The organism is Mesorhizobium sp. 113-3-3 (genome assembly GCF_016756495.1).
Taxonomy (GTDB): Bacteria; Pseudomonadota; Alphaproteobacteria; order Rhizobiales; family Rhizobiaceae; genus Mesorhizobium.
The window spans coordinates 1,470,074-1,523,402 of sequence record NZ_AP023243.1; the positions used below are offsets into that span (position 1 = coordinate 1,470,074).

Below are 53,329 nucleotides of genomic sequence, written 5' to 3' on the forward strand. Positions count from 1 at the left end.
CGGTTCGGCCGCGACCTTGGCGGTCTGCGAGGCGCGCCAGGCATCGAGGCGCTGGGCAAGCTTGTCGTCGTAGAGCGCCAGCACGGCGGCGGCCAGCAGGGCGGCATTGGCCGCTCCCGCCTTGCCGATGGCCAAGGTGCCCACCGGAATGCCGGCTGGCATCTGGACGATGGAGAGCAGCGAATCCTGGCCCGACAGCGCCTTCGATTCCACCGGCACGCCGAACACCGGCAGCGGCGTCATCGCCGCCGTCATGCCGGGCAGGTGCGCCGCACCCCCGGCGCCGGCGATGATGACCTTGTAGCCGGCGGCCTTGGCGCCTTTGGCGAATTCATAGAGCCGGTCGGGCGTGCGATGCGCTGAGATGATCAGCCGCTTGTGCGGGACGCCCAGCGCCTCAAGCGTTTCGGCCGCCTGGCGCATCGTCGCCCAGTCGGACTGGCTGCCCATGATGATGGCGACGTCGGCGCGTTGATCGTCCAAGCTTCTGCTCCCCGGCGACAAAGGCGCGCCTTAGCGGAATTCGCGCGGGGCCGCAAGGATGTGTGGTCACCGGCGGGAACCGACGGCCACAATCCAGCTTAAACCGCCGCCTTGCGGAAGCGGGCGACGAAGTCGTCGAGTTCGGGCCGCTCCATGTCGGAGATCGCCCAGTAGGAGAAGGCGCCGTCGCTCCAGTGCACCATCGAGAAGCCGCCGGAGGAGAGGTCGTCGGGCTGGGTGGTCTTGCCGCCCTGCTGGGGTTCGGCGACCAGCGTGATCAGGTGTTCGCGGTGGCGGTAGACCAGCGCCGGCACCGGCCGACCCGATATCACCTCGACCCGGCCGCCGATCAGCGCGTAGCCGTCCTGGGCAAGGTCTGGCGCCGGCGGCGAGACGCCGATGCGGGCGTCGAGCCAGGGCTTGACGGTGTGGCGGTCGGACGAGACGATGTCGATCGGGCTCGCGGCAAGCAGGCTGCGGCGATGGCCGCTGGCGACCGCGGCGGCAAAGCCGTCATCGACGCCGCTCTGCATCACCCATTGCGTCGCCCCGCTGGCCAGCACCGCGCTGATCATGATCGACGCGGCCATGGCGCGCCAGTCGAACGAGCCGAAGCGGCGCGCTCTTGGTGATGGCCGCATCTGGGACGGACGCGTCCCGGCTTCCCGCCTCTGGCCGCCACCGGCGCCGGCGATCAATCCAGGCAATGCCGATGGCGTGCCGCGCTGCGGCTCCGTTGCCTCGGCGGACGTCTGCTGTTCGGCGCCGGGCATGCCGATAGCCTCGATGCGGGCGCGAAAGGCGTCGCTGACATCGGGGCGCGGCAAGCGACTGACCGCGCCTTGCAAGGCAACAATGCGGGCATGCTCGGCGGCAAGCCTGGGGTCGGCGGCGATGCGCCGTTCCACGGCAAGAGCGGCCGCCGCATCAAGCTCACCATCAACAAGCGCGTGGATCATCAGTCTCATACCTTCGGGATCGTTGGGCAGTCCGTCGTCGTGCGTCATGACGCTCTCCCCAGTTCAGACGCGAGCAGGCCACGGGCACGGGCCAGCCTGGACATCACCGTGCCGATCGGCACGGCAAGCATGGCCGATATTTCGCGATAGCTGAGGCCATTGATATCACGCAGCACCAGCGTTTCGCGAAATGGCTGCGGCAGGGCCGCGATCGCCGCCTCGAGCGCTGCCGTATCGGCCCTGGCGATCAGCCTCGCCTCCGGGCCGTCCTCGTCCGGCAGGCTGGTGCCGTGCGCCGCGGCCATGTCATCAAGGTCACCGAGATCGCCGACGGCCATCATGGCGCGCGGCCGGTTGCGCGCCATCCAGGTGTAGGAGGTGTTGCGCACGATGGTCAGGACCCATGCACGGGCGTTGCCGCCGGCATAGTTCGATATGCCGGCATGCGCCTTGATACAGGCATCCTGCACGACATCCTCGGCATCGGCGGCATTGCCGGTCAGCCAGCGGGCAAGCGCCAGAGCGTCGCCGAGATGCGGCAGCACCACCTGGTTGAAGCGTTCCGCCAGGGCCCTCTCGCTCAAAGCAGCACCATGATCCACTCCGGGCCGTGCCGCCTCAAGATGCGACGGCGATCTTGCCCCGCTCGCGGGGGCAAAGCCCCCGGAAACAGGCAGAGCCACCTGCCTTGCTGAAACTGAATTCATCTGCGTCACCGGTGTCAAGCGCCACAAAGGAGAGCCTGACGACCATCATGCTTGCCAGCGCATGGCGACGGCCGACGCCGCAACCATGGTCGCTGTCCTGGCAATGATGCGGCATGCCTGTCTCCCCAACGCCGGAAGTGGCGTATGCCGAGAAGACCTGGTCGGGAGGCGGTTTATTCCCGCGCGCCCCATCCGGCTGTTCACAGTCGCGTGATCACTGGTGGTGGGGCTGTTGGCGTGGCTCAGTCCGGCCACGTCAAGACGCCGGACGAATCCTTGCGCGGTTGCCTCATCGCATCGGCGGGACGGTCCTTCGCGGTCAACACGGCGCGCAGGCGTTCGGCGACGATCTCGGCCTCGCCGGGATGCAGGTTGCAGGGGTCGAGGAAGAAATGGCCGCGTTCGACCTCGTGGTTGCGCACGATGATCGGCGGCGAGCCCGTCGCCAGCGCCGAGGCGAGGCCGGCGGCACTGAAGCGGCTTTCCGGCGATACGAAGATCTGCAGCCGGTCGAGCGGATTGGCTGTCGGGTCTAGAATGATCTTGGCAAAGATGCCCGGCAATCCCTGCAACGCATCCCTCCACAGATTGAGCGCCGCCTCCTCGCGCCGGCGGATGCCGTCATGGTCGCGCTTCTCCCACGCTTCCAGTGCCGCCATGGTGCCGGCGATGCTCTCCTTGCCGACCTTCATGGCCCGCGCCACACCCCGGTTCTGCAGATAGGCTGATCGCACCAGGTCCTTGCGGCCGGTGACGATGCCGCTGGTCGGCCCGCTCAGGAATTTGTGGCCGCTGTAGATGACGACGTCGGCACCGCGCGCCAGGAACCCGCGCAGATCATATTCGGAGGCGGCATCGACGATTACCGGCACGCCCTTGGCGTGGCAGATCTCGCAGAATTCCTCCAGCGACAGCATGCCGTACTGCACGGTGTGGTGGGCGACGACATAGAGGCCAGCCGCTGTCCGGTCATTGATTGCTTCGCGCACATGATAGTCCTGCGTCACGCTGACCGTGCCGGCAGGCACCACCTTGGCGCCGGCGACGCGGATCGACTGGTCGATCGGGGCGCCATAATTGACGATGTGGCCAAGCTGGATGACGACCTCCGATTTGAGATCGCCAGTATCATCAGGCAGGCGCTCGATCGCGAGCAGGCTGGTTCCCGTCATCGCACCGGCAATTGCCATGGTGATGCCGCTGGCGCAGCAGGCGGTGATGAAGCCGGCCTCGCCGCCGGTGAGGCGCGCCACCACCGTGCTCGCGGCGCGCTGCAGGTCGTCCATCTCCACCCATTGCGAGGCCATCTCGGCCATGGCGCTGATCGCCTCCGGGACGATGATCGAGGCGCCGAGCGCGGTCATGGTGCCGGAGACGTTGATGATCGGCCGCAAGCCCAGCCGTTCGCGGATGGTGGTGTTGGAGCCGGTGGAGGAAGTGGTTTTCATGTGAGCGGATCCCGTGATTGGCAGGTCAGGCGGCGATCTCGACGACCGCTTCGATTTCGACGGTGATGTTTCCAGGCAGCGAGCCGACGCCGATCGCCGAGCGGGCGTGGCCGCCGATCTTGTCGAAGACATCGGCGAAGAGATCCGAACAGCCATTGACCACTTTCGGGTGGTCGCTGAAGGTCGGCGTCGCGTTGACGAAGCCGAGCAGCTTGACGACGCGCACGATGCGGCCGAGATCGCCGGCGGCGGCATGCATGACGGCCAGCAGATTGAGCCCGGTCAGGCGCGCATGCTCATAGGCCTGCTCGACTGTCACATCTTCCCCCACCTTGCCGGTGCAGAGCGTGCCGTCGGCGCGCAGCGGCCCCTGGCCGGACAGGAAGATCAGCCGGCCGCTCTCGGCATGGGTGACGAAGTTGGCGATGGGCGTCGGCGGCTCGGGCAGCGTCAGGCCGAGTTCGGCGAGCCGGATGTAAGGCGTCATGGAAGAAGGCTCCCTTGGTTGGCTTCAGCCATCCGATATTCAAAAATGGGACGGCGTTGGCCGTCCGATGTCAGAAATGCGAGGCGCGGAAGCGCGCCAGAAAGGCGCGGAGGCGCTCGTTGCTGGTTTCCGCTGCCAGGATTTCTTTCGGCGGGCCGACGGCGCTGACGCCGCCATCGGCCATGAAGACGATGCGGCTCGAAGCGTCGCGGGCGAAGGCCATTTCGTGCGTCACCATCAGCATGGTCATGCCGTCCTCGGCGAGGCTGCGCACCACGGCCAGCACCTCGCCGACCAGTTCGGGGTCGAGGGCCGAGGTGATCTCGTCGAGCAAGAGGATTTTCGGCTCCATCGCCACGGCGCGCGCGATGCCGACGCGCTGTTGCTGGCCGCCGGAGAGCTCGGCCGGGAGGCTGTCGGCCTTATGGGCGAGGCCGACACGGCCGAGCCAGTGTTCGGCGGTCTGGCGGGCCTCGGCCTGGCTCTTTCCCCGCACCTTGGTCAGCCCAAGCATGATGTTGCCGGCGGCGGTAAGGTGCGGAAACAGGTTGAAGCTCTGGAACACCATGCCGGTCTCGGCACGCATCGAGGCCAGGTCGCGCTCGCTGCGGCGCTGGCGCGTTTCGGCTGAGAGATAGCCGACCTCCTTGCCGTCGATGCGGATCGAGCCCGAGTCATAGCTTTCGAGGAAGTTGACGCAGCGCAGCAGCGTGGTCTTGCCGCTGCCCGAGGGGCCGATGACGGTCACCACCTCGCCGCGCCTGACCTGAAGGCTGACGGAACGCAGCACATCGACGGCGCCGAAGGCCTTGGAGACGTCACGAACGTCGAGCAGCGCGGGACTGGCATTTGTGGCGTCGGACATCGTGTTATTCCCGAATGAAGGCAAAGCGTCGCTCGAGCCGCCGGCTGGCGAGCGAGAGCGCATAGTTGACGGCGAAATAGATGAGCGCGCCGAGGATATAGAGCGGCATCGCCTCGTAGGTGCGGCCGATGACCTGGTTGATGGCCTGCATCAGATCGGTGATGCCGAGGAGCGAGACCAGCGCGCTGCCCTTGACGGCGTCGGTGACGCCGTTGATCCAGGGCGGCAGGAAGCGCCTGAAGGCTTGGGGAAAGATGACGGAGGTGAGCCGCTGGCGGAAGGTCAGCCCGATCGCCATCGCGGCTTCGGACTGGCCTTTCGGAATCGAGGCGACCGCGCCCCTGAGATATTCGATGACCTGCGCGGTCTTGAACAGGGTGAGCGCCAGCACCGCCGCCCAGAAGGACGGCAGATGCAGCCCGATCGCCGGCAGGCCGTAATAGACGAAGAACATCAAGACCAGGATCGGAATGCCGCGGATGGTGTCGGAGAAGATGCGCACCGCCCAGCGCAGCGGGGCAGGGCCATAGACCAGGCCGACGCCAAGCAACACGCCGGCGACGAGCGACAGGCTGACGACCAGCAGCGACACCCAAAGGGTCACGGCGAAGCCTTTGGCGAGGAAGGGCAGCGCGTAGAGGATCTGGCTCGCCATGTCAGCGCGCCGCCCTGAACCGGCGCTCGACGAGCCTGAGCCCGAAAAGCAGGATGTAGCCGGTCAGCAGATACATTGCCGTCGTCACCAGATAGACCTCGACGATGCGGAAGGTGTTGAAGTTGATCCACTGGGCGCCGAAGGTCAGCTCCGGCACCGAGATGACCGAGGCGATCGAGGTGTCCTTGAACAGCGAGATGAAGGTGTTGGACAGCGCCGGCAGCGTGATGCGCAGCATGGTCGGCAGGCGCACATGGATCAACCTTTGCCAGGGCGTCAGGCCGATCGCCTTGCCGGCGTCGAGCTGGCCGCGCGGAACGGCTTCGAGGCCCGAGCGGAACACCTCGACCAGATAGGCGCCGCTATAGACCGACAGCGTCAGGACGAAGGAGGTCGGCGCGCTGTAGGCCAGGTCGACCACGGTCGGCACGCCGTAGAAGACGAGATAGACGAGCAGGATCAGCGGCACGTTGCGGATGAATTCGACATAGGCGGCGATGATCGCCCGCACCGTGCGCCCGGCCGAGACGTACCAGACCGCGAGCACCAGGCCGATGACGGTGCCGATGGCGATCGAGATCACGGCAAGCTCGAGGCTGAGCAACAGACCGCCCCACAGCTTGTCGAAATGCCGCCAGATCAGGTTGAAATTGAGGGCATAGCCCATGCGTGCGCCTCGGTGTGAAGGGCGTCGAATAGATGCGGAAGGACGGAATGCCGCCCTTCCGCGATCCGGGATCAGATGACCGGGAAGCCGGGGTGGCGCGCCGGCGGCTCCTGGCCGAAATAATCCTTGAAGGCGGCGTCGTAGAGCGCCGATTCATGGCCGAACATGGCGATGGTGAAGGTCTGGTTGACGAAGGTCAGCCAGTCCAAGTCGCCCTGCCGCAAAGCCGCGCCGTAGAGCATCGAATACCAGCTCTTGCCGGCGTCGAAATATTTGTCGGGATTGCGCGAGGCAAGCCAGCGCACGGTGGAGAGATCGACGGCGGCGGCGTCGGCGCGCTTGGATTCCAGCGCCTGCAGCACGTTGGCCTGGGTGTCGATCTGCAGCGCCTGCGCCTGCGGCAAGGCGTAGTGGACGGAGCTTTCGGCATCGACATTCTGCAGGATGGAGATGCGCGTCGCCGAACCGCCGGCGAGCAGCTTGTCGAAGGTCTTGTTCTCGGCGGTGGGCAGCGTCAGCAGCGCAACGCCTTCGACATAGTACGGCCGGGTGAAGTTGATCAGCTGCGATCGCTGCGCCGTCATCGTCATGAACTGGATGGTGATGTCGACCTTGTTGGTGGTGACATTGGGAATGCGCTGCGCCGGGTCCTGCATGACGAACTCGACCTTGGTCGGATCGTCGAACAGGCCCTTGGCCAGGATGCGCCCCATGGTGATGTCCATGCCGACCAGTTCGCCGGCGTCGTTCTCGAAATGCCAGGGCGCGTTGGTGCTGCCGGTGCCGACGATCAGCTTGCCGCGGTCGAGCACGGTGCGCAGCAGGCTGTCGGATGCGGCCTGGGCGGCCGCCTTCTGCGCGTCGACTGATACCAGCACACCGGCGGTGGCCAGTCCCGCCATTCCCAATTTCAGAAAATCACGTCTTCCGGATGTGTCGTTCACGGCGACCTCCTTTCGTGTTGTGTTCCCCATGCACAGGAAAAGCGATTGTCTCTTACAAGAGACGCATGTATCCTGTACAAGACAGATACTAACACCAGGAATCGACAATGCAAGATGGCAATGCCTTGGCCGTTTCGGCCGACGAAAAGACGACGGCCTCCCGCGAGAAGGGGCTCAACCGGGTGCTCGAGATCCTGGACTTCCTGCACACGACGCAGCGGGCAATCGGCATTGGCGACCTGGCCAAGGGCGTGAATGCACCCCGTTCGACGACCTACACGCTGGTGCGGTCGCTGGTGGACGCCGGCCTGCTGGAAATGGCCGGCGACGGCAACCGGGTCTATTTCGGCAAGAAGCTTTATCTCTATGGAATGGATTATGTGCGCGGCAACGACCTGCTGCGGCGCGGGCGCCAGGAGGTCGACCATCTGTCGCGCGAAACCGGCGAGACCTCGGAACTGTGCATGCTGCAGAGCGGCCGCTACACGATCGTGCACTCCAGCCCGGGCACCAGGCCGTTCCGCATCAGCTCCGCCACCGGCCTGCAGATACCGCTGCCGTGGACCGCGTCCGGCCGGCTGCTTCTGGCGGGGCTGGAGCGGGCCGAGGTCGAAGCCATGGTGTCGCAAGACGATCTCGTGCTGCCCGACGGCCGCAAGCTGCGGCTCGACGATTTCATCGCCGACATCGCCAAGGCGCGGGTTACCGGCTACTGCGTGACCTCGGGCCTGGTCGATGCGTACACGAAGTGCCTTGCCGTGCCGGTCTTTTCAGCGCCGGGCAAGGTCGAGGCGACGATGTGCCTGGTGGTTCCCATCGACACGTCCGAGGAGCGGACCGGCAGTCTCATCGGCCTCCTGCGCGACCGCGCGGCCAGGCTGTCGATCGGCGGATAGGGAAAGCATTCAGAGCAATTCCAGGAAAAGTGTGAAACGGTTTCCCCTGGAAAAGCGCGTAGCGCTCTCCCTCCCTTGGGAGTTGCGTCAAAACAAAGAGTTAGAGCGCTTCACCGTTTCCATGAAACGGTGGATCGCTCTAAGCGATGATGTCTGGAATGATCTTGTCTTCCAGCTTCATCAGCCGGTCCTTGAGCGCCAGCTTCTTCTTTTTCATGCGCTGGATCTGCAGCGGGTCGCAGTTGGTGGCTATCATGGCGTTGATCGCCGCATCGAAATCGGCGTGTTCCTGCTTCAGCCGGGAAAATTCGAGGCGAATATCGGCCTGTTCCTGATCGGACATTCTCTACCGTCTGCACGTCTGCGGCGCCCAAAAACTGGGCCTGATTGGGCGGGGGCGGCAATTTTTACCACCGGCGCGCAGCCCATATCACATTTCACATTGTCGTGGAATGCTACCACGCAGCATTCGACATCGCAGTCGGAAGGTGGCAAAGTGTCATTGTGCCGTCACAGAAGCGACCTGCGGTGGACGCGCCTTGACGGCTGCAATCGAGGAAACCATGAAAGGGAGAACCATTCATGTCTCTTGCTTCCCATCTTGATGAGTTGCAGCGGAAACACGGCGACATCGAACGCGAAATCGATGACGCGATGAACCACCCGTCGGTGGACGACCTGGAAATCGTGAATCTCAAGCGACGCAAGCTGGCACTCAAGGATGCGATTGAGAAACTGAAAGCGCAACCGACCACGCATTGATGCCCGACTGACATAGCCGCCTACTATGCGGTCTTCCTTGCCGGCGGCACCCGCCGCCGGTGTAGGTGGTTTGATTTTCAGTCCTATGTCATAAGCTGTAGCTAATATCCCTTTCGATCCCCTTTTTGCACGTCGACTGCCGTCGGGCAGCGTCCTGTTTCAGGCCGCCGGCTGGATCAATTGCTGCCAGTGGCGACCTGTCGCCATTGACAAGCCATCTTTGCTCCTCCACCTCATGCCCGGACTTCAGCGCATCGGCCCCGGGGCGTGCTTGTGCGTCCGAATGGACGCGCTAGGCCCCAGAGACAAAAGGCTGCCGGCATGACCGGATATTTTTCCTCTCCCTTCCCCCGCCGCACCTCGGTCGGTGTCGATGTCGGCGGCGTTGTCGTCGGCGCCGGCGCGCCTGTCGTGGTGCAATCGATGACCAACACCGACACCGCCGACATCGATCAGACAGTTGCGCAGGTCGCCGCGCTGCACCGCGCAGGCTCCGAGATCGTGCGCATCACCGTCGACCGTGACGAAAGTGCGGCCGCCGTGCCGCGCATTCATGAGCGGCTCCTGCGGCTCGGCATCAATGTGCCGCTGGTTGGCGACTTCCACTATATCGGCCATAAGCTTCTGGCTGATCATCCGGCCTGCGCCGAAGCACTGGCCAAATACCGCATCAATCCGGGCAATGTCGGCTTCAAGGACAAGAAGGACCGGCAGTTCGCTGATATCGTCGAAATGGCGATCAAACACGACAAGCCGGTGCGCATCGGCGTCAACTGGGGTTCGCTCGATCAGGAGCTTCTGACCCGGCTGATGGACGAAAACCAGGACAAGGGTTTCCCGCTGACCGCGCAGGAAGTGACGCGCGAGGCGATCGTGCAGTCGGCGATCCTGTCGGCCGAGATGGCCGAAGAGATCGGCCTTGGCCGCGACAAGATCATCCTGTCGGCCAAGGTCAGCGGCGTGCAGGATCTGATTGCCGTCTACACCGAGCTCGCCACCCGCTCCAACCATGCGCTGCATCTCGGCCTCACCGAGGCCGGCATGGGCTCGAAAGGCATCGTCGCCTCGTCCGCCGCCATGGGCATCCTCCTGCAGCAAGGCATCGGCGACACGATCCGCATCTCGCTGACGCCGGAGCCGAACGGCGACCGTACGCGCGAAGTGCAGGTGTCGCAGGAGCTGCTGCAGACCATGGGGTTCCGCCAGTTCGTGCCGATCGTCGCCGCTTGCCCCGGCTGCGGCCGCACCACCTCCACCGTGTTCCAGGAGCTTGCCCAGAACATCCAGGCCGATCTGCGCAAGAACATGCCGGTGTGGCGCGAAAAATATCCGGGCGTCGAGAACCTCAAGGTCGCGGTGATGGGCTGCATCGTCAACGGCCCCGGCGAATCCAAGCATGCCGATATCGGCATTTCGCTGCCCGGCACCGGCGAGACGCCGACGGCGCCCGTCTTCGTCGACGGCAAGAAGGCGGCGACGCTGCGCGGACCGTCGATCGCGGCGGATTTCGAGAAAATGGTCGCCGACTATATCGAGCAACGGTTTGGTCGCGGCAAGGCCGCGGCAGAGTAGCTCAGATGCAGCGTTTCCTCTGGGCGGCGCTGATTTTCCTGTTCGGTATGGCCTGGTCGGCGCTTGCCCAGGCCGATCCGCCCCAATCGGCCAAGCAGCGGCTGATCGACAAGGTTTGCAACTTGATCCAGGCCCATGCCGACCAGAACGGCCTGCCCCGGGATTTCTTCGCCCGGCTGATCTGGAAGGAAAGCCGTTTCGATCCCAACGCCGTCAGCCCCGTCGGCGCCGAAGGCATCGCCCAGTTCATGCCAGGCACCGCCAAGATGCGGGGGCTCGAAAACTCGTTCGACATCAACCAGGCGATCCCGGCCTCGGCTAGATATCTCGCCGAAATGAAAACCAGCTACGGCAATCTCGGCCTGGCGGCGGCCGCCTACAATGCCGGCGAAAGCCGGGTGTCGCGCTGGCTGGGCTCAGGCGGCTTCCTGCCGATGGAAACCGAAAGCTATGTCTTCGACGTCATGGGCGAGCCGGTCGACAAATTCACCGACCCCGCCTATGCCGGCAAAATCAAACCGCTGGATGCCAAGACGGATTTTGCCGTCGCCTGCCGCAAGCTGCCTGTCATCATGTCGCAGACCGTTGCGATGGCCTCGATCAACGTCAAACCCTGGGGCGTACAGGTCGCCGGCAATTTCCGCCGCAGCGCGGCAGTCAGCCAGTGGCTCAGGGTGCGGAGCCGGTTCCCGGCCTTGCTCGCCGGCCACGACCCCGTGGTGAGCCGGGTGCGCACGCCGATTGGCCGGCGCGGCATCTACGCGGTCAGGATCGGCATCGAAGATCGTGCCGCCGCCAATGTCATCTGCCAGAAACTGCAGAGTGTCGGCGGGGCGTGCGTGGTGGTGCGCAACCGGTAGGCCGGTCCGAGAGAGGCGTTTGACGATGACAGCCAGGATCGTTCTGCTCAATGGTGTCGGCAGTGCCGGCAAAAGCTCGATCGCCAGGGCGTTGCAGGCAATAACCGCCGCGCCGTTCCTGCATGTCCAGATGGACAGTTTTCTCGATATGCTGCCCGATGCCTTGCAGGACCATGCCGATGGTTTCTCCTACGAAACCGTTCAACGGGACGGCAAGCCGTCGGTCGTGATCCGGACCGGAGCGGTGGGCGAAAAGACCCTGCGCGGCATGCGCCACGCCATTGCCGCCATGGCTGGGCAAGGCAACGACCTGATCGTCGACGACGTGCTGTGCAACGGCGAGCTATCGGACTATGTCGAGCTGCTGTCGGCCTTCGATCTCCATCTGGTCGGCGTCATGGCGCCGCTGGAGGTGCTGGAAGCCCGCGAAGCGCAGCGCACGGACAGGCTGCCGGGGCTGGCGCGCTGGCAATATGAGCGCGTGCACCAGGATATATGCTACGACCTTGAAGTCGACACCAGCCGGTTCACACCGCTCGAGTGTGCCCGTCGCATCCAGCAACAATTTCGACTATAGGCGACGGCGGACTGGCCGGGATTGCCCTGCCTGCGATGAGCGACGAGGGCAGCGGGATGTTCGACGCCTACATTATCTGCGGCACGCCGAGAACCGGCAGCACCTTGCTGTGCAAGCTCCTGGCCTCCACCCGGACATCAGGCGATCCGCACTCCTTCTATCGGCGACAGGACCTGTCGGAGTGGGCCGACGAGTGGAAACTGCCGGCCCGCGAGACGATGGGCGAGCTTGAATTCGAGATTGCCTATCTTAACGCAGCGATCACCGCCGGAAAGGGCGGAACAGGCATTTTCGGCCTGCGCCTGATGCGCGAAAACCTGGATGAACTTTCGTCGATTCTCGACCTGATTTTTCCGGGGCTGGCGTCGGATACAGCGCGTTTCGAAAAGGCCTTTGGCCGCACCCTCTACATCCACCTGTCGCGCGAGAACAAGCTTGCGCAGGCAATCTCGCTAATCAAGGCGCAGCAGACCGGTCTTTGGCACATTGCGCCTGACGGCACCGAGATCGAAAGGGTCGCGCCGGCGCAAGAGCCGCACTATGATTTCGAGCGGATCAAAGGGGAACTCGCCAAGCTCGAAGCCTATGACACGGCCTGGAACATCTGGTTCGCGGCGCAAGGCCTGACGCCATTGCGCATTGGCTACGAGCGGCTTTCCGCCGACCCGGCGGCGACCTTGCTGGCCCTCTGCGAGGCCCTCGGCGTTCCACTGCCTAATGCCGATGACATCCGGCCTGGCGTCGCAAAGCTCGCTGACGAGGCAAGCTTCGACTGGATGCGCCGCTATCGTCTGGACGCGGCCGGCTGAGTATGGGGGCCGAGCAACGCCGCAACGCCATCGGCAGCGTCGACTGTGCCTGTAGCGAATGGCAGGCATTTGAGCTAAAGGCGGCGACATGACCGATCTGATCTACAATGATCCCGACTTTGTTCAGTTCTACGACATCGAGAATCAGGACGGCCGCGCCGATTTCGACTATTGCATCCGCCTTGCCCGGGATGGCGGCTCGGTCCTCGATCTCGGTTGCGGCACGGGTCAACTGGCTGCCGAAATGGCCGAAAGGTGCAACGTCACCGGTGTCGATCCCGCATCGGCCATGCTCGACGTCGCGCGACGCAGGACCGGCGGCGACAAGGTCGACTGGGTTGTCGGCGACGCACGAACGGTTTGGCTCGAAAACCGGTTCGATCTGGTGCTGCTGACCGGTCACGCGTTCCAGGTTTTCCTGACCGAAAAGGATCAGCGGGCGGTGCTGCGTACCATCGCCGAACATCTCGCTCCCGGGGGGCGCTTCATCTTCGACACGCGAAATCCCGCCGTGGAGGCGTGGCTGGAATGGACGCCGCAGCGCTCCGAAAGGATGGTGGAGCATCCCAGCCTCGGCACGGTCAGGGCATGGTATGATGCGGATTGGGATGCCGCCAGTGCGGTGGTCACCTATTCGACCTTCTATGAAATTCCGGGCGGCAGACCAATTCTGGGCGCCGAATCGAAAATCGCGTTTCCGAAAAGGGAAGATCTTGCCGGGATGCTGAACGACGCCGGCCTGCTGGTGGAGCAATGGTTCGGCGACTGGCAGGGCGAAGCCTATGCGGACACCTCTGCGGAAATCATCCCGATCGGTCGGCTGCGCTGATCCGACAGCCCGCCCCGACGTATCTCACGCCGTCTTGGCCACCACCGTTTCGCTGAGCCAGGTGCCGATTTTCGTCCCCAGGCGGTCGGGCGAAACCGGCTTTGGCAGATAGTCGTCCATGCCGGCCTCGATGCATTTGTCGCGATCGCCCTTCAGCGCGTGCGCGGTGACGCCGACGATCGGGATGTGACCGCCCGACGAGGTTTCGATCGCCCGGATGGCGCGGGTCGCTTCGTAGCCGTTCATCTCGGGCATCGAAACATCCATCAGGATCAGTTTCGGATGCAGCGACCGGTACATCTCGACCGCCGTGCGGCCGTTGCCGGCAATGCGGTAACTCAGACCGAGCCCGTTGAGGATCTGGCCGAACACCAGCTGGTTCACCTCATTGTCCTCGGCGATGAGGATGTCGATCGTGCCGTTCGGCAGCGCGGTCGATTCCGGCAGCGCCATCACCGGCACGGCCGGGCCACGGATGACCGTGAAGGCGGGCGGAGCCGCCTGCGGCACCGGCTTCGGCTGGACCGGTTCGCGAACGAACTGCGCCTTGCCGACCTGCGAGCGGGCCTTCTGGATGACCGAGATGACCGTGCCGAGCAGGACCGCCGAGCGCGCCGGCTTGGTCAGGTGCGCTGATATGCCGAAATCGATGATCATCTTGCCGAAATCGACCTGGTCGACCGAGGTCAGGATGACGATCGGGATGGTCGACAGCCGGCTGTCGGCGGCGATGGCCCGGGCGACATCGGCGCCGTTCATGCCGGGCATCTGGTAGTCGAGGATGATGCAATCGACGCTGGCGCCCAGTTGGCAGGCGCGATCGAGGAAGGCCAGCCCCACCGCGCCGCTTTCGGCGGCAGCGCAGTCGAAGCTCCAGCTTCTGAGCTGCTCGAGCAGGATTTCGCGGTTGACCGGATTGTCGTCGATGACCAGCACGCGCGCGCCGGTGACGTCGACTGGCACGATCGCGTCGCGCGCCTCGGCATGATGCACGGGCAGCGGCACCCCGAACCAGAAGACGGAGCCGCGCCCAATCTCGCTCTCGACGCCGATCTTGCCCGCCATCAGGTCGACGAGGCGGGCGGCGATGGCAAGTCCAAGGCCGGTGCCCTCGTGGCGGCGGGTCGAGGAGCCGTCGACCTGGGCGAATTTCTCGAACACGTTCTGCAGTTTCTCGGCCGGGATGCCGATGCCTGTGTCCTCGACACGCAACCTGAGCTGGACGACATCGTCGACGGTCTCGCCGCCGACATCGATCAGCACATGGCCCTTCTCGGTGAACTTCACCGCATTGCCGACCAGGTTGGTGACGATCTGCCGGAAGCGGCCGGCGTCGCCGACGACATGGGCCGGCAGCCGCGGATCGACACGCACGATCAGTTCAAGGTTCTTCTCGGCGACGCGTGCCGAGACCAGCGTTGCCACATCCTCGACCGCTTCGGTGAGACGGAAAGGGGCGGGGTCCAGGGTGAGCTGTCCGGCATTGATCTTGGAGAAATCGAGGATGTCGTTGATGATGGTGAGCAGCGCATTGCCGGATTTGACGATGACGTCGGTGAAGGTCTTCTGGCGCGCGGTCAGTTCGGTCTTGGCCAGGAGTTCGGCCATGCCGAGCACGCCGTTCATCGGCGTGCGGATCTCGTGACTCATATTGGCCAGGAATTCGGATTTGGCGCGGTCGGCGGCCTCGGCCTTGAACAGGGATTCGGCCGATTGGGCAAAGGCGCGGCGGATCGCCTGCTCCATTGGCCGGAAGATCCAGAAGGCGACGATGGCCAGGACGCCGAACAGCAGGCCGCTCGCCCACAACAGCAACCGGTCGCTGGACGCGTCGGCCAAATGGCGCTCTTCATCCATGGCGGTGCGGACGCGGACCAGCATTGGCTGGACAAACAGGTCGTTCTGGTTGCGGATTTCCCGATAGCTCCATTCATCCGCCTTCTGCGCCATCGACATCAGGTTAAAGTTGCGCACCATGTCGTGCGCCGACCAGAACAGGTCGCCGTTGACCGAGGCGGTTTCGAGCTCGTTGATGGTCTTGGCCGACAGGCGTGAGCGTAGCGCGGCGAACTGGGCGGTCAGCGTGTCGATCTCGCTGGTCAGGCGTTCGGAATGGTCGCGGGCCGAAGCGGTCAGCGCGTCACGCGTTTCGTTGCGCCAGGCCGAACCGGTGGTCTCGGCGAAGCTGGTCGCGTTGCGCAGGTCGCGGGTGAAGACGACGAGGTTGCTGCTTAGAGCGTCGATCTCATGGCGGAAGGAATTGACACGGTTGAGCGCAACCATGATGGCCGTGGAAGCCAGCGCGAAAATCAGCAATCCTGAAAGATAGCGAATCCGGACAAACCGGATGAAGGAAGAATATTCCGGCATGCGCAACCCCAACACATACGCATTATTTTAACGACCGGGATTACGCTTCATTTACATTAAGATTTCGTTCGCGCGCCGGCGACGTGCCGGCAAAAGCGGATGCGATATGATCGCGACTTCCCGGGTCGGAGATGCCGTCCAGAAAGCAACTTCGCGCCGTACGGGTTTCGCAATCGGCCTATGTCAACGATGTGTCCGGGGCGGCCTTGTTCGTGCCGTGCGGCGTAGTTGGTGAGGCTGTATAAGGAGCTCAATAAGACTCCTCGATCTTATATTCACACGACTGACACAAATATCAACAACAGTCGGCTCTTCTTTTCTTTGTTCAATGTATGATAGCATCAGCCTGGCTATTCACCAGGAAGGGTACAAAGTTCAATAAAATAACAATTAGCAAGAAGGGGGAATGTCATGAAGCAGTTTCCACCTCAGCGCGACTACAGCTCGCTTTCGGTTCGCGATCTAATTGAGGCGCGTGACGCCTACCATCTCCACCTGTCTCATCTGGTAAATGTGACGGCAACTGCCATCGGGCGATATCGCATCCATGAAGACGATTGGTATGCCGCCCATTCTCCAGCCGAAGAGAAGCCGAAGGATTTCAAGCCTGTCACCGAAGCCAAGACGCTCTACAATACAGTGATAAGGCCGTGGTCCTGGCCATGCGTACAAGTCTTCGTCGACCGCTGGGTCGACCGCGCCGATTTCGGCCGGAACCCCGATCAGATGGTACCTCGGGCGCTGTTCCTGCCGGACGGGCGTGTCATCCCGACCTGCACCATCCTTGTCGAACGCCAGGATGCGCCAGCCGGAAGCGACGATGCACCATCCTTTCCCAACGGCCTGATCGGCGGAGGCTTCCTGCTGACGGCAAAAGTACAAGGGACGGATCATTTTGGCTCGGTCGGGTGTCTGGTCAGTGACGGCCGCGCAACCTTCGCGCTCACCAACCAGCACGTCGCCGGCCGTCCGGGGGACAAGGTCGCGACCATCTTGCGCGGCGATCGTGTAGACGTTGGCGTATCGGCTGATGGGTCAATTCGCAAAAAGCCTTTCCAGGAGGTCTATCCGGGATGGCCGGGAGCCCGCGCAGTCACAAATCTTGATGTGGGTCTTGTCGAAGTTGATGATGTCTCGATGTGGACCTCGCAGATCGCGGGCCTCGGCCCGATTGGCGCGCCGCTCGACATTCACGCCGATAACATCACGGTCGATCTGATCGACAGTGAGGTGCGGGCATTCGGAGGGGCTTCCGGGCCGCTTGCCGGCAAGGTCGCGGCGCTGTTTTATCGCTACAAATCGATTGGCGGTACCGATTACGTGTCCGACCTGCTGATCGCCCCCGACCGTGGAATGACGACGCGTCCCGGAGATTCCGGCACGCTGTGGTGCGTGTCGGATCCTGATGCGGAAGGTGCCGATCCTTTGCGTCCCATGGCGATTCAATGGGGCGGACATGTCTTTGTCGATCGCGGCCGCAGCAGTGTGGCCCAAGGACTTGCACTGGCGACTTTCGTCAGCACCGTCTGTCGCGAGTTGGACGTGGATGTTCTGCGCGGGATCAATTCCGGATTGCCCGAGTATTGGGGGGATGTCGGCCACTACACGATCGGAGCCAAAGCCTGCCAACTGATCGATGATCCCAATCTTTCCAAATTGATGATGGCCAATATCGACCGCGTCGCCTATGGCGATGACAATATTGCCGCCAAGTCGTTTACGACCGCGTCACAACGGCGCTTCTCCCCGCTTGCCGATGTGCCGGACAAAGTATGGAAGCGCCCTGGCAGTCCCGCCGCGAGGGGAAATCACGAAAATCCCAATCACTTTGCCGATATGGACAAGCCCAACTCGCGCGGCCGCACTCTGCTCGACCTCACCAAGGGCCGTGGTGGCCGTACCGATCCGAATATGGTGACCGTGAAGGTTTTCCAGGACTACTATGACGACATTCATGACCGCTCTCGCGGCCTGCTGCCGTTCCGTGTCTGGCAGTTTTACGATATGATGGTGCAGGCGGCCAAAGCGGGAGACGCGGTGGGTTTCGTTGCCGCAGCAGGCGTCATGGCTCACTATGAGGGCGACAGCTGTCAGCCGCTGCATATCTCCTACAAGTTCAACGGTGATCCTGATCGGAAGGATCCTGCGACCGGCGAGATTTTCGGCCACGAGGTCCATTCGGCCTATGAGTCCGACATGCTGCGCTCGCATGCGCCGGAAATGCTGGCGCGCCTTAACACCCTGCTCGGCATTGCGCCCGGCCGGCTCGGATCGCACGGCTTCCGGAAATTGTGCCAGTCCGGTCACGACGCCGCGGTGGCCACCGTCGACGTGATGCGCACGGCCTTCGAAACCATCTCGGTCGACGCGATCATCGAGACCTATGTTCGAGACAAGAGCCAGATGTGGAGCGAGTTCGGCGACAAAACCGTCGAGCTGCTGGCCGAAGGGGCGCGCAGCCTGGCCATGATCTGGGAAAGCGCATGGAAGCAGGGCACAAACAAGATCACCGATCTGGGGCCTGTCGACCTGGACAAGCTCGCGGATCTCTATGAGGACAAGAACTGGGCGAAATCGATGACGCTGGACGAGATCGGCCCGACCCTCAAGGGTGGCCCTGGGCCGGCGCCGGTCGGAGGCACACCCAGAAGAAAGCGCCGATAATCCACTGGCTTGCCCGGCCCGGCGACACCATGACGATCATGCGGCGCGGCGATCAGATCGATGCGGTGATGCCGCCATCGACATAGAGGATATGGCCGTTGACAAAGGACGAGGCATCGGAGGCCAGGAACACGCAGGCTCCGACCAGTTCCTCCACCTTGCCCCAGCGGCCGGCCGGGGTGCGCTTTTCCAGCCAGCCGCTGAAGGCCGGATCGGCGACAAGGGCTGCATTGAGCGGCGTGTCGAAATAGCCGGGCGCGATGGCGTTGCATTGCAGGCCGTATTTCGCCCAGTCGGTCGCCATGCCCTTCGTCAGGTTGCCGACCGCGCCTTTCGTCGCCGTGTAGGGCGCGATGCCGGGGCGGGCGAGTGCGGTCTGGACCGAGGCGATGTTGATGATCTTGCCACGGCCGCGGCCGATCATGTGACGTGCAACCGCCTGGCCGACATGGAAGACGCTGGCGACATTGGTCTGCAGCAGCCGCTCGAACGCATCGGCGGGAAAGTCTTCGAGCGGTGTGCGGAATTGCATGCCGGCATTGTTGACCAGTATGTCGATCGGCCCGCTCGACAGCTCGAAATTGTCGATAGCGGAGCGGACCGCGTCGTGGCCGGTCGCGTCGAAGACAAGCGTTTCCGCTCCGGGGATCTGCGCCGCCGCGGCGCCGAGCTTCGACGCGTCACGACCATTGAGGATGACGCTGGCGCCGGCTTGCGCCAGGCCCTTGGCCAGAGCGAAGCCGATGCCTTGCGACGAGCCGGTTACGAGCGCTCGGCGCCCGCTGAGATCGAACAGATTGGCCGACATCGAAGAGGATCTCCCTTTTGTCCACCCGCACCGACATCGCGGGCCGCACTCAACTGTTGCGCGTCGCGACGAAGGTCGCCGCCTCCTTCAGCAGCGCCGCCTTGTCACCAAACGGATCGAGCAGCGCGTGGGCCTGCGCGACAAGGCCGTGCAGCTGGCTGCGCGCCCAATTCGCACCGTGCAGCGCCACCAGCGTTCCCTTGCCGGCGGCGGCGTCCTTGCCGGTCGCCTTGCCCATCTGGCTGGCGTCGGCGGTGAGGTCGAGCAGGTCGTCCGCCAGCTGGAAGGCAAGGCCGATCGCCGAGCCGAACTCGGCCAGTCTTTCGCGGTCCTCGGCCGCGGCGCCGGCGATGATGGCGCCGGCCTCGCAGGCGAAGCGGATCAGCGCGCCGGTCTTCATCGCCTGCAGCGTTATGATGCCCGCCTCGTCGGGCGGCGTCTGCTCGGCCTCGAGGTCGAGCTTCTGGCCGCCGACCATGCCGCCGGCGCCGGCCGCACGGGCAAGCGCCAGCACCAGGGCTACCCGCCGCTCCGCCGGCAGCACGGTCGCCTCGCCGGCGACGATGTCGAAGGCCAGCGTCAGCAAGGCGTCGCCAGCCAGGACCGCGGTTGCCTCGTCGAAGGCCTTGTGCACGGTCGGCTGGCCGCGGCGCAGATCATCATCGTCCATCGCCGGCAGATCGTCATGGATCAGCGAATAGCAATGCACGCATTCGAGTGCCGCCGCGACGCGCAGTGCCGCTTCGCCATCGGCGGAAAACAGGGCAGCACTTTCCATGACCAGGAACGGGCGCAGGCGCTTGCCGCCGTTCAGCACGCCATGGCGCATCGCCGCCATCAGGCGGTCGGGCCGCGCGATCTCGCCCGAAAGCGGGCGATCGTCGAGCAGGCGCCGTAGCAGCGCCTCGACGGCCGCCGCCCGCCTGATGAGGGCCATCTCGAACGCCATTTCGTCGTCATTCGTCATGATCGGGAGCGGTAGCCGACACTCAGACGTTGCGCAAGAAGGCAAGCGCCATTATGCCGGAGCGAGGAGAAGCACGGGTTGGGCGGCTTGGCGGAACCGATCGTCGATCATGAGACCGAAAAGCTGGACATGGCGACAAGATCGCGCGGCTTGAACCGCCGCAATCTTAGGCGCTGGGTCCGGCGCTGCCTTGTCGTGGCCGCCGTGCTGGCGCTCATCCCGACAGTGCTGACCTTCCTTTACTTGCCGTCCTTCGTGCATCCGGTGTCGACGCTGATGCTGAAGGACCTGGCGACCTTCTCCGGCTTTGACCGGCGCTGGGTGTCGATCGACGATGTCGCCCCGGTTCTGGCCCACTCCGTCATCATGTCGGAGGACGGGCAGTTCTGCTTCCACCGCGGCGTCGATCTCGGCGAATTGCGCGGCGTTGTCGACGATGCGCTGGCCGGCGAGGCGACACGCGGCGCCTCGACCATCACCATGCAGACGGTGAAGAACCTTTTTCTGTGGTCACGGCCGCTGGGCTCGGTGCGCAAGGTCGTCGAACTGCCGCTGGCCGTTTATTTCGACGCGGTGATGTCGAAGCGCCGCATCATGGAGATCTATCTCAACATCGCCGAATGGGGGCCGGGTGTTTACGGCATCGAGGCTGCGGCGCAGCATCATTTCGGCATTCCGGCAAAACAGCTGTCGCGGAGGCAGGCCGCACTTCTCGCCGTCACCTTGCCCAATCCGATCGCCCGCAATCCGGCAAAACCCGGGCCGGGCTTGAGAAGGTTGGCCAATCTGATCGAGAGGCGCGCCGGCCGTTCAGGCGCCTATGTCGGTTGCCTCGAGTAGCCGACACAAAAAAATTCACTGCAGTGCTGGCCAAAACGGTGTCAGGCGTGTATAGGCACCCGACTTTCTCAGATTTAGGCCCCGACATGGCCCTTTCACGAGGGCGGGCGGGGCTTTTGACCATGTAGTGGAGCATATCCATGGCCGTTCCGAAACGCAAAACCTCTCCGTCCAAGCGCGGCATGCGCCGCTCGGCCGACGCCCTCAAGGCCCCGACCTATGTCGAGGACAAGAATTCCGGCGAAATGCGCCGTCCGCACCACATCGACCTGAAGACCGGCATGTATCGCGGTCGCCAGGTGCTGACCCCCAAGGAAAGCTGAGACCAGCTTTTTTGAACGGTTGAGTTACAAAGGACCGGCCTTTGGCCGGTCTTTTTGCGTCTGGCAGCCTGATGGCCGGGGCCTTGGTTCAGCCTGCCGTATCACCGTCGCGCGCTGCGCACCGGCTCGTTCAACCGCTGAGCCTCCGTCTCGCTTGCTCGATGTCGGCTGACATGGTTGTTGCATCCGGTCTTCTACCGTGTTTGCGGCTTCACACGAAAAATCTTGACGGCGTGGCTGTGGCGCATTCTACAGAAGGTGCCCCCATATGGAGACGCCAGATGTTCGGTGCCGTCCCGCTTTTGATCGTGCCTTTCATTCTCTACAATCTTGGGCTGCTCGGAATTTTCGGCGGCGGTGACGATCCGTGGGCGAGCGAGATCTTCTCGTTCCGCATGATGTCGGGCGGGGTGTTCTCGATGACGCTCGGCGATTTGATGATCCTGATAGGGCTGATCTTCCTGTTCCTCGAAATGGTGAAGTCGGCGCGCACGACCAGTGCCTCGATCATGGACCATCTCCTGTCGACGCTGGTCTTCGTCGCCTTCCTGGTCGAATTCCTGCTGGTCAAGGGCGCGGCGCATTCGATCTTCTTCACGCTGATGATCATCGCGCTGTTCGATGTGATGGCCGGTTTCGCGGTGTCGATGCGGTCGGCAAGCCGGGACATCAACCTCAACTAAGCACTCAGCCCGGGTCGGCGGTGAAGCCGGCGGCCTCGATGCCAGCGATGGCCGCGGCTTCGTCATTGTCCGAGGTGTCGCCTGAAATGCCGATGGCGCCGACAATAGTGCCGGCCTTGTCGCGGATTAGCACGCCGCCGACGACCGGCAGCACGCGTCCGCCCGACACGTCGGAAATGCCGGCGACGAGATGCGGGCGCTCCTTGGCGAAGGCCTCAACCTTGCGCGAACCCATGCCGATGGCCAGCGCGCCATACGCCTTGCCCGCCGACATTTGCGGACGCAGGAACGAGGCGCCGTCCTGGCGCTGGAAGGCGACCAGATGGCCGCCGGCGTCAAGCACCGAGACGCCCAGCGGCTTGAGCTTGAGATCGGCGCCCTTGGCGAAGGCGGCGTCGATGATTTGCCTGGCTTTTTCGAGCGGCAGCGCGGTCATGGCAGTCTCCTGTTGGAAGGGGACAATCATCGGCGGTCGGCCGGCCGAAACAATCCCGGTTTCAGTTGAAATTGCTTCTTGTGAAGCGTTGGGATGAAGAGCCTCTGTCGCCAGGAAGGCGCCGTCGAGCGGCTGGCTTGACGAGCAAGCATTGCCGGCAGGGTCAGGCCGGGTTGCCTGGACGCAGTGCGCTATTTCTTCTTGGCGCGGGCAGGCTTCTTGGCGGGCGCCGACGGCGCGTTGGCGAGGTCTTCGGCTTCCTTGGCCAGCCGCAGAGCCCGCAACTTGTCGGTCTTTACCTTGCGGGCGTCGCTCTCCGCGGCATATTCGGCCATTGCTTTTTGGCGGACCGTGGCCGCCTCTTCCTGCTTCTTGAAGCGCAGATCGGCGCGCGCGCGGGCGGCATCCCGAGAGTTCTCAACCAAGACCTTATCCAATCCCGTGAATTGTGGTTTCCGCTTCTTCTAGCAGAGCCGGCCTCTTAACGGGGAAAATAGTTGGTCAGGCAGCCGGGCTGGCGCCGGGAGCCTTGCTGGCGACCACGGCTTGAAAGGCGGCCTGCAGGGTCGCGCGGACAGAAGGACCGGATGCCGGGTCGAGCGGCATACCCAGATGCTCATGGCGCAACTCATCCATGAATTTCTCCCACATTGGCGGTCCGCCCTTTTCCAGCAACTCGGCGCGGATCGAGAGTTCCTCGCTGGTCGGCAGCCAGACGCGGCCCCAGGCGCCGAGATGGGCGAGAATCGGCACCAGCGTGATGGCCATCTCGGTCAGGCTGTAGATCGCCTTCTGCTTGTGACTGGGATCGTCGGCCTTGGTCAGCATCCCCAATTCCATCAGCCGCTTCAACCGGTCGGCGAGGATGTTGGAGGCAATGCCTTCTATCGACCCGTTGAGCAGTTCGCGGAAATGCCGCTTGCCGCCAAAAATCATGTCGCGAAGGATGATCAGGCTCCAGCGGTCGCCGAACACTTCCAGCGACAGGTTGATCGGGCAGCCGGACCGGCGATCGAGGCTCATTCGATTCTCTCCACGCAAAACCAGTTGCATTATCGTATCAGTTTTATTATGGTGCAACCGATTGCAAAATGCAATCAGATTAGGAGACTGCGTGATGACGACGATCAATCGCCCCGAGATCAAATCCGAAGCCTTTGGCGATCCTGAAAATCCCCCGCTGCTTTTGATCATGGGCGCGATGGCCTCGATGCTGTGGTGGCCGGAGGCGTTTTGCCGGGAGCTGGCGGATACCGGCCTGTATGTCATCCGCTACGACAATCGCGATACCGGCCGTTCGACCAAATATCCGCCGGGCAAGCCGCCTTACACATTCGACGACATGGCGGATGATGCGATCGGTGTGCTCGACAGCCATGGCATCGGCAAGGCCCATGTGATTGGCATGTCGATGGGCGGCATGATCGCGCAACGCGTGGCGCTCAAGCACCCCTCCCGCGTCGCGTCGCTGACGGTGATCAGCAGTTCGCCGGTCGGGATGGACACTTCGCATCTGCCGCAGACGACCGATGCCTATATCGAGCATTCGGCCGCCGGCGCCGATGTCGACTGGTCGGACCGCCGCCAGGTGATCGATTTCATGGTCAAGGATGCCAGGGCGATCGCCAGTACCGCACATGCGTCCGACGAGGTCGCGATCAGAGCCTTCATCGAGCAGGATTACGACCGCTCCGACGGGTTCCTCAGCGCGACCAATCATTTTTCGCTCAAGGGTGGCGATGAATGGAAGGGCCGCTTGCCGGAGATGACGGCGCCTCTGCTGGTCATCCACGGCACATCAGATCCGATCTTTCCGGTCGAGCATGGCGAGGCGCTGGCCGAAACGGTCGCCGGCGCAAAACTTCTTCGCATCGAGGGCGGCGGCCATGAACTGCATCCGCAGGACTGGCCCGGCATAGAGGCCGCCATCGTCGCGCATGTCAGGTCGAATTGAGACCTGACGAACGGTCTTGACGAACAAGGCATGCCGCAATAGTTAAGTAAATGCTTCAGTGTTGGACGGGCGGGCGCCTAGGTCCCGCCGTCGACGAACCACGAACAGAAGAGCAAAGAATGTCCCTGACGCTGCATTTCCACCCGCTGGCCTCTTTCTGCTGGAAGCCGCTGATCGCGCTCTATGAGAACGCCACCGCCTTCAACCCGGTCATCGTCGATCTCGGTGACGAGCACTCGCGCGCGGCCTTCCTGAAGATATCGCCGAGCGGCAAGATGCCGGCGCTGCGCGACGATGCGCGCGACCGCACGGTGCTGGAATCGACCATCGTCGTGGAATATCTGGCCGCGTACTATCCGGGGCCGGTCGAGCTCGCTCCCGCCGATATCGACCTGGCGCTAGCGGTCCGCCAGGCCGACCGCTTCTATGATTTCTATGTGCAGGAGCCGATGCAGAAGATCGTAGGCGACCGGTTGCGGCCGCAGGACAAGACTGATCCGTTCGGCGTCGAGCAGGCGCGCGAGCAGCTGCGCAATTCCTACGCCATCATCGAAGAGGAGATGCAGTCGAGGACCTGGGCGGTGGGCGACGCCTTCAGCCTGGCCGATTGCGCGGCGTCCCCGGCGCTTTTCTATGCCAACAAGGTCGAGCCGTTCGGCGACAAATATCCCGCCGTGAAGCGCTACCACGACCGCCTGCTGCAGCGCCCCGCCTTCGCCAGGGTGATCGAGGAGGCGCGGCCATACTTCAAGTTCTTCCCCTACAATAACGGCTGACCGCGATGCTGCACGATCCCGCCCAGCTCGACCTGATGTTCCAGGCGCTTGCCGATCCGGCGCGGCGGCAGATGGTCGACCGGCTGTCGCGCGGCCCGGCCTCGGTCAGCCAGCTGGCCGAGCCGCTGGCGATGTCGCTGTCGGCTGTCGTCCAGCATCTGAACCTCCTGGAGGCGAGCGGCCTGGTGCGTACGCAGAAGGTGGGGCGTGTGCGTACCTGCCAGATCGAGCCCAAGGCGCTGAGGGCGGCGGAGCACTGGATCAACGAGCGACGTCTCTCCTGGGAGCGCCGGCTGGATCGGCTGGGCGATTTTCTGGCTGAAACCAAAGACGAAACATGAAGGAGACCGCAGTGAGCCAACGATCCGTCGTCCATTCCACCTTTGTCGTCGAGCGGAGCTATCCGGCGACGCCGGCGAAAGTCTACTCGGCATTCAGCAATCCTGATGCCAAGCGGCGCTGGTTCGTCGATCCCCATGACCCCATGCCCAGCCGGCATGAAATGGACTTCCGCGTCGGTGGCAAGGAGGTCAATGCCGGCTGCCCGAGCGATGGGCAGATGCATTTTTTCAATGCGGTCTATCAGGACATCGTGCCGGACCAGCGCATCGTCTACAGCTATGAGCTGCTGTTCGGCGAAACCCGCGTCTCTGTGTCCCTGGCGACGATCGAGTTCCTGGCGGAAAGCGGAGGCACGCGGCTCGTGATGACGGAGCAGGGTGCATTCTTCGACGGCCATGACACCTCGGCCACGCGTGAGCATGGAACGGGCGAACTGCTCGATGCGCTCGGCGCGGCGCTCGCAGCGGAGGCCTGATAGCTTTCCCGGGGGCACGCGGCCTAGGGCGTGATCACCTTCTCGCGCCCGTCCGGTTCGACCATTTTGAGCCGGGTTTCCGGTCCGGCCGCATCGAGGATGATGTAGCTCTTGTCGTCACCGCCAACGAAACTCAACCCTGCGCTGGCGGTCGACGCACTGATCTTGACGGATGGCTGGCCACTTTCGGTGATCAGACGAAACAGCACGGTTTCGGCCTCGCCGGCTTTGGCCGGCAAAACGGAAATGCTGGAACGCACCCGGCCTTCGCCGTCGACGATCTCAAGTCCGCTGCCGCGCAGCATGCCCGCGCCGTCTTGCGCTCTCGCCGGCAGGATCTGCATCAGCCCGATCCCCGCCAGTAAAACCAGATTGGTCGCGGTCAAAGCGGCAAGAATCGCGTCACGTCGCATCGATTGTTCCTCCCGGCATGAAATCAATCCGCGTTGCCTCGCAGAGCGCTGCTAAGCTTCCCAGAATTGATCGAGCCAGATGTTCAGTCTCAGGAAGCCGGCATTGCTTACCGTATAGACGCGCCGCGTGCCTTCGGCCTTGGCGTTGACCAGTCCGGCGTCGAGCAACACTTTCAGATGCTGTGATACGGCCGGGCGTGAGACTGGCAACCCGGCCGCCAACTCGTTGACGGTCTTCGGACCGCGTCGAAGTTCTTCCAGAAGGTGGCGCCGATTGGGGTCGGCGATCGCCATGAAGGCGTCGGAAAACATCATGCCTCATTTGTGAGGCAAAGTTTTTCGAATCTCAACTGTCTGCTTCTGCTTTTCTTCTTGGATCAAGCCGCAATGCTTCCGGCGTCACGGAGCGGTCGGCCGGCTGCGTCTTGAAGGCGTCGCGATCGCCGATCGGAACCGGAGCACGGCGGCTGATGCGCAGCAGCGTGTAGCCGGCCAGCGACAGATGCGCGAAGGCGGTCGCCAGGAACAGGCCCTCCGGGCGCATCCAGCCCATCAGCGCCGCCGCCAGCAAAGGCCCGATCATAGTGCCGAAGCCGTAAAGCAGCAGCAGTCCGCCTGACACTTTGACGAAGTCCTCGGCACGGGCGTGGTCGTTGGCATGCGCCACGGCGATCGAATAGAGCGTGTAGGCGAAGGCGCCGTAGGCGGCGGTGAAGACGATGACGAAGACGCCGGAGCGCGGCTCGAAGAGGAAGATCAGAAGCGCGAACAGCGCCGCGCCGAAGGCTGCGCCGGCCAGCACGAAACGCCGGTCGGTCTTGTCGGAGAGACGCCCGGCCGGCAGCTGCATGGCGGCGCCGGCGACGACGACAAGGCTCATCATCAAGGCGATTTCGGCGGTGGAAATGCCGATGCGAGCGCCGTAGACCGCACCCAGCGTGCCCCAGGCGCCGTTGGCGATGCCGATCAAAAGGCAGGCGATCGCCGACACAGGGGAGTTGGCGTAGAGCCCCTTGACGTCGAGCTTGACGTCCTGCAGCGGCTTGGGGTGCGACGCTGTCGAAACCGCGGTCGGGATCAGCGAGAGGCAGAACAGGATGCCGGTGATCATGAACAGCGACGCGGATTTCACGTCACCGCCGGCGACGATCATCTGTCCGCCCATGATCGAGGCGTAGGTGACCATCATATAGAGGCCGAAGACAGTTCCGCGGTTCTCGTTGGTGGCTTTCTCGTTCAGCCAGCTTTCGATGACCATGAAGGCGCCGGCCATGGTGAAGCCGGTGAAGGCGCGCAGCAGGATCCAGACATATTCATCGATGATCAGGCCGGTGAGCAGGGCCACGATGGCTCCGGACGCGGCAAAGGCGCCGAAGGCGCGCACATGTCCCGCGCGGCGCACGATGCGCGGGGCAAAGAAGCAGCCGGTGACGAAGCCGCCGGCCCAGGCCGTGCCCATCAGGCCGAGCGACGCGGTGGAGAACCCTTCCACCTGGCCGCGCAGGGGCAACAGCAGCCCATGCAGGCCAGATGCCGCCAACAGGAAGGCAGTGCCGCGAAGCAGGGAGAGGATCGGTCGGTAGGATGCGAGCATTTTTTGATCCGGCTGGACTCTGAAAGGGATGGCAGGGTCTGAAGACAGTCGCATTCCGGCTTTTCAGCGGCGAGCCGTCCCGCCCCGGTCCTCTATCCGCGGCGGAAAAGTGCTTCGGCGGCCGATTTGGTGTTGTCCTTGGCCTTGAGCTCCGCTTCCAGCCTGGCGATTTCTTCGCGCAATATGCCGATGCGCTCCGACAGCTCGCCGACGGAAAGCAGCGACAGATCCTGCCCGATCTCGTGCGGACGCGCCTTCTTCTTGGGTTCGTCGTTGAAGATCGCCATCGTTGCTCCTCCTCCGCCACACCAGATTGGCCATTTGCCTGATTTGGCAATGAGCATACATAGGGCAAGGGTGTGGATGCAAACAGCCGGTAAGAATGCGGCGAGGAAAGACGGGAAACTTCATGGCGAGCGGACAGAAAATTCCGGCAAGGATGACGGCAATTGCAATCTCGGAGCCGGGTGGTCCACGGGTGCTGAAACCGGAGACGCGCGATGTCCCTTTGCCCGGCCCCGGCGAGATCCTGATCAAGGTGCATGCCGCCGGCGTCAACCGGCCCGACGTGCAGCAGCGCAAGGGCGCCTATCCGCCGCCGCCCGGCGCATCGGACCTGCCGGGCCTCGAAGTCTCGGGCGAAGTGGCCGCGCTTGGCGACGATATTTCGCGTTGGCGCATCGGCGACCGGGTATGCGCGCTGACCCCCGGCGGCGGCTATGCCGAATATGTCAAGGTTCACACCGGCAGCGTGCTGCCGCTGCCCGCCGGCTTCACCCATACGGAAGCAGCGGCCGTGCCGGAAAACTATTTCACCGTCTGGCACAATGTGTTCGAACGCGGGGGTCTGAAGAAAGGCGAGACGCTGCTGGTGCATGGCGGCTCGTCGGGCATCGGCACGACAGCGATCCAGCTCGCGTCGGCCTTCGGCGCCTATGTCATCACCACTGCTGGCAGCAAGGAAAAATGCGACGCCTGCCTGAAGCTCGGTGCCGACCGCGCGATCAACTATCGCGAGGAGGATTTCGTCAAGGCGGTCAAGGAGGCGACGGACGGCAAGGGCGCCAATGTCATCCTCGACATGGTCGGCGGTGACTATGTCCAGCGAAACTATGAGGCCGCCGCGGTCGAAGGCCGCATCGTGCAGATCGCCGTGCAGGCCGGCGCTGTCGCCAGCGCCGATTTCTCCAAGATCATGGTCAAGCGGCTGACCCACACCGGTTCGACGCTGCGGCCGCGCACCGTCGAGTTCAAGGCGGCGATCGCGGCGGCGCTGGAAGCGCAGGTCTGGCCGCTGCTCGGCACGCGCAAGGTGGCTCCCGTCATGGACATGATCTACCCGCTCACCGATGCCTGGCGCGCGCATGAGCGCATGGAGGAAGGCGAGCATATCGGCAAGATCGTGCTCGACGTCGGCTAGGACGGCATCACCTGAATCTCGGCGCTTCCGCCCCCTGCCTACAAGATGAACAGAAGCTTAATGGTGCAATGCAGCATTTGCATCATTGCTATGCAAAATCGGCCGTTCAAGTCCTCATCGATGATCACTATCTGTGCAGCATCGAAACGAACACCCCATCAGGAGGACCACCATGAACCCGATCCGCGCTTTCCGTAACTGGCGCATGTACAACGAGACCGTGCGCGAACTGAACCGTCTCAACGCACGTCAGCTCCACGATCTCGGCATCAACCGCGCCGACATCGAACGGATCGCCCGCCAGGCGATCTGACATCAAGCACGACCCGGCCGCAGGGCCGGGCTCATGCTGAGAAGTAGAGCCGTCGCAGACGTTTCCCGTTTCCGGTTCCGAGCCCGCTGGACCCCGTCCAGCGGGTTTTGTCTTTTTGGGCCGCAGGCAATTGCAGGGTCGCGCGCAGCACTTCCGCGGCCTGCTCAAAGTGCCCGTCCCCTTGGCTGACGACGCTGGCGGCCTAGCCTTTTGAACGCGCTTGCCGGTTCCCGAACGCATCGGGGCAGCCGCGCCTCCAAAAACATTGCGAAACAGCAAGGGAACGGTTATACAGGCCGCGAATTTCCCATTTTGGTGGCTCTAAACCACCGCCCGCGCGGGAACGCGGGCGAACGAGAAGGATTTTTCTAAAATGGCCAATACGCTGCTGATGCCCAAGGCGACCGCCGTCTGGCTGGTCGACAACACCGCGCTCTCCTTCGAGCAGATCGCGCAGTTCTGCGGGCTGCATCCGCTCGAGGTCAAGGCGATCGCCGATGGCGAATCGGCGCAAGGCATCAAGGGCATGGACCCGATCATGACCGGCCAGCTGACCCGCGACGAGATCGCGCGCGCCGAGAAGGACCCGAACCAGCGCCTGAAGCTTTCCGACCCCAAGGTGCGGGTGCCGGAATCCAAGCGCAAGGGTCCGCGCTACACGCCGCTGTCGAAGCGCCAGGACCGGCCGAACGCCATTCTTTGGCTGGTGCGCAACCATCCCGAACTCAAGGACGCGCAGATTTCGCGTCTCGTCGGCACCACCAAGTCGACGATCGAGCAGATCCGTGAACGCAAGCACTGGAACTCGGCCAATCTGCAGCCGATGGATCCGGTGACGCTGGGTCTCGCCTCGCAGATCGACCTCGACATGGAAGTCAACCGCGCCTCGCGCGGCCGCGAACAGGCGCAGCCGGTCGGCGACACGCTGCTGCCGGCGGCCCTGACCGAGCGGCTAGTGCCGGCTCCGGAAAAGCCGAAGGACGAGGATGCCGAACTCGACGCCAACGCCGTGTTCGCCAAGCTCTCGGCGCTGAAGTCGAAGAACGAAGACGCCGACGACGAATAAGGTCCAAGACAGACCGACAAAAAAGCCCGCTTCGAGCGGGCTTTTTTGTTCCAGACACAGTCTCAGCTTCGCGCCACGCGGTCCGGCGCCATGCCATAGTCCTCGCTGCGCTCCACGGCGCGGTAGAAGTCGGCGAGCTGCTTGCCCCGCTCCGGCTTGAAGATGCGGCCGGCGATCACCACCGAGGCGATGCGGTCGATGCGAAAGGCGCGGAAGTCGTCGCGCATCTCGCACCAGGCGACCAATGTCCATACCTTGCCCCAGAACCACAGGCCGAGCGGCCTGATGTCGCGCGCGGTGCCGCGGCCGGCCTCGTCGCAATAGTCGATGGTCAGCACCTGGCGCTTCTCGACGGCGCGCTCGATCAGGTCGATCGCCTCACGGGCGGCGTCGCTGACCACCCACATCGGCGTGTGGATCTCGGTGCGGGCGATGCGGTCCTTTTCGGCGTCAGGCAGCACGGCGCCGATCTTGACCAGCGCCTCGTCGGCGGCCCGCGCCATGGCGGCGCCGCCAAAGGCACGCACCATGCGCGCGCCGGCAACCAGCGCCACGATCTCGTCACGGGTGAACATCAGCGGCGGAAGGTCGAAACCTTCCCTCATCATGTAGCCGACACCAGCCTCGCCATCGATCGGCACTCCGGTCGATTGCAGGTCGGCTATGTCGCGATAGATGGTTCGCTCGGAAACCTCGAGCCACGTGCCGAGCTTCTGGGCGGTGACCAGACGGCCACCCCGCAGATGCTGCACGATCTGAAAGAGCCTGTCGGCGCGGCGCATCGTTTGCTTCCCCAGTATTGTTGCTGGAGCGGCTCCTGGACCGGAGCCACTCCCAGACGACGTGCAATTACGGTTTCAGTCCTTCGCGCTTGCGCTGCGCGGCGACAAATTCCGCGCCAAAGGACAGTTTCTTCGTTGTCGGTGTCTTCGCATCAAGTACGCGCCAGAAGGGCGTGACGTCGTTCAGCGTCATGCCGCGCTCGAGGTCTTCCCTGGCGGCTTCGGCAACCGTGCGCAGATGATAGCCGATGGTCACCGGACATGTCACTTCGGCGCCGTGTTCGATGGCAAGAGCGGTGCGCAGCGCGCGGATATCCATCTCGACGCCTTTGGGAATCGAGCGGATGAAATCGTCGACCTGGCGGGCGGTCGGCACCAGCATAGGCTGGCCCTCGACCACGTCACCCACCGTGCGCGGCGTTGGTTTCACGCCGTTGATGCCGGGCGTGTTCAGCCTGTCGTTCCAACTTTTCATCGGTCGTTCTCTCGGGCCGGCCATGCGCACTATCTCACCATCGCACGTCCCTCCTGACAGCATACTGTCAGGAGGCTTCAGCATATTCCCTGGCAAACAGCGTCCGCATCTGCGCGAGATCGCCGCTTCTTTCGGGATAGAGCGTCTTCAGAAAGGCAAGGGCAAAGGTGCCTGGCGCCGAACCCGGCGCGGACACGATCCTGCCGTCGGCGACCGCATGCGGCACGTCCTGATAGTTGCCGTCGCCCGCATAGCCGGCTTCGTGTCCGTTGATCCAGTCGCGGCCATTGCTGGTATGTTTGGCTTGTTCGAATATGCCGGCCCGGGCCAGCGCCAGCGTACCGGCGCAGATGCCGCCGACGACACCGCCGCGCGTTGCGACGGCATTGAGCAATTCGGCGACATCCGGCGGCGCCTTGCCCGCCCAGTGGTCGGAACCGATGACGGCGACTGCGTCCAGATCGGCATTCTCGTCGACGCCGGCCGCACGGTCGGGCGTCAGCCGAAAGCCGCTGATTCCGGTCACCGGCTTGCCTTCTGGCGTCAATGACACGGCACGGGCGCCGAACCATTCAACCGCCGAGGCGGCCAGCAAGCCATATTCCCAGTCGGCAAAACCCTCGATGAAAAGGAAGCCGATTGTCTTCTGATCGGGCATAAGCTCGCTCCGTCCCCCAGCGCGCCGCAACTATATCTGGGCATTGGCGCGCCCATGTCCAATATCAATGTCGAAAAATTCGCCTCAATTGCCGCGGGAGCGACGTTCCGCGTACATATCGGGCCAGCCGATGTCCTTGCGGATGTCGGCGGGCAGCGCGTTCATGAAACGCTGCGTGCGAATTTCGTTGCGCATGGTGCGAACCTTGCCGACATAATGCTGCATGCCGCGCAGGATGGTGAAACCGTTCATGGCTATTCTCCTCTCTCTAACTGGAGGCAGTATCGCACACCCCTCCTGACAGCAGTCTGTCAGGAGGATGGCAGGGCGCGTGACGATCGTTCCGGCCGGCGGAAATTGTCCTCGGACCGTGACCTCCGACCAATTCGGGAGCGGCGGATTGTTCACTTTCTGTATGTCGTCGGAGACGGAATTGTTCAATCCACGGCGACGGACTGTCCGGATAGCCGGCCTTCAGCGAAGCGACCGCAGTTCTGATATGGAAGGAGAAAATTCTTCCCCAAAACCAGGGAGACGACCATGAGCCTGCAACTGACAGGAATCCACCATCTGACCGCCATCACGGCCAATGCGCCGGGCAATCTTCATTTCTACACGAAGGTGCTAGGCTTGCGACTGGTCAAGAAGACGGTGAACCAGGACGACACGTCGGCCTATCATCTTTTCTATGCCGACGGCGAGGCGACGCCAGGCACCGACCTGACCTTCTTCGACTGGCCTGTTGGCCCCGAGCGGCGCGGCACCCATAGCATCGCGCGGACCAGCCTCAGGGTCGGCAGTCCAGAGAGCCTTGCCTGGTGGAAGCCGCACCTGGCCGGCGAAAATATCCCGACAGGAGACATCGCGGACATCGGCGGCTATCCGTCGCTGGATTTCGAGGATCCTGAAGGCCAGCGTCTGCGGCTCGTCAGCGATGGCGGCAAGGGCGGCAGCCATCCCTGGGCGCAAAGCCCGGTGCCGGCCGAGCATCAGATCCGCGGGCTCGGGCCGATCGTCATTAGCGTTCCGGACATCACCAACACCGAGGCGGTGCTGACCAGGGTGATGAACATGCGCAAGGGTCGCGACTATGCTTCGCCGGATGGCGAGGGCCAGGTCCATGTCTTCGAAATGGGCGCCGGTGGACCGGCAGCGGAGCTTCATGTCGCCGTGCAGCCGAGGCTCGCTCCCGCAAGGCAGGGCGCCGGTGCGGTTCACCACGTCGCCTTCAGGGCGCCGGACCAGGAGACGCTTCATCAATGGACCGCCCGTCTGGCCGAATTCCGCCTGCCGTCGAGCGGCGAGGTCGAGCGCTATTATTTCCGCTCGCTCTATTTCCGTGAGCCGAACGGCATCCTGTTCGAGATCGCCACCGACGGTCCGGGCTTCACCGCCGACGAGCCGCTGGAGACACTGGGCGAAAGCCTGGCCCTGCCGCCGTTCCTCGAGCCGAAGCGTGCCTCGATCGAAGCCGGCCTCAAGCCGCTGAGGTAGATCCCTGCGCAAGGGCGAGCCGCCACGGCCTGGCATCGTGGCGGTTCGCATGAACTTTGACAGCCGACCCTGATGCTGGTCAAAAAGGGCGGCATGTCGAAACTCCGCGCGCCCGTTGCCAGGCCATGATCCTCAGCCCGTCGATCAAGCAGATCGGTTGGGTCGGTTTGGCGCAGCGGGGCGATTCCCAGGCGTTGGCCATTCTGGCGCTGGCGGCGATCTCGGCTTCGCTCGCTTTCCACAACATCGACTTCCCATACGGGATACAGCCGGACGAGCCGATCAAGGTGGCGTTTGCCGCAGGTCAGCAGCACAATTACGCACACCCTCCCTTGTTGATCGTATTGGCCCGCTTCGCGGGATGGCTTTCCGGCGCGTCGAACGAACATGACTATTTGCTGGCCGGCCGCAGTGTCAGCGCCGTGGCCTGCGTCGCGGCAAGCATCCTCTTCTACATCGTCTTGCGGCGATACGCGGACGGCATCAATGCCTTCCTGTGGGCCTGCATTTTTGCGGTCTCGCCAGCCATCGCGGTTCACGCGCATTACTTCAAGGAAGATGCCGTCCTGGTCTTCGCCCTGTGTGCCGGGCTGCATGCGCTGGTGCGGCTGAAGGAGCAGGTCAGCACAGCCAATCTGGTCTATTTCGGATTTGCGCTCGGCCTCGCCGCAACGGCGAAATATGTGGGCGTCGGCAACAGCCTCGTTCTTTTCATCGTGGCGATTGTCCACTGCAGGCTCAGCCTCAGACAAGGCATCGTCATTGCCGCCACGAGCCTGCTCACGGTGGTCGCCATATTCGGCGTATCGCTGCTGACCGAGACCGCAAGCGGGCTCTCGACGGTGATCCAGGGCCTTGGCTCGGAACTGATGCACGCGAAAACGGGCCACGACCTCAAGGAATGGTTCTGGGAAGGCTATGGGCTTACGCATTTCCGCTACCATCTGATCCCCAGCCTCACCGGCCCGACCGTGGCGATCGCCCTTGGGGCGATCGCTGTGGCCGTCGTCGCCGACCGCGACAGATATGTCGCCGCCTATGCGGGCGTGGCCTTCATCTGGCTTTTCCTGCTCGAACTCTCGCCGCTGAAACTCGTCGGCTTCATGCGTTACGTCCTGCCGGTCGTTGTCTATCTGCTGCTGGCCGCGGGCATCGCCTGTTCCAGGTCGATCGGGCCGCGGACCAGGTCGCTGACGATCGGAGTTGGGCTTGTCGCCATGGTCGCGAGCGCGCATGCCGGCATGGCCTATGTCGCTAATCTGGACCGGCAAACGGATACACGCTTTGCGGCGATGCGCTTCCTCGAGACGCAAGGCGTCACGCATTTCCGGGTGGACTTTCCAATGGGAGAGCCGGCACCGGAAACCAGGGACTACCGCGATCTGTCGTCAGCCGATTTCCTCGTATCGTCGAAATTTCAGCGATATCTGCGCGGCGGAGGGCTGAGCGCGCAAGACCCGAGAGTATACGAGCTTGCCGGCATGTTTCGTTGCCTCGACAGCCATGTCGCGGCGCAATTTTCAAAGCCTTACGGCGACTATGGCTATGTCGCCCCAACGGTGAGGATCTATGATCTGCGCAATGCAAGATCCTGCGTCCTCGCAAACGGGTCGTAGGGCCTCAAACTCATTTTGACAGCCGGCGACGTTGCTGATCAAAGGCGGCATGACGAAACTCCTCGCCCTTGTCATCATCGGGTTCATGGTCATCCAGCTGATCAAACCGATCGGCTGGCCGGGGCTCAAGCGCCGCGGCGACTTCTGGAAGCTGGCGCTGCTGGCCATGGCGGCAATCTCGCTGGCCGCCGTGCTCGGGCATTTGACATAGCCAGCAGGCCGCACCGGCCGTCGGTTCTCAGCTGGCCAGAACCATGCCGACGAGATGTTCCGCCCAGGCGCGGTAGCCCGCCTCCGAGGCGTGGAAACCGTCCGAGGCGAAACCCTGTTCGGGATTGGTGATCGGCAGGCGTGGCGCCGGCACGGCGCCGCGCTCCAGGCAGAGCCGTTCGCCCATCCGGTTCATTGCGGTGGCGCGGATCTCGAGGATCTTGCCGAGCAGTGGCGGCATGGCCGGCGCCCGCGTGAACTCCAGCACCGGCGACCACACCACGCGGGCCTCCGGCCATTTGGCGCGCAGGCCATAGAGCAGGCCGCCGAACTCCTTCTTGAAGCGTGGCACGGAATGAAAATTCTTGGTGTCGTTGGTGCCGATGGCAAGCACGATATGCGTCCACGGATCGGCGGAGAGGTTGGGCAGGACATGATCGCGGATCTGGCCCGATGTCGCCGAATTGAAGCCGGCGGCGCGCCAGCGCACGGCACGGCCGGTACGCCGCGCAATCAGCATGGCGAGTTGCGCGGCAAGCCCGTCCTCGGAATTGCCGATGCCGACCGAGGCAGCCGAGGAATCGCCCAGCACCAGAAGTGAGATGTCAGGCGCCTTGCCCGATATTTCGTGCATGACCGGCCCCTGCGCCGGCAGCATGCGCGTGGTGCGGCGGCGCACGCCGAGCCCCTGCCAGACATAGACGGGGAAGGCGAGCCAGGTGAGAGGGGTGGGAAAACGCATGGCGACACCGTTTGACGATCGGTGGCAGGCTTAGCGCAAGTTTCGGCCGCCGTGAACGGATCCCTGGATTGCAGGCCAGTGCCCTAAGGGTATACGTCTTCCTGCCGCGACCTGTTTCCATATTCATCGTGTAGTCGCACCCAGTCCATGGAGGTCCTGTAAGGGCCGGTTTCGTCTCGGCCTTTCGGGGCAATGTCGAGATATTGATAGGCGCCGATGAACTGCTCGCTGCCGCGGGCGCGTGACATGAAGGTCAGGAAGATGTCGCCGGTCTCGTTCTTGTGGAAGACGGTGGTGCCCGGCAGGTCTTTCGACGTCAGCACAGGCGTTTCGAAATTGTAGACGGCTTCGCCGGATGCGATCTGCCTGTCGGTGAATGAGACCTGCATGTCGAAGTTGAAGTCCGAGGCATAGGAAGAGACCCAGTCGAACTTCCAGCCCATGCGCTGCTTGTAGGGTAGCAGCTCGGCGAGCGGTGCCCGCGATACAGAGACAAGCGACACATCATGATGCCTCAGATGCTGGTTGGCGCCGTCCATGTGGTCGGCGACGAAGGCACAGCTTTCGCAGTGATGATTGGAACCTGGCGCGAAGACGAAGTGATAGACGATCAACTGGCTGTTGACGCCAAACAGGTCGGCCAGCCGCTGCGGCCCTTGTTCGGTCTCGAAGACATAATCCTTCCTGATCTTCAGCCATGGAAGCTCACGCCGCTCAGCCGCAACGCGCTCACGAAGCCGCGTCAGTTCCTTCTCGCGGATCAGATGCGCCTTGTGCGCCTGGAACCAGTCTTCGCGTGAAACGACCTTGTTGCGATGCATGAACCTCTCCGTGTCTCTCACCCCCAAGGACGTTCGGGATGAGCGCAAACCGACATCGCTGCCGGCAACACCCAGAGGAAAATAGGAATGAGGAAGGTCTTCCCCAAATCACAGGTAACAAAAACCCGGGCGCATTGGCCCGGGTTTGAAGGGAGACGAACTGGGATCAGGCGGCCTGTTCGAGGCTCGCCTTCCATTCTCCGAGCGCGGCCAGGTAATTCATGTGGGCGCGATGGGTGAAGGCGGCCTGGCCGGCGGCGACATTCGACGCCTTGCCGCTCCATGCCTTTTGCGGGGCGGCCTGCAGCGCGCGGCCATAGGAGAAGGTCAGCTTCCACGGGTGCGGGCCGATGGCGTTGATGGCGTTGAGGTTGGCGGTCGCTTCCTCGTCCTCCTGGCCGCCGGAGAGGAAGGCGATCCCCGGCACCGCCGCCGGCACCGTCTCGCGGAACAGTTTTATGGTCATCTCGGCGACCTTTTCGGGGGTGTCCAGCGTGCCCGACTTCTTGCCCGACAGCACCATGTTGGGCTTCAGGATCGTGCCTTCGAGCACGACGCCCGCCGCATGAAGTTCATCATAAAGCTTGATCAGCGTCGCTTTCGAGACGTCGTAGCAGGTGTCGATGTCGTGGGCGCCGTCCATCAGCACTTCCGGCTCGACGATCGGCACGATGCCTGCCTCCTGGCAAAGGGCGGCATAGCGGGCGAGCGCATGGGTGTTCGCGCTGATCGAATTGACCGAGGGCACGCCCTTGGATTTATCGATGTCGATCACGGCGCGCCATTTGGCGAAGCGGGCGCCGAGCTTGTAGTAGTCGGCGAGGCGCTCGCGCAGGCCGTCGAGCCCCTCGGTGATGGTGTCGCCTGGAAAGCCGGCCAGCGGCTTGGCGCCGGCATCGACCTTGATGCCAGGGATGGCGCCCGATGCCTTGATGATGTCGACCAGCGGCGTGCCGTCGGCGGCCTTCTGGCGGATGGTCTCGTCATAGAGGATGACGCCGGAAATATACTTGGTCATCGCGTCCTTGGCGCGGAACATCATCTCGCGATAGTCGCGACGGCTGTCGGCCGTCGATTCGACGCCGATCACGTCGAAGCGCTTCTTGATGGTGCCGGAGCTTTCATCGGCGGCCAGCAGGCCCTTGCCGTTGGCCACGATCGCGGCGGCAATGTCTTCGAGACGTTCGCTCATCATGCTTCTCCTGAAAGGGGTTCGTTCCGCGCTTAACGGAAGTCTACCGCCAAAGGAATGGCATCGGAAAGCTCGAATCGATTGAAAGTCTCGGGCGCCGTCCGCCGCGTCGTCGATCCCGTGGGGCCTTACTTCTTCAGCACGTCGACGCCGGGCAGCGGCTTGCCTTCCATCCATTCCAGGAAGGCGCCGCCGGCGGTCGAGACATAGGTGAAGTCGTCGGCGACGCCGGCATGGTTGAGTGCCGCCACCGTATCGCCGCCACCGGCGACGGAGACCAGCTTGCCGGCCTTGGTGCGCGCGGCCGCATGTTTTGCCGCCGCCACCGTGGCGTGATCGAACGGCTCGATCTCGAAAGCGCCGAGCGGGCCGTTCCACACCAGCGTCGCGGCACGGTCGATCCATTCGCCAATCGTCTTCACGGTCTTTTCGCCGACATCCAGGATCATGCCGTCGGCCGGCACGTCGGAGATGGCGACGGTCTCGCAGGCGGCGCCCGCCTTGAATTCCCTGGCGACGACGCCGTCGACCGGCAGGATGATGGCGCAGCCGGCCTCGGCCGCCTCGATAATGATCTGCTTGGCGGTGGCGGCAAGGTCATGCTCGCACAGCGACTTGCCGACATTGGTGCCGCGCGCGGCAAGGAAGGTGTTGGCCATTCCGCCGCCGATGACCAGCGCGTCGACCTTCTTCACCAGGTTCATCAACAGGTCGATCTTGGTCGAGACCTTGGCGCCGCCGACAATGGCGACGACCGGGCGGACCGGATTGCCGAGGCCCTTCTCCAGCGCCTCGAGCTCGGCCTGCATGGTGCGGCCGGCAAAGGAAGGCAACAGATGCGCCAGCCCTTCGGTCGAAGAATGGGCGCGATGCGCCGCGGAAAAAGCGTCGTTGACAAAGATATCGCCATTGGCGGCGAGCCTTTCGGTGAAGGCCGGATCGTTCTTCTCCTCGGCCTTGTAGAAACGGGTGTTTTCCAAGAGCAGCACGTCGCCCTTGTTCATGGCCGCGACGGCACTTCCCGCCGTGTCGCCGACGCAATCCGAGGCAAAGCCGACGGGACGGCCGAGCACCTGCGCCGTCGCCCTGGCGATCGGCTCCAGCGAGAATTCCGGCGAGGGGCCATCCTTGGGCCGGCCGAAATGGGCGAGCAGGATGACCTTGGCGCCCTTGCCGGACAATTCGGCGATGGTCGGCGCGATGCGCTCGATGCGGGTGGCGTCGGTGACCTTGCCGTCGGCGACGGGAACGTTGAGGTCGACCCGCACCAGCACGCGCTTGCCGCTGATGTTGCCGATATCGTCTAGTGTCTTGAAGGCGGCCATGCGGGTTCCTTTCCCTTGAGAAATCGCCGGGACCATACCTCGCATCAATGACGATGCAAGGCTTGAGCCGGGGTGGGAGTGAAAATTTGAGGCGGGCGGGAACATAGTCCGTGAAGATCGCCCCACGCCGGTGGGCAGGGGCAACGATCGCCCTTGTCAGCTTCCGGTCGTTGCCTTCTCAACCGGCGGCTCGGGGGTGTCTTCGGCCTGTGCTGCCGCTTCCTGCGTCTCGGTCGGTTTGCGCCAGTTGCGGATGAAGGCGCTGAGACGGTCGCCCATCTCGCCGGCGCTGAGGAAGACTGGCACCCGCGCAACCGGCGCGGTCGGCTCGAAGGAAAGGCCGAGACCCGTGATCCTGCCCTTGTCGTCGACATCCCTGACGATCAGTTCGATCGAGCCGATCAGCACACGGTCGGCATATTCGGCATGGCCGCCAAGCCGCGCCGTGACCAGCGCGCCGACGGTGAGCTTCTGCTCCGCCTCTGTCAGGCCCGGCGTATAGGCGGCTTCCAGCTCGGCGGCGGAGCGCGCCGGGTCGACGGCGAAGGCGCCGAAGAAATCGGCGTCTTCCGGGTCGACCACCGCGCGACTGGCGAACAGCTTGTCGAGCAGGCGCGGATAGCGGTCCGGCACGAAGATATAGACCTGGTCGCCGGCGGCGAGCCGCCCCATGTCCTGGAAGCGCATCGAGCGCCCGTCACGCAGCACCAGCGAGGGCCGTGCCCAGCGCGGAATGCGCTCGCCGCGCGCCACCGGGCTGCCATGCGCCACGCGATAGGCGAGAAGCTCGTGATGGGCGGAGCCGGGGAGTTCAAGCTCGACCTTGTCCAGCGGTCCGAGGCGCGCCGGTACGATGAGGCCGAGGCGACGCGCCAGCGGCCCGACCGTCCAGCCCTGGATGACCAGCGACACCAGCACGATGATGAAGGCGGCGTTGAAGATGGTGCGGCCGTTTTCCAGCCCGCCGAGCAGCGGGGTGATGGCGAGCAGGATCGAGACGGCGCCGCGCAGGCCGACCCAGGAGACGAAGGCGACCTCGGGGCGCGGCAGGCGGAACGGGATCAGGCAGAGCCAGACCGCGATGGGCCGCGCGACGAACATCAGGAACAGGCCAAGCGCGATCGCCGGCACCATGATCGCGGGAAATTGCGAGGGGGTGGCGAACAGACCGAGGATCAGGAACATGATGATCTGCGCCAGCCACGACATGCCGTCCTGGAAGCGCTTGAGGATGGTGACGGCGCGGATGTCGGAATTGCCGGCGATCAGGCCGGCGATATAGACCGCCAGGAAGCCCGAGCCGCCAATGGCGCCGGCGGCGGCGAAGACCATCAGCGACAAGGTCAGCACGAAGATCGGCAGCAGGCCGTGGTCGAGATTGAGCCGGTCGACGAGGCGCACGATGGCGAGGCCTCCCAGCACGCCGACAATGGCGCCGAGGCCCATATTGACGAGGAAGCCGAGGATCAGGCTGGTGACCAGGACGTTGGTTTCGGGGTTGGCGTGGGCGGCGATGACCTCGACCAGTGTGATGGTCAGGAAGATGGCGATCGGGTCGTTGGTGCCGGATTCCACTTCGAGCGTGGAGCGCACGCGTTCGCGCAGATTGATCTCGCCGGCGCGCAGCAGGAAGAACACCGCCGCGGCGTCGGTCGACGCGACGGCGGCGCCGAGCAGGAAGGATTCCAGCCAGCTCAGGTCAAGCAGATAATAGGCGGCGGCACCGAACAGGCCGGTGGTGAGAAGCACGCCGAAGGTCGCCAGCGACAGCGCCGGGCCCGCTGCCTGCCGCAAGGCGTTGAGCGGCGTGCCGAAGCCGGAATCGAACAGGATGACGGCGAGAGCCAGTGAGCCGGCAAAATAGGCGATGCGGGCATTGTCGAATTCGATGCCGAGGCCGTCGGTTCCGGTGGCAAGGCCGATGCAGAGAAAGAGCAGCAGGAGGGGGGCGCCGAAGCGGAAGGCGATCAGGCTCGAAAACGCGGCGGCGACAACCAGCGCCGTGCCGACCAGCGTGACGAGATAGATCGCATGCTCCATCCGTGATTTGCCCCTCGAATTCCTGCCGCATGACCCCGAAATCGAGATCGATTTCGGAAAGGATCATGCGCCAAATCAAAAGTGTTACAGCGTCCTTTGCGCGTCCGAGGACGCGCGGCGCTGTAATGTCTTCTCGCTTTACGGGAGAGTGGGGCGAAGGCATGGCCAGTGCAAGGCGGCAGGGTGGTTTTTTGGCGCGGGCCATTGATTTTCCGGCGGTTCGGCGTTGCTGCTCCGGCAAATGAAAAACGCCCGGACGAAGCCGGGCGTTTCAGGTGTCGAGAAGACGGTCCGCGATCAGGCGATGGTCTTGCCGAAGGCGACCGCGGTGTCGCCCATGCGGTTGGAGAAACCCCACTCGTTGTCGTACCAGGACAGCACCGAAACGAAGTTGCCGTCCATCACCTTGGTCTGGTCGAGCGCCATGATCGAGGAGCGCGGATCATGGTTGAAGTCGATCGAGACGTTCGGGTGATGGGTGACGCCGAGAATGCCCTTCAGCTGGCCGTTGGAAGCGGCGATGACCGCTTCGTTGATTTCCTGCACCGTGGTGGCGCGCTTGGCGATGAACTTGAAGTCGACGACCGAGACGTTCGGGGTCGGCACGCGGATCGAGATGCCGTCGAGCTTGCCCTTGAGGTCGGGAAGCACGAGGCCGATGGCCTTGGCTGCACCGGTCGAGGTCGGGATCTGCGACAGTGCGGCGGCACGGGCGCGGTAAAGATCCTTGTGCATGGTGTCCAGCGTCGGCTGGTCGCCGGTGTAGGAGTGGATCGTCGTCATCATGCCCTTTTCGATGCCGACCGTCTCGTGCAGCACGGCGGCCAGCGGCGCCAGGCAGTTGGTGGTGCAGGACGCGTTCGAGATGACGATGTGGTCCTTGGTCAGTTTGTCGTGGTTGATGCCGTAGACGACGGTCAGGTCGGCGCCGTCGGCGGGTGCCGAGACCAGCACGCGCTTGGCGCCAGCGGTCAGGTGCGCGGCGGCCTTGTCGCGGGCGGTGAAGATGCCGGTGCATTCGAGCGCGATGTCGACGCCGAGCTCCTTCCACGGCAGCTGCGTCGGGTCCTTGATGGCGGTGACCTTGAACTTTTCCTTGCCGACGGTGATCTGGTCGCCATCGACACTCACCTCATGCGGGAAGCGGCCATGCACGCTGTCGTAGCGCAGCAGGTGCGCATTGGTCTCGACCGGGCCGAGATCGTTGACGGCGACGACGTCGATGTCCTTGCGGCCGGATTCATGGATGGCGCGCAGGATGTTGCGGCCGATGCGGCCGAATCCGTTGATGGCAACTCTGACGGTCATTTTTCTCTCCCTGGGAGCTGGAAGGCTGACGATGGGTCCGCAGCTTCATAGCGGCGGACGGCCAAAGAATCCAGCCAAAGCGACACAGATCTAAATCGATTAGGTTGGGCCAGTCCGGCGAAATCGCTTTGCGCGGTTTCGCCGGAGCACTTTTGTTCTGTGCCTGCCGTCATCCCAAAACCGTCACACGGTTTTGGGCGGCATGCACAACCTTACTTGCCGTGCAGGCGGGCTTCCGCCGCCTTGGCCGCGGCTTCGGCGGTGATGCCGAAATGCGGGTAGAGCTGCTCGATCGTGCCCGAGGCGCCGAAGCCGGTCATGCCGATGAAGATGCCGTCCGAGCCGATGAGATGATCCCAGCCCTGGCGGATGCCGGCCTCGATCGCCATCTTGATCGGCGCGTTGCCGATCGTCTTCTTGCGATAGCCGTCGCTCTGCTTGTCGAACAGTTCGAAGCAAGGCACCGACACGACGCGGGTCGGATGACCGTGCTTTTCCAAGAGGTCACGGGCGCCGAGCGCGATCTCGACCTCGGAGCCGGTGGCGAAGATCGTCACCGCCGCCTCGCCGCTGGCCGCGGCCAACTCGTAGGCGCCCAGGCTGCTCAGGTTGTTGGCCGAGTGCTCGGTGCGCACCGTCGGCAGGTTCTGGCGGGTCAGCGCCAGGGTCGACGGGGTCTTCTCGGTTTCGAGCGCGATCTGCCAGCATTCGGCGGTTTCCACCGCGTCGGCCGGACGGAAGACATTGTGGTTCGGGATGGCGCGCAGGGCCGCCAGATGCTCGACCGGCTGGTGGGTCGGGCCGTCTTCACCCAGGCCGATGGAATCATGGGTCATGACGAAGATCGAACGGATGCCCATCAGCGAGGCAAGCCGCATCGACGGGCGGGCATAGTCGGAGAAGCACATGAAGGTGCCGCCATAGGCGATGAGGCCGCCATGCAGCGTCAGGCCGTTGATGGCCGCCGCCATGCCGTGCTCGCGGATGCCGTAGTGGACATAGCGCTGGCCGTAATCGTCGGGCGTGATGTTCTTGGTCTGGCTGGTCTTGGTGTTGTTGGAGCCAGTGAGATCGGCGGAGCCGCCGATGGTTTCCGGCACGGCGCCGTTGATGACTTCCAGCGCCATTTCCGAAGATTTGCGGGTCGCGACCTTTGGCTTGTCGGCCGAGAGCTTCTTCTTGTAGTCGGCGATGACGGCGTCGAAATTGGACGGCAGCTTGCCGGCGAGGCGGCGCTCGAACTCGGCCTTAAGCTTCGGCTCGGCCTTGGCGAGGCGGGCTTCCCAGTCGGCGCGCGGCTTGGCGCCGGCCTTGCCGGCGGTGCGCCAGGCGTCGAGGATGTCGGCCGGGATTTCGAAGGGCGGCGACTCCCAGTTGAAGAACTTGCGCGCACCGGCGATTTCCTCGGCGCCGAGCGGCGAACCGTGTGCCTTGTTGGTGCCGGCCTTGGTCGGCGCGCCGAAGCCGATGGTCGTCTTGCAGGCGATCATCGTCGGCTTGTCGGAATGGCGGGCTGCCTCGATGGCGTAGGCGATTGCTTCGGGATCTGTGCCGTCAATATGGCTGGCGTTCCAGCCGGAGGCCTGGAAGCGGGCCACCTGGTCGGTGTTGTCGGCGAGCGAAACCGGGCCGTCGATCGAGATGTTGTTGTTGTCCCAGAAGACGATCAGCTTGTTGAGCTTGAGGTGCCCGGCCAGCGCGATGGCTTCCTGGGAAACGCCTTCCATCAGGCAGCCGTCGCCGGCCAGCACGTAGGTATAGTGGCTGACGAGGTCGTTGCCGAAAGCGGCGTTCATGATGCGCTCTCCCAGCGCGAAGCCGACCGAATTGGCGAGGCCCTGGCCGAGCGGGCCGGTCGTCGTCTCGATGCCGGTGGCGTGGCCGTATTCGGGATGGCCTGCCGTCTTCGAGCCCAACTGGCGGAAGTGCTTGATCTGGTCGAGGGTCATGTCCTCGTAGCCGGTCAGATGCAGCAGCGAATAAAGCAGCATCGAGCCATGGCCCGCCGACAGGATGAAGCGGTCGCGATCGGGCCAGTGCGGGGCCTTGGGATCGTATTTCAGGAAGCGGGTGAACAGCACCGTGGCGATGTCGGCGCAGCCCATGGGCAGGCCGGGGTGGCCGGAATTGGCCTTCTCGACGGCATCCATGGAGAGAAAGCGGATCGCATTGGCCATCCGGTCATGTTGTTCACGCGACGTCATGGTTCCTCCAAAGGTGGGGGTTTGGGGGCTCGGGAGCGCCCTTGAAAAGGTGCGCGACACATAGCAGGCGCGGGCTTTTAGTCAACAAATCGGGCGCAGATTTGCCGGTCTTGTGATGGCGGCGGCGCCCCTACATTAGCGTTAGCAGGGGACAGTCGCGAGAGCTTTGTTGACGTCGCCTTCACCCGGTGCCTAATGTTTCACGGATAACGCGTTCTGAACGCGAACGATTCGGTGATGGGCAGGGCACAGGACGAAGGCCATGACCGGGGAAACCACGCTCAAGGAAGTCATCGCCAGGCTGGGCAAGGCCATCGAGGGGCTGGAAAACGCCGTCGCGGCCAAGCTGGAGCATGAACGCGATTACTCGGAAGCCGAAGCCGAGGTGCAGCGGATGAATGCCGACCGCTCGCGGCTGGCGCAGGAACTCGACAATTCCGAAGCGCGCGCCGAACGGCTGGAGGACGCCAACAAGGAAGTATCGCGACGGCTGGTGACCGCCATGGAAACCATTCGCGCCGTGTTGGACAGATAGGAGCTGGCCCATGGCACAGGTCACGGTTTCAATCGACGGCAAACAGTATCGGATGGCCTGCGACGAAGGCCAGGAAGAGCATCTGATCGACCTCGCCGAACGCTTCGACCGTTATGTCTCGCATCTGAAAGATTCCTTCGGCGAGATCGGCGACCAGCGGCTGACCGTCATGGCCGGCATCATGGTGATGGACGAACTTTCGGAACTGCAGAAGCGCGTCAAGGGCATGGAAAGCGAAGTGCTGACCTTGCGCAAGACGCGCGACGAGGCGCTGACCAAGGCCGACAAGAGCGACAGCGTGCTGACCAACGCGCTTGGCGCGCTGGCGCAACGCATGGAAGATCTCGCGACGTCGCTGGCCGTGAAATCCTAGACTTTCCCCACGCCGACAGCGAAATTTCTACATTCGCCCGGAAAAGGCGAAATTTTTTCGCGGCCGGCATCACCGCCGTGACCTCACCGTTTTGAACGTCGCCGATGGAGTGGTAAAAGGGTGGCAGACCGCCAACGGGCGGCATTCACAGGGGTAGGAACCATGAGCCTTCGTATCAACGACATCGCGCCGGATTTCACGGCCGAGACCACGCAAGGGACGATCAGCTTTCACGACTGGATCGGTGACGGCTGGGCGATCCTGTTCAGCCACCCGAAGAATTTCACACCGGTCTGCACGACCGAGCTTGGGACGATGGCCGGGCTGGAGAGCGAGTTCAAGAAGCGCAACGTCAAGATCATCGGCATCTCCGTCGATCCGGTCGCGAGCCACGACAAATGGCAGGCCGACATCAAGACGGCGACCGGCCAGACGGTGCACTATCCGCTGATCGGCGACAAGGATCTCAAGGTCGCCAAGCTCTACGACATGCTGCCCGCCGGCGCCGGCGAGACTTCGGAAGGCCGCACGCCCGCCGACAATGCCACCGTGCGCTCGGTCTATGTCATCGGGCCGGACAAGAAGATCAAGCTGGTGCTGACCTATCCGATGACCACCGGCCGCAACTTCGACGAGATCCTGCGCGCGGTCGATTCCATGCAGCTCACCGCCAAGCATCAGGTGGCGACGCCGGCGAACTGGAAGCAGGGCGAGGACGTCATCATCACCGCGGCCGTTTCCAACGAAGATGCGATCAAGCGCTTCGGCGCCTTTGAGACCATCCTGCCTTATCTCAGGAAGACCAAGCAGCCGTCCGCCTGAAACAGGCGGCGGAACGGTTTTTGCCTTTTGCGGCCTCGCGGGCCAAGTCATGCTTGACTGGCCCGCCGGGGTGGACAAGCATACTCCCGTTGGAGCCTGGCGGAGAAAATCGTTCCTGTCGGCTGGGGTGGGGAGTTCGGTTTGGAATTGGCTTTGGCAAGACCGGAGGTCAAGGGCTTTTACGACAAGCCGACCGGAGCCATTCAGTATGTCGTCACCGATCCGGCGACAAAGCGCTGCGCCATCATCGATCCAATCCTCGACTTCGATGAGAAATCCGGCGCAACGGGAACGAAAAGCGCGGATGTTCTGCTCGATTTCGTCGGAGAAAAAGGGCTGGAGCTCGAGTGGATCCTCGACACCCACCCGCATGCCGACCATTTCTCGGCCGCGCACTATTTGAAACAGAAGACCGGGGCGCCGACGGCGATCGGCGCCAGGGTCGTGGACGTCCAGAAGCTGTGGAAGGCGATCTACAACTGGCCGGATTTTCCCGCCGACGGCTCGCAATGGGACAGGCTGTTCGGGGAAGGCGAGACGTTTGCGATCGGCAGCCTCCCGGTCAAGGTGCTGTTCTCACCCGGGCATACGCTGGCCTCTATCACCTATGTGGTCGGCGACGCCGCCTTCGTGCATGACACGCTTTTCATGCCCGACAGCGGCACGGCGCGGGCGGATTTTCCCGGCGGCAGTGCCGCGCGGCTGTGGCGCTCGATCCAGGACATATTGGCGCTGCCCGATGAGACGCGAATCTTCGTCGGCCACGACTATCAAGCCGGCGGCCGCGAGCCCTTGTGGGAAAGCACGGTGGCGGCGCAGAAGGCCAGCAACATCCATCTTGTTGCCGCGCACAGCGAAGCCGAATTCGTGGCGCTGCGCGAGGCGCGCGACAAGACATTGCCGATGCCGCGGCTGATCCTGCACGCGCTGCAGGTCAATATGAATGGTGGCCGGCTGCCGGAACCGGAAGCCAATGGAAGGCGATATCTGAAATTTCCGCTGGATGGGCTTTGAGGCGATCGCGACGCCCGGCCGTGCGCACGAAAAAGGCGGCGCCAGTTTCCTGACGCCGCCTTGATGTTTTGTCGCCGAAGCTGGCTTAAGCCGCCGGCTGAGCCTCGATGGTGCGCAGCGCCTGGGTCTGGCGCTTGGCGGCGGCCTTGACCGCATCCTGCACCTTCTCGAAGGCGCGCACCTCGATCTGGCGCACGCGCTCGCGGCTGATGTCGAACTCGGCCGAAAGCTCTTCCAGAGTCAGCGGCTCCTCGGCGAGGCGACGGGCCTCGAAGATGCGCCGCTCGCGCTCATTGAGCACGGCAAGAGCGCCCGACAGCATGCCGCGCCGGTTTTCCAGCTCGTCCTGCTCGATCAGCATCTCTTCCTGGCTTTCGTGGTCGTCGACCAGCCAGTCCTGCCATTCGCCGGACTCACCTTCCGTCGCCCGGATCGGCGCGTTGAGCGAAGCGTCGCCGGACAGGCGGCGGTTCATCGACACCACCTCGGCCTCGGAAACGTTCAGCCGCGTGGCGATCTCGGCGATCTGGTCGGGCTTGAGATCGCCATCGTCCAGCGCCTGGATCTTGCCCTTCACCTTGCGCAGATTGAAGAACAGACGCTTCTGGTTAGCGGTCGTGCCCATCTTGACCAGGCTCCACGAGCGCAGGATGTATTCCTGGATCGAGGCCTTGATCCACCACATGGCGTAAGTCGCGAGGCGGAAGCCGCGCTCGGGTTCGAATTTCTTGACGGCCTGCATCAGGCCGACATTGCCTTCCGAGATCACCTCGCCAATCGGCAGGCCGTAGCCGCGATAGCCCATGGCGATCTTGGCGACGAGCCGCAAATGGCTGGTGACGAGCTTGTGCGCGGCGGACGTGTCTTCATGCTCGGCATAACGCTTGGCGAGCATGTACTCTTCCTGCGGCTGAAGCATCGGAAAGCGGCGGATTTCTTCCAGGTAGCGGCTGAGGCCGCCTTCGCCGGAAACAATACTGGGTAGTGACTGGGCCATGATAGCGCCCCCTCTCTATTGGAGTGATGCCCCCGAAACGCGGCGGGCACGTGACGCGAACACCAAAAGGCTCGCTCGCGACATAAGGTCTTATACAGGAACAAAACCAGAAAAGACAGGCATTTGTTCAACACGAAACAGTGTGTCACGCTGAAGTGAACAACGCCAGTCAGGTTTTTTGATGGTCGGTTTCGAGCTTGTTGATGGCAGGTTCAGAGATTGCGAAAACCGCCGACGAGTTCCTCCATGTCCCTCGGTATCGGCGCCTCGAACTTCATCGTCAGATGGGTATCGGGATGGCGAAATGCAAGGAGCCAGGCGTGCAAAGCTTGCCGGGAAAATGCCTTGACCTGACTTTTCAGGGGCTCCGGCAGCCGGTTGGCCTTGGTGCGGAACGCCTGGCCGTAGTCGGGGTCGCCGATGACCGGGTGGCCGATATGGGCCATATGGACACGGATCTGATGGGTACGGCCGGTTTCCAGCCGGCATTCGACGAGGCTCGCCGTGGCGAATTCCTGCTGTCTTTCGCCAAAATGCTCCTGGACGGCAAAGTGGGTGACGGCGTGGCGGGCATCGTCGCGGCCTTCCGGCACCACGGCGCGGCGCACCCGGTCGGCGGCGCGGCCAAGCGGTGCATCGACCGTTCCTGTCGGCCTCTGCGGTATGCCCCAGACCAACGCCAGATAGGCGCGTTCGAGATCGCCGGTCCGGCCATGGTCGGCGAAGGCCTCCGACAGCGCCTTGTGGGCGCGGTCGGTCTTGGCCACCACCATGACGCCGCTGGTTTCCTTGTCGAGGCGGTGGACAATGCCCGGCCGGCGCACCCCGCCAATGCCCGACAGGCTGTCGCCGCAGTGGTGGATCAACGCGTTGACCAGCGTGCCGGTCCAGTTGCCGGCGCCGGGATGCACGACAAGCCCCGCCGGCTTGTTGATAACGATCAGCGCGTCGTCCTCATAGAGCACATCGAGCGCGATGGCCTCGCCCCGCGGCGCGGCCGGCTCGGGTTCCGGCATGGCGACCGACACGCTTTCGCCCGCGGTCATCTTGCGCTTGGTTTCGTCGACCGGCTTGCCATTGATGCTCACGGCGCCTTGCCTGATCAGCATCTGCACGCGGCTGCGCGACATATCAGGGCCGAGGCTGGCCGCCAGCCATTGGTCGAGGCGCTGGCCGACCGCATCCGCGCCCACCACCAGCACTGTCGGCCCGGCCGCCATGAATCGGTCCTCTATCAATTCGGGGGCCTCTTCGTTATGAGCGCTCATCGAAAACCGTTCCGGAATGTTTGCCATGGCCCGGCCCGATGCCGACGAAGATCAGGAAAAGCCGCTCGACCCCGAGGTCGAAAAGATGCGTGGCAAGCTCGTCCGCTTCATGGCCATCAATCTCGGCCTGCTGTTGCTGGCTCTTATGGTGGTGATCGCGGCAATTGTCTACAAAGCCCGCAAGGCGCCCTCGGTGTCTCCGCCGCTGGCTGGCGATATCCAGGTGCCCGCCGGCGAGCCGTTGAGCGGCGACATCGTGCTGCCGGTCGGCGCCAAGGTGGTCAGCCAGTCGCTGTCCGGCAACCGCATCTCGATCGACGCCGAGCTTGCCGACGGCGGCCGCGCGATCTTCGTGTACGATATTGCTGAGCGCCGCCTGGTCGGCCAGTTCGCAGTTCGCAACAAATAGGTTGGCCGCAACCATGCAACAAACAAAGTTTGTCGCAGACATGAACAGGGCTCAGGCATGAAAGGCTTCGCCGGACATCGTCGTATCGCGACCGTTGCGCTGGTTGTCGCCAACTATGACGAGGCGATCGCCTGGTATGTCGGGCGGCTGGGTTTCCTGCTCGTCGAGGATGTCGATCTCGGCGGCGGCAAGCGCTGGGTCACCGTCGCGCCGCCCAACGGGCAGGGTGCCAGGCTGCTGCTAGCCGAGGCGTCCGACGAGGTGCAAAGGCAAAGCATCGGCAACCAGACAGGCGGCCGGGTCTTCCTGTTCCTCGAAACCGACGACTTTGCCCGTGACCATGCGGCGATGCTGGAAAAGGGCGTCGAATTCCGCGAGGCGCCGCGCTTCGAGCCCTACGGCACGGTCGCGGTTTTTGCCGATCTGCACGGCAATCTCTGGGATCTGATCGAGCCCAAGCGGTAACCTGCGGGCTGCTTTTCGCTAGCTGCAGTAAAGCCGCCGAACCCCAGTTGCTTTTTCCCAGCCGTCAGCCTATATCGCCGGTTCTTGAACGCGCCCATCGTCTAGCGGTCAGGACACCGCCCTCTCACGGCGGGAACAGGGGTTCGATTCCCCTTGGGCGTACCAGGATTTCAAGCGCTTAGCGTTGCACCTGCAAAAACCGTCAAATGTTCATCAAGCATGCCTTTCCGTGGAGGTCGTTTTCGCTTCCCATTGAAACCGCAGACGCCCCATCCGCCCGCTGGCTCCGGCTGCCGGGCTTTTTCGTTTTGGGAACCATTTTAGCGCAAGCTAAATGAATCGCGATGTTTCGAGGAATGAGACCATGAGCAGCGGCCCCGACGATCCGCCAATTGAGCGACGCTCGCATCTTCGGAGTGCTGTCCTAAAAGACGGGACCATCATCACTGAAGATGCGGCCATCCGGTGCTCCATCAGAAATCAGCACGCTCACGGTGCTGAGCTGCGAGTGGATCCGGGGGTGGTTATTCCCGAGCGATTCGTTCTTCACATCCCCGCGGATGACGCCAGATATCGTGCCGTCGTGCGGTGGAGAAAAAACGAGCGGCTTGGTGTGCAGATCTATTGAGACAGGATGCGGAAAATGGCTGTGGCTAAGAAGACAGCCCTAAACTGTCGGCAAGGATCGTGATCCGGGCCAGGCCATGCGAATAATTCGACCGAGATCCAAGCCAAAAAAGGCTTACCCGAATAGCGATCGGTTCGGAGAGGACGGCCGGCGCATTTACAGTTCTTATGCCGCCGCAGACCGAAGGCCAGTCAAACGAGGCAAGCGCCGCCGCTTGCCGTTGCTTATCGGTAGCCGCCATTGTGGGCCTCTTGATGTACTTGATAGAGGCTGGCTAACCAGCCAGCGCATGCCCACCCTTTTTCCATCAAAGTTTAACGATTGGGACAGTGCACTGGAAAGTACGTGTGGTAACTGTTGATTCAACCATTGCTGGTATTTTAGATGAGTGTGGTAGCGGCTCCGACAGTGCGGCGGGGGCTGGATTGCCGGAGCCGCCAGCGCAGTCCGGTTGGGGTTTGACCGCGCTGTTCCAAAATAGGACAGCGCGGTCAACGATTCGTTAAAATTCCCTGGACCTAATTAAGTGCATGCTAATGCATAGCGATTTGCGAGCCGGTGTGATTTCTGGGAGATATGAGCACGCTAGAGCAGGTCTTCGCTCCTAGGGCTTTTGTTTTGCTGCCCGGTAGTCAGATTCCCACGGCAATGCGTCAAAGTCCGGCTTGAACCCGCCAGCGCGGTAGGCTTCCTGGGCAATGTAATTGCACCTGGCCTTCTCCAGGATGCAGGCAAAGGGCGGATTTCCCGGGCAACGGTAAAGGCCTACTGCTTCCATCTCAGAAATTCCCCACGAATATCTCTGAATCGATTCCATGGCTAGCTACGCATGTCGTCCTTCGTTGTGATGAAGCCCAAGGACTTGGTGCCGAGGCCCGGCGCACAGTTGGGTGCCGGCGACAGGCTTGTAAAACCCGATCCCCGAGAAAATCAGTTTGAACAGCTGGTCGGATTCCTGGCTGTCGATGGCATCAAGTCGCTCACCTT

General features: G+C 63.4%; 63 protein-coding genes and 1 tRNA gene (2 of these 64 cut by a window edge). 30 read left to right on the forward strand and 34 right to left on the reverse strand.

Annotation, left to right across the window (positions count from 1 at the left end; all coding sequences use genetic code 11):
- The 10 genes from purE to JG746_RS07095 all read right to left on the reverse strand — a co-directional run.
- Nucleotides 1–483, reverse strand: the 5' portion of a protein-coding gene (purE, locus tag JG746_RS07050) for a 5-(carboxyamino)imidazole ribonucleotide mutase (RefSeq protein ID WP_202357504.1). 15 nt of this gene lie to the left of the window's left edge; the window shows 483 of its 498 coding nt (coding positions 1–483); the start codon lies at nt 481–483; its stop codon lies beyond the left edge, outside the window.
- 98 nt (nt 484–581) lie between these two features.
- The gene (locus JG746_RS07055; RefSeq protein WP_202357505.1) at nt 582–1,490 is read right to left on the reverse strand and encodes an anti-sigma factor family protein; all 909 of its coding nucleotides are present in this window, start codon (nt 1,488–1,490) and stop codon (nt 582–584) included.
- The gene (locus JG746_RS07060) at nt 1,487–2,026 is read right to left on the reverse strand and encodes a sigma-70 family RNA polymerase sigma factor (RefSeq protein WP_202357506.1); all 540 of its coding nucleotides are present in this window, start codon (nt 2,024–2,026) and stop codon (nt 1,487–1,489) included. Before JG746_RS07060 ends, JG746_RS07055 begins: the two co-directional genes overlap by 4 nt.
- Before the next feature lie 34 nt (nt 2,027–2,060).
- A complete protein-coding gene (locus JG746_RS07065) occupies nt 2,061–2,264 on the reverse strand; it encodes a hypothetical protein (RefSeq protein ID WP_202357507.1) in 204 nt (67 codons plus the stop codon).
- Between the two features lie 127 nt (nt 2,265–2,391).
- Complete coding sequence (locus JG746_RS07070; RefSeq protein WP_202357508.1) at nt 2,392–3,597, reverse strand: aminotransferase class V-fold PLP-dependent enzyme; 1,206 nt, start codon at nt 3,595–3,597, stop codon at nt 2,392–2,394.
- Between the two features lie 25 nt (nt 3,598–3,622).
- A complete protein-coding gene (locus JG746_RS07075) occupies nt 3,623–4,084 on the reverse strand; it encodes a RidA family protein (protein ID WP_010911960.1) in 462 nt (153 codons plus the stop codon).
- A 70-nt stretch (nt 4,085–4,154) separates the two neighbouring features.
- A complete protein-coding gene (locus JG746_RS07080; RefSeq protein ID WP_202357509.1) occupies nt 4,155–4,949 on the reverse strand; it encodes an amino acid ABC transporter ATP-binding protein in 795 nt (264 codons plus the stop codon).
- A 4-nt stretch (nt 4,950–4,953) separates the two neighbouring features.
- Nucleotides 4,954–5,604 (reverse strand): amino acid ABC transporter permease, encoded by a 651-nt coding sequence (locus JG746_RS07085; RefSeq protein ID WP_202357510.1) that lies wholly within the window; start codon nt 5,602–5,604, stop codon nt 4,954–4,956.
- 1 nt (nt 5,605) lies between these two features.
- Nucleotides 5,606–6,271 carry an amino acid ABC transporter permease gene (locus JG746_RS07090; RefSeq protein WP_202357511.1) on the reverse strand — a complete coding sequence of 222 codons (666 nt, stop codon included), beginning with the start codon at nt 6,269–6,271 and terminating at the stop codon, nt 5,606–5,608.
- 71 nt (nt 6,272–6,342) lie between these two features.
- Nucleotides 6,343–7,173, reverse strand: a complete 831-nt coding sequence (locus tag JG746_RS07095) for a transporter substrate-binding domain-containing protein (RefSeq protein WP_202359281.1) — start codon at nt 7,171–7,173, stop codon at nt 6,343–6,345.
- Nucleotides 7,174–7,322: 149 nt separating this feature from the next.
- Between JG746_RS07095 and JG746_RS07100 the strand changes: the two genes are divergently transcribed.
- Nucleotides 7,323–8,111 carry an IclR family transcriptional regulator gene (locus JG746_RS07100; protein WP_202357512.1) on the forward strand — a complete coding sequence of 263 codons (789 nt, stop codon included), beginning with the start codon at nt 7,323–7,325 and terminating at the stop codon, nt 8,109–8,111.
- 139 nt (nt 8,112–8,250) lie between these two features.
- On the opposite strand, the gene JG746_RS07105 is transcribed toward JG746_RS07100, so the two are convergent.
- Nucleotides 8,251–8,454 (reverse strand): YdcH family protein, encoded by a 204-nt coding sequence (locus JG746_RS07105; protein WP_010911954.1) that lies wholly within the window; start codon nt 8,452–8,454, stop codon nt 8,251–8,253.
- A gap of 239 nt (nt 8,455–8,693) precedes the next feature.
- On the opposite strand from JG746_RS07105, the gene JG746_RS07110 reads away from it, so the two are divergent.
- The 6 genes from JG746_RS07110 to JG746_RS07135 all read left to right on the forward strand — a co-directional run bounded on the left by JG746_RS07110 (nt 8,694) and on the right by JG746_RS07135 (nt 13,520).
- Nucleotides 8,694–8,873 carry a YdcH family protein gene (locus JG746_RS07110; protein ID WP_010911953.1) on the forward strand — a complete coding sequence of 60 codons (180 nt, stop codon included), beginning with the start codon at nt 8,694–8,696 and terminating at the stop codon, nt 8,871–8,873.
- Nucleotides 8,874–9,194: 321 nt separating this feature from the next.
- A complete protein-coding gene (gene ispG, locus JG746_RS07115) occupies nt 9,195–10,445 on the forward strand; it encodes a flavodoxin-dependent (E)-4-hydroxy-3-methylbut-2-enyl-diphosphate synthase (RefSeq protein WP_202357513.1) in 1,251 nt (416 codons plus the stop codon).
- A gap of 5 nt (nt 10,446–10,450) precedes the next feature.
- On the forward strand, nt 10,451–11,305 hold the full coding sequence (locus JG746_RS07120; RefSeq protein WP_202357514.1) for a lytic transglycosylase domain-containing protein: 855 nt from the start codon (nt 10,451–10,453) through the stop codon (nt 11,303–11,305).
- A gap of 25 nt (nt 11,306–11,330) precedes the next feature.
- Entirely contained in the window at nt 11,331–11,882 is a 552-nt protein-coding gene (locus JG746_RS07125; protein WP_202357515.1) for a phosphotransferase-like protein, read from the forward strand.
- Between the two features lie 35 nt (nt 11,883–11,917).
- Nucleotides 11,918–12,691: a Stf0 family sulfotransferase gene (locus tag JG746_RS07130; RefSeq protein ID WP_202357516.1), complete on the forward strand. Its 774-nt coding sequence runs from the start codon at nt 11,918–11,920 to the stop codon at nt 12,689–12,691.
- An 88-nt stretch (nt 12,692–12,779) separates the two neighbouring features.
- Complete coding sequence (locus tag JG746_RS07135; RefSeq protein ID WP_202357517.1) at nt 12,780–13,520, forward strand: class I SAM-dependent methyltransferase; 741 nt, start codon at nt 12,780–12,782, stop codon at nt 13,518–13,520.
- Between the two features lie 24 nt (nt 13,521–13,544).
- Here the strand turns inward: JG746_RS07135 and JG746_RS07140 are convergent, their stop codons facing one another.
- Entirely contained in the window at nt 13,545–15,890 is a 2,346-nt protein-coding gene (locus JG746_RS07140) for a response regulator (protein WP_202357518.1), read from the reverse strand.
- A 411-nt stretch (nt 15,891–16,301) separates the two neighbouring features.
- Here JG746_RS07140 and JG746_RS07145 point away from each other — a divergent pair, with 411 nt between their 5' ends.
- Entirely contained in the window at nt 16,302–18,554 is a 2,253-nt protein-coding gene (locus JG746_RS07145; RefSeq protein WP_202357519.1) for a hypothetical protein, read from the forward strand.
- Between the two features lie 52 nt (nt 18,555–18,606).
- On the opposite strand, the gene JG746_RS07150 is transcribed toward JG746_RS07145, so the two are convergent.
- Both JG746_RS07150 and JG746_RS07155 read right to left on the reverse strand, forming a co-directional pair.
- Nucleotides 18,607–19,362: an SDR family oxidoreductase gene (locus JG746_RS07150; RefSeq protein ID WP_202357520.1), complete on the reverse strand. Its 756-nt coding sequence runs from the start codon at nt 19,360–19,362 to the stop codon at nt 18,607–18,609.
- A 49-nt stretch (nt 19,363–19,411) separates the two neighbouring features.
- Nucleotides 19,412–20,329 (reverse strand): polyprenyl synthetase family protein, encoded by a 918-nt coding sequence (locus JG746_RS07155; RefSeq protein WP_202357521.1) that lies wholly within the window; start codon nt 20,327–20,329, stop codon nt 19,412–19,414.
- Nucleotides 20,330–20,407: 78 nt separating this feature from the next.
- Here JG746_RS07155 and JG746_RS07160 point away from each other — a divergent pair, with 78 nt between their 5' ends.
- The 3 genes from JG746_RS07160 (at nt 20,408) to JG746_RS07170 (ending at nt 22,175) form a co-directional block, all read left to right on the forward strand.
- Complete coding sequence (locus JG746_RS07160; RefSeq protein WP_202357522.1) at nt 20,408–21,169, forward strand: biosynthetic peptidoglycan transglycosylase; 762 nt, start codon at nt 20,408–20,410, stop codon at nt 21,167–21,169.
- Nucleotides 21,170–21,309: 140 nt separating this feature from the next.
- Nucleotides 21,310–21,492 carry a 50S ribosomal protein L32 gene (gene rpmF / locus JG746_RS07165; protein WP_008834724.1) on the forward strand — a complete coding sequence of 61 codons (183 nt, stop codon included), beginning with the start codon at nt 21,310–21,312 and terminating at the stop codon, nt 21,490–21,492.
- 281 nt (nt 21,493–21,773) lie between these two features.
- On the forward strand, nt 21,774–22,175 hold the full coding sequence (locus tag JG746_RS07170; RefSeq protein WP_064981146.1) for a hypothetical protein: 402 nt from the start codon (nt 21,774–21,776) through the stop codon (nt 22,173–22,175).
- A gap of 4 nt (nt 22,176–22,179) precedes the next feature.
- Here JG746_RS07170 and JG746_RS07175 read toward each other — a convergent pair whose 3' ends face one another.
- The 3 genes from JG746_RS07175 to JG746_RS07185 all read right to left on the reverse strand — a co-directional run bounded on the left by JG746_RS07175 (nt 22,180) and on the right by JG746_RS07185 (nt 23,634).
- Nucleotides 22,180–22,611 carry a GlcG/HbpS family heme-binding protein gene (locus JG746_RS07175; protein WP_202357523.1) on the reverse strand — a complete coding sequence of 144 codons (432 nt, stop codon included), beginning with the start codon at nt 22,609–22,611 and terminating at the stop codon, nt 22,180–22,182.
- A gap of 191 nt (nt 22,612–22,802) precedes the next feature.
- The gene (locus JG746_RS07180; RefSeq protein WP_202357524.1) at nt 22,803–23,036 is read right to left on the reverse strand and encodes a hypothetical protein; all 234 of its coding nucleotides are present in this window, start codon (nt 23,034–23,036) and stop codon (nt 22,803–22,805) included.
- Nucleotides 23,037–23,112: 76 nt separating this feature from the next.
- On the reverse strand, nt 23,113–23,634 hold the full coding sequence (locus JG746_RS07185; RefSeq protein WP_202357525.1) for a winged helix-turn-helix transcriptional regulator: 522 nt from the start codon (nt 23,632–23,634) through the stop codon (nt 23,113–23,115).
- Nucleotides 23,635–23,728: 94 nt separating this feature from the next.
- Between JG746_RS07185 and JG746_RS07190 the strand changes: the two genes are divergently transcribed.
- From JG746_RS07190 to JG746_RS07205, 4 genes are all read left to right on the forward strand, one after another.
- Nucleotides 23,729–24,565: an alpha/beta fold hydrolase gene (locus JG746_RS07190; protein WP_202357526.1), complete on the forward strand. Its 837-nt coding sequence runs from the start codon at nt 23,729–23,731 to the stop codon at nt 24,563–24,565.
- 119 nt (nt 24,566–24,684) lie between these two features.
- A complete protein-coding gene (locus tag JG746_RS07195) occupies nt 24,685–25,341 on the forward strand; it encodes a glutathione S-transferase family protein (protein ID WP_202357527.1) in 657 nt (218 codons plus the stop codon).
- A 5-nt stretch (nt 25,342–25,346) separates the two neighbouring features.
- Nucleotides 25,347–25,682, forward strand: coding sequence for an ArsR/SmtB family transcription factor (locus tag JG746_RS07200; RefSeq protein WP_137930819.1), 336 nt, complete (start codon nt 25,347–25,349; stop codon nt 25,680–25,682).
- Entirely contained in the window at nt 25,679–26,158 is a 480-nt protein-coding gene (locus tag JG746_RS07205; protein ID WP_244730688.1) for an SRPBCC family protein, read from the forward strand. Before JG746_RS07200 ends, JG746_RS07205 begins: the two co-directional genes overlap by 4 nt.
- Before the next feature lie 23 nt (nt 26,159–26,181).
- Here JG746_RS07205 and JG746_RS07210 read toward each other — a convergent pair whose 3' ends face one another.
- From JG746_RS07210 to JG746_RS07225, 4 genes are all read right to left on the reverse strand, one after another.
- Entirely contained in the window at nt 26,182–26,544 is a 363-nt protein-coding gene (locus JG746_RS07210; protein WP_244730690.1) for a hypothetical protein, read from the reverse strand.
- 78 nt (nt 26,545–26,622) lie between these two features.
- Entirely contained in the window at nt 26,623–26,886 is a 264-nt protein-coding gene (locus JG746_RS07215; protein WP_010911936.1) for an ArsR/SmtB family transcription factor, read from the reverse strand.
- 31 nt (nt 26,887–26,917) lie between these two features.
- Nucleotides 26,918–28,165, reverse strand: coding sequence for an MFS transporter (locus tag JG746_RS07220; RefSeq protein ID WP_202357529.1), 1,248 nt, complete (start codon nt 28,163–28,165; stop codon nt 26,918–26,920).
- Nucleotides 28,166–28,257: 92 nt separating this feature from the next.
- Complete coding sequence (locus tag JG746_RS07225; protein ID WP_202357530.1) at nt 28,258–28,452, reverse strand: DUF1192 domain-containing protein; 195 nt, start codon at nt 28,450–28,452, stop codon at nt 28,258–28,260.
- A gap of 122 nt (nt 28,453–28,574) precedes the next feature.
- Here JG746_RS07225 and JG746_RS07230 point away from each other — a divergent pair, with 122 nt between their 5' ends.
- The 3 genes from JG746_RS07230 to JG746_RS07240 all read left to right on the forward strand — a co-directional run bounded on the left by JG746_RS07230 (nt 28,575) and on the right by JG746_RS07240 (nt 30,964).
- Nucleotides 28,575–29,585, forward strand: a complete 1,011-nt coding sequence (locus JG746_RS07230; protein ID WP_202357531.1) for an NAD(P)H-quinone oxidoreductase — start codon at nt 28,575–28,577, stop codon at nt 29,583–29,585.
- A 172-nt stretch (nt 29,586–29,757) separates the two neighbouring features.
- Nucleotides 29,758–29,898 (forward strand): DUF1127 domain-containing protein, encoded by a 141-nt coding sequence (locus JG746_RS07235; protein ID WP_202357532.1) that lies wholly within the window; start codon nt 29,758–29,760, stop codon nt 29,896–29,898.
- 373 nt (nt 29,899–30,271) lie between these two features.
- A complete protein-coding gene (locus tag JG746_RS07240) occupies nt 30,272–30,964 on the forward strand; it encodes a DUF1013 domain-containing protein (RefSeq protein ID WP_044548374.1) in 693 nt (230 codons plus the stop codon).
- Nucleotides 30,965–31,026: 62 nt separating this feature from the next.
- Here JG746_RS07240 and JG746_RS07245 read toward each other — a convergent pair whose 3' ends face one another.
- From JG746_RS07245 to JG746_RS07260, 4 genes are all read right to left on the reverse strand, one after another.
- Complete coding sequence (locus tag JG746_RS07245; RefSeq protein ID WP_095201249.1) at nt 31,027–31,746, reverse strand: helix-turn-helix transcriptional regulator; 720 nt, start codon at nt 31,744–31,746, stop codon at nt 31,027–31,029.
- Nucleotides 31,747–31,813: 67 nt separating this feature from the next.
- Nucleotides 31,814–32,221, reverse strand: coding sequence for a hypothetical protein (locus tag JG746_RS07250; RefSeq protein WP_202357533.1), 408 nt, complete (start codon nt 32,219–32,221; stop codon nt 31,814–31,816).
- A 67-nt stretch (nt 32,222–32,288) separates the two neighbouring features.
- Nucleotides 32,289–32,879 carry a DJ-1/PfpI family protein gene (locus JG746_RS07255; RefSeq protein WP_202357534.1) on the reverse strand — a complete coding sequence of 197 codons (591 nt, stop codon included), beginning with the start codon at nt 32,877–32,879 and terminating at the stop codon, nt 32,289–32,291.
- Between the two features lie 84 nt (nt 32,880–32,963).
- Entirely contained in the window at nt 32,964–33,131 is a 168-nt protein-coding gene (locus JG746_RS07260) for a hypothetical protein (RefSeq protein WP_019861634.1), read from the reverse strand.
- 288 nt (nt 33,132–33,419) lie between these two features.
- On the opposite strand from JG746_RS07260, the gene JG746_RS07265 reads away from it, so the two are divergent.
- The 3 genes from JG746_RS07265 (at nt 33,420) to JG746_RS07275 (ending at nt 36,200) form a co-directional block, all read left to right on the forward strand.
- A complete protein-coding gene (locus tag JG746_RS07265) occupies nt 33,420–34,373 on the forward strand; it encodes a ring-cleaving dioxygenase (protein ID WP_202357535.1) in 954 nt (317 codons plus the stop codon).
- A 125-nt stretch (nt 34,374–34,498) separates the two neighbouring features.
- Nucleotides 34,499–35,989, forward strand: coding sequence for an ArnT family glycosyltransferase (locus tag JG746_RS07270; protein WP_202357536.1), 1,491 nt, complete (start codon nt 34,499–34,501; stop codon nt 35,987–35,989).
- A 31-nt stretch (nt 35,990–36,020) separates the two neighbouring features.
- The gene (locus JG746_RS07275) at nt 36,021–36,200 is read left to right on the forward strand and encodes a hypothetical protein (RefSeq protein ID WP_202359569.1); all 180 of its coding nucleotides are present in this window, start codon (nt 36,021–36,023) and stop codon (nt 36,198–36,200) included.
- Between the two features lie 27 nt (nt 36,201–36,227).
- On the opposite strand, the gene JG746_RS07280 is transcribed toward JG746_RS07275, so the two are convergent.
- The 7 genes from JG746_RS07280 to tkt all read right to left on the reverse strand — a co-directional run bounded on the left by JG746_RS07280 (nt 36,228) and on the right by tkt (nt 45,831).
- Nucleotides 36,228–36,941: an SGNH/GDSL hydrolase family protein gene (locus JG746_RS07280; RefSeq protein ID WP_202357537.1), complete on the reverse strand. Its 714-nt coding sequence runs from the start codon at nt 36,939–36,941 to the stop codon at nt 36,228–36,230.
- An 83-nt stretch (nt 36,942–37,024) separates the two neighbouring features.
- The gene (locus tag JG746_RS07285; protein WP_202357538.1) at nt 37,025–37,762 is read right to left on the reverse strand and encodes a DUF899 domain-containing protein; all 738 of its coding nucleotides are present in this window, start codon (nt 37,760–37,762) and stop codon (nt 37,025–37,027) included.
- A gap of 166 nt (nt 37,763–37,928) precedes the next feature.
- Nucleotides 37,929–38,954: a class I fructose-bisphosphate aldolase gene (locus JG746_RS07290; RefSeq protein WP_202357539.1), complete on the reverse strand. Its 1,026-nt coding sequence runs from the start codon at nt 38,952–38,954 to the stop codon at nt 37,929–37,931.
- 128 nt (nt 38,955–39,082) lie between these two features.
- Nucleotides 39,083–40,279: a phosphoglycerate kinase gene (locus JG746_RS07295; protein ID WP_202357540.1), complete on the reverse strand. Its 1,197-nt coding sequence runs from the start codon at nt 40,277–40,279 to the stop codon at nt 39,083–39,085.
- A 156-nt stretch (nt 40,280–40,435) separates the two neighbouring features.
- The gene (locus JG746_RS07300) at nt 40,436–42,319 is read right to left on the reverse strand and encodes a potassium/proton antiporter (RefSeq protein ID WP_202357541.1); all 1,884 of its coding nucleotides are present in this window, start codon (nt 42,317–42,319) and stop codon (nt 40,436–40,438) included.
- Between the two features lie 297 nt (nt 42,320–42,616).
- The gene (gap, locus tag JG746_RS07305; RefSeq protein WP_202357542.1) at nt 42,617–43,627 is read right to left on the reverse strand and encodes a type I glyceraldehyde-3-phosphate dehydrogenase; all 1,011 of its coding nucleotides are present in this window, start codon (nt 43,625–43,627) and stop codon (nt 42,617–42,619) included.
- A gap of 212 nt (nt 43,628–43,839) precedes the next feature.
- Nucleotides 43,840–45,831 carry a transketolase gene (tkt, locus tag JG746_RS07310; protein ID WP_202357543.1) on the reverse strand — a complete coding sequence of 664 codons (1,992 nt, stop codon included), beginning with the start codon at nt 45,829–45,831 and terminating at the stop codon, nt 43,840–43,842.
- A 262-nt stretch (nt 45,832–46,093) separates the two neighbouring features.
- Here tkt and JG746_RS07315 point away from each other — a divergent pair, with 262 nt between their 5' ends.
- The 4 genes from JG746_RS07315 to JG746_RS07330 all read left to right on the forward strand — a co-directional run bounded on the left by JG746_RS07315 (nt 46,094) and on the right by JG746_RS07330 (nt 48,575).
- Complete coding sequence (locus tag JG746_RS07315; protein ID WP_006200774.1) at nt 46,094–46,366, forward strand: DUF4164 domain-containing protein; 273 nt, start codon at nt 46,094–46,096, stop codon at nt 46,364–46,366.
- A gap of 10 nt (nt 46,367–46,376) precedes the next feature.
- Complete coding sequence (locus JG746_RS07320; protein WP_010911917.1) at nt 46,377–46,739, forward strand: cell division protein ZapA; 363 nt, start codon at nt 46,377–46,379, stop codon at nt 46,737–46,739.
- A 162-nt stretch (nt 46,740–46,901) separates the two neighbouring features.
- Nucleotides 46,902–47,561, forward strand: coding sequence for a peroxiredoxin (locus JG746_RS07325; protein ID WP_202357544.1), 660 nt, complete (start codon nt 46,902–46,904; stop codon nt 47,559–47,561).
- A 153-nt stretch (nt 47,562–47,714) separates the two neighbouring features.
- The gene (locus JG746_RS07330) at nt 47,715–48,575 is read left to right on the forward strand and encodes an MBL fold metallo-hydrolase (RefSeq protein ID WP_446721190.1); all 861 of its coding nucleotides are present in this window, start codon (nt 47,715–47,717) and stop codon (nt 48,573–48,575) included.
- Between the two features lie 85 nt (nt 48,576–48,660).
- On the opposite strand, the gene rpoH is transcribed toward JG746_RS07330, so the two are convergent.
- Entirely contained in the window at nt 48,661–49,572 is a 912-nt protein-coding gene (gene rpoH, locus JG746_RS07335; protein WP_019861619.1) for an RNA polymerase sigma factor RpoH, read from the reverse strand.
- A gap of 212 nt (nt 49,573–49,784) precedes the next feature.
- Entirely contained in the window at nt 49,785–50,840 is a 1,056-nt protein-coding gene (locus tag JG746_RS07340; RefSeq protein ID WP_202357546.1) for an RluA family pseudouridine synthase, read from the reverse strand.
- Nucleotides 50,841–50,865: 25 nt separating this feature from the next.
- On the opposite strand from JG746_RS07340, the gene JG746_RS07345 reads away from it, so the two are divergent.
- The 5 genes from JG746_RS07345 to JG746_RS07365 all read left to right on the forward strand — a co-directional run.
- Nucleotides 50,866–51,249, forward strand: coding sequence for a fimbrial protein (locus tag JG746_RS07345; protein ID WP_202357547.1), 384 nt, complete (start codon nt 50,866–50,868; stop codon nt 51,247–51,249).
- 57 nt (nt 51,250–51,306) lie between these two features.
- A complete protein-coding gene (locus tag JG746_RS07350) occupies nt 51,307–51,714 on the forward strand; it encodes a VOC family protein (protein ID WP_202357548.1) in 408 nt (135 codons plus the stop codon).
- A 90-nt stretch (nt 51,715–51,804) separates the two neighbouring features.
- Nucleotides 51,805–51,879 (forward strand) — tRNA-Glu (locus tag JG746_RS07355).
- 199 nt (nt 51,880–52,078) lie between these two features.
- Entirely contained in the window at nt 52,079–52,342 is a 264-nt protein-coding gene (locus tag JG746_RS07360) for a PilZ domain-containing protein (protein WP_202357549.1), read from the forward strand.
- 829 nt (nt 52,343–53,171) lie between these two features.
- Nucleotides 53,172–53,329: the 5' portion of a hypothetical protein gene (locus JG746_RS07365; RefSeq protein WP_202357550.1), read on the forward strand. The gene runs 64 nt beyond the window's last position; 158 of the gene's 222 nt are visible here — the first part of the coding sequence; the start codon lies at nt 53,172–53,174; the stop codon falls past the right edge of the window.

Bases quoted from the DNA above. Each gene is read 5' to 3' on its own strand.
- JG746_RS07055 (WP_202357505.1), bottom strand. From the start codon at position 1,490: ATGACGCACGACGACGGACTGCCCAACGATCCCGAAGGTATGAGACTG.
- JG746_RS07065 (WP_202357507.1), bottom strand. From the start codon at position 2,264: ATGCCGCATCATTGCCAGGACAGCGACCATGGTTGCGGCGTCGGCCGT.
- JG746_RS07070 (WP_202357508.1), bottom strand. From the start codon at position 3,597: ATGAAAACCACTTCCTCCACCGGCTCCAACACCACCATCCGCGAACGG.
- JG746_RS07075 (WP_010911960.1), bottom strand. From the start codon at position 4,084: ATGACGCCTTACATCCGGCTCGCCGAACTCGGCCTGACGCTGCCCGAG.
- JG746_RS07080 (WP_202357509.1), bottom strand. From the start codon at position 4,949: ATGTCCGACGCCACAAATGCCAGTCCCGCGCTGCTCGACGTTCGTGAC.
- JG746_RS07085 (WP_202357510.1), bottom strand. From the start codon at position 5,604: ATGGCGAGCCAGATCCTCTACGCGCTGCCCTTCCTCGCCAAAGGCTTC.
- JG746_RS07090 (WP_202357511.1), bottom strand. From the start codon at position 6,271: ATGGGCTATGCCCTCAATTTCAACCTGATCTGGCGGCATTTCGACAAG.
- JG746_RS07095 (WP_202359281.1), bottom strand. From the start codon at position 7,173: ATGGCGGGACTGGCCACCGCCGGTGTGCTGGTATCAGTCGACGCGCAG.
- JG746_RS07100 (WP_202357512.1), top strand. From the start codon at position 7,323: ATGCAAGATGGCAATGCCTTGGCCGTTTCGGCCGACGAAAAGACGACG.
- JG746_RS07105 (WP_010911954.1), bottom strand. From the start codon at position 8,454: ATGTCCGATCAGGAACAGGCCGATATTCGCCTCGAATTTTCCCGGCTG.
- JG746_RS07110 (WP_010911953.1), top strand. From the start codon at position 8,694: ATGTCTCTTGCTTCCCATCTTGATGAGTTGCAGCGGAAACACGGCGAC.
- ispG (WP_202357513.1), top strand. From the start codon at position 9,195: ATGACCGGATATTTTTCCTCTCCCTTCCCCCGCCGCACCTCGGTCGGT.
- JG746_RS07120 (WP_202357514.1), top strand. From the start codon at position 10,451: ATGCAGCGTTTCCTCTGGGCGGCGCTGATTTTCCTGTTCGGTATGGCC.
- JG746_RS07125 (WP_202357515.1), top strand. From the start codon at position 11,331: ATGACAGCCAGGATCGTTCTGCTCAATGGTGTCGGCAGTGCCGGCAAA.
- JG746_RS07130 (WP_202357516.1), top strand. From the start codon at position 11,918: ATGAGCGACGAGGGCAGCGGGATGTTCGACGCCTACATTATCTGCGGC.
- JG746_RS07135 (WP_202357517.1), top strand. From the start codon at position 12,780: ATGACCGATCTGATCTACAATGATCCCGACTTTGTTCAGTTCTACGAC.
- JG746_RS07140 (WP_202357518.1), bottom strand. From the start codon at position 15,890: ATGCCGGAATATTCTTCCTTCATCCGGTTTGTCCGGATTCGCTATCTT.
- JG746_RS07145 (WP_202357519.1), top strand. From the start codon at position 16,302: ATGAAGCAGTTTCCACCTCAGCGCGACTACAGCTCGCTTTCGGTTCGC.
- JG746_RS07150 (WP_202357520.1), bottom strand. From the start codon at position 19,362: ATGTCGGCCAATCTGTTCGATCTCAGCGGGCGCCGAGCGCTCGTAACC.
- JG746_RS07155 (WP_202357521.1), bottom strand. From the start codon at position 20,329: ATGACGAATGACGACGAAATGGCGTTCGAGATGGCCCTCATCAGGCGG.
- rpmF (WP_008834724.1), top strand. From the start codon at position 21,310: ATGGCCGTTCCGAAACGCAAAACCTCTCCGTCCAAGCGCGGCATGCGC.
- JG746_RS07170 (WP_064981146.1), top strand. From the start codon at position 21,774: ATGTTCGGTGCCGTCCCGCTTTTGATCGTGCCTTTCATTCTCTACAAT.
- JG746_RS07175 (WP_202357523.1), bottom strand. From the start codon at position 22,611: ATGACCGCGCTGCCGCTCGAAAAAGCCAGGCAAATCATCGACGCCGCC.
- JG746_RS07185 (WP_202357525.1), bottom strand. From the start codon at position 23,634: ATGAGCCTCGATCGCCGGTCCGGCTGCCCGATCAACCTGTCGCTGGAA.
- JG746_RS07190 (WP_202357526.1), top strand. From the start codon at position 23,729: ATGACGACGATCAATCGCCCCGAGATCAAATCCGAAGCCTTTGGCGAT.
- JG746_RS07195 (WP_202357527.1), top strand. From the start codon at position 24,685: ATGTCCCTGACGCTGCATTTCCACCCGCTGGCCTCTTTCTGCTGGAAG.
- JG746_RS07200 (WP_137930819.1), top strand. From the start codon at position 25,347: ATGCTGCACGATCCCGCCCAGCTCGACCTGATGTTCCAGGCGCTTGCC.
- JG746_RS07205 (WP_244730688.1), top strand. From the start codon at position 25,679: ATGAAGGAGACCGCAGTGAGCCAACGATCCGTCGTCCATTCCACCTTT.
- JG746_RS07215 (WP_010911936.1), bottom strand. From the start codon at position 26,886: ATGATGTTTTCCGACGCCTTCATGGCGATCGCCGACCCCAATCGGCGC.
- JG746_RS07220 (WP_202357529.1), bottom strand. From the start codon at position 28,165: ATGCTCGCATCCTACCGACCGATCCTCTCCCTGCTTCGCGGCACTGCC.
- JG746_RS07225 (WP_202357530.1), bottom strand. From the start codon at position 28,452: ATGGCGATCTTCAACGACGAACCCAAGAAGAAGGCGCGTCCGCACGAG.
- JG746_RS07230 (WP_202357531.1), top strand. From the start codon at position 28,575: ATGGCGAGCGGACAGAAAATTCCGGCAAGGATGACGGCAATTGCAATC.
- JG746_RS07235 (WP_202357532.1), top strand. From the start codon at position 29,758: ATGAACCCGATCCGCGCTTTCCGTAACTGGCGCATGTACAACGAGACC.
- JG746_RS07240 (WP_044548374.1), top strand. From the start codon at position 30,272: ATGGCCAATACGCTGCTGATGCCCAAGGCGACCGCCGTCTGGCTGGTC.
- JG746_RS07245 (WP_095201249.1), bottom strand. From the start codon at position 31,746: ATGCGCCGCGCCGACAGGCTCTTTCAGATCGTGCAGCATCTGCGGGGT.
- JG746_RS07250 (WP_202357533.1), bottom strand. From the start codon at position 32,221: ATGAAAAGTTGGAACGACAGGCTGAACACGCCCGGCATCAACGGCGTG.
- JG746_RS07255 (WP_202357534.1), bottom strand. From the start codon at position 32,879: ATGCCCGATCAGAAGACAATCGGCTTCCTTTTCATCGAGGGTTTTGCC.
- JG746_RS07260 (WP_019861634.1), bottom strand. From the start codon at position 33,131: ATGAACGGTTTCACCATCCTGCGCGGCATGCAGCATTATGTCGGCAAG.
- JG746_RS07265 (WP_202357535.1), top strand. From the start codon at position 33,420: ATGAGCCTGCAACTGACAGGAATCCACCATCTGACCGCCATCACGGCC.
- JG746_RS07270 (WP_202357536.1), top strand. From the start codon at position 34,499: ATGATCCTCAGCCCGTCGATCAAGCAGATCGGTTGGGTCGGTTTGGCG.
- JG746_RS07280 (WP_202357537.1), bottom strand. From the start codon at position 36,941: ATGCGTTTTCCCACCCCTCTCACCTGGCTCGCCTTCCCCGTCTATGTC.
- JG746_RS07285 (WP_202357538.1), bottom strand. From the start codon at position 37,762: ATGCATCGCAACAAGGTCGTTTCACGCGAAGACTGGTTCCAGGCGCAC.
- JG746_RS07290 (WP_202357539.1), bottom strand. From the start codon at position 38,954: ATGAGCGAACGTCTCGAAGACATTGCCGCCGCGATCGTGGCCAACGGC.
- JG746_RS07295 (WP_202357540.1), bottom strand. From the start codon at position 40,279: ATGGCCGCCTTCAAGACACTAGACGATATCGGCAACATCAGCGGCAAG.
- JG746_RS07300 (WP_202357541.1), bottom strand. From the start codon at position 42,319: ATGGAGCATGCGATCTATCTCGTCACGCTGGTCGGCACGGCGCTGGTT.
- gap (WP_202357542.1), bottom strand. From the start codon at position 43,627: ATGACCGTCAGAGTTGCCATCAACGGATTCGGCCGCATCGGCCGCAAC.
- tkt (WP_202357543.1), bottom strand. From the start codon at position 45,831: ATGACGTCGCGTGAACAACATGACCGGATGGCCAATGCGATCCGCTTT.
- JG746_RS07315 (WP_006200774.1), top strand. From the start codon at position 46,094: ATGACCGGGGAAACCACGCTCAAGGAAGTCATCGCCAGGCTGGGCAAG.
- JG746_RS07320 (WP_010911917.1), top strand. From the start codon at position 46,377: ATGGCACAGGTCACGGTTTCAATCGACGGCAAACAGTATCGGATGGCC.
- JG746_RS07325 (WP_202357544.1), top strand. From the start codon at position 46,902: ATGAGCCTTCGTATCAACGACATCGCGCCGGATTTCACGGCCGAGACC.
- rpoH (WP_019861619.1), bottom strand. From the start codon at position 49,572: ATGGCCCAGTCACTACCCAGTATTGTTTCCGGCGAAGGCGGCCTCAGC.
- JG746_RS07340 (WP_202357546.1), bottom strand. From the start codon at position 50,840: ATGAGCGCTCATAACGAAGAGGCCCCCGAATTGATAGAGGACCGATTC.
- JG746_RS07345 (WP_202357547.1), top strand. From the start codon at position 50,866: ATGGCCCGGCCCGATGCCGACGAAGATCAGGAAAAGCCGCTCGACCCC.
- JG746_RS07350 (WP_202357548.1), top strand. From the start codon at position 51,307: ATGAAAGGCTTCGCCGGACATCGTCGTATCGCGACCGTTGCGCTGGTT.
- JG746_RS07360 (WP_202357549.1), top strand. From the start codon at position 52,079: ATGAGCAGCGGCCCCGACGATCCGCCAATTGAGCGACGCTCGCATCTT.